Genomic DNA, 57,671 nt, shown 5'->3' on the forward strand with positions numbered 1-57,671 from the left:
TATGCGCTGTTGTTGAACTACATGATAGCGATTCCGTTCTACTTGTTTTTTCCGGTCAATGAGGTGTGGTCGTTCCATCCGCAGGTGCGGTTTCTCATGCTGGACGTGTTTCCGACGTTCGAGACGCAGTACCGCTCGATGTCGGGACTCGACAATTGCTTTCCTAGCCTGCATACGTCAATCTCCGTTGCGATGGCACTGATCGCATTAAGATCGAATAACCGTTTCTGGAAATGGTTCTGCTGCGCGGCTGCGGCGTTTATCATATTCACGATCTTCTATCTCGGCATTCACTGGCTGTTCGATATGTGCGGCGGCTTGCTGCTCGGCGGGTTTACCGCGGCGATGGCGCTGCTGTGGAGCGAAGGCCGTACGGCGTTCGGCGTCTCATGGATGCCCCAGAGAGTGAGGGAACGGTTTACCAAGTAAACGGCTGTTCGGATGCGCCCTTCTCCAGTTGGAGAGGGGCTTTTTGCTGCGTACATCGATGAAGCGGGATTCCGGTAGTTTCCTTTTTTAACCCGCAACAAAAAAACAAGCACCCCGAAGGATGCTCGTTTCGTATACGCTGTCGGAATCATCCGAATACGCCTTCGATGTATCCGTTTACTCGCTCTTCGAAGCGGGAGACGGAGCCGACGCCGTCACGGAGTTGATTGCGGAGCGGTCAAACGTCATGCGGGTCACATCGTTGACGCGGAGCACGACGGTATCGTCGGTAATTTCTTGAATCGTACCATGCAAACCGCCGATCGTTACGACTTTGTCGCCCTTCTTCAGCGAGTTCAGCATTTGATTGCGTGTTTTCTGACGCTTTTGCTGAGGACGAATGAGCAGGAAGTACAGTACTACGAACATGAGGACAAGCGGTCCCCACGTGTAGAGCAAGCTCGTCGTCGTGTCAGCCGGTGCAGCCGGGTCGGCAGCTAGTAAAATGGTATTCATCTGAACCCACCCTTTCTAGAATCCTTTGTCATTGTCGTTCAGCCCGTAACGGGCGAAGAACTCGTCGCGGAAATCGAGCAGCCGATCTTCCTGAATCGCTTGCCGCACGTTCTTCATCAGCTCTTGAAGAAAATGCAAATTATGATACGTCGTGAGCCTGATGCCGAACGTCTCGTCCGCTTTGATTAAATGACGAATGTACGCGCGGCTGTAGTTCCGGCACGTGTAGCACGAGCATTCCGGATCGAGCGGACCGAAGTCTTCCGCATACTTCTGGTTGCGGATAACGAGTCTGCCGCCCGACGTCATGCATGTCCCGTTGCGCGCAATACGCGTCGGCAGCACGCAGTCGAACATATCGATGCCCCGGATGGAGCCCTCGATCAATGCGTCCGGCGAACCTACCCCCATCAAATACCGGGGCTTGTGCTGCGGCAGCAGCGGCGTCGTATAGTCGAGCACCTCATACATGACGTGCTTGGGCTCGCCCACACTGAGTCCTCCAATAGCATAACCCGGGAAATCCATGGAAGTCAAATCGGCGGCACTCTGTTTGCGCAGGTCCTCGAAAGCGCCTCCTTGCACGATGGCGAACAAGCCTTGATCGTCTTTGCGGGCATGGCTGGCCAGGCAGCGCTCGGCCCAACGGCTCGTCCGCTCCGTCGACGCCTTAACATATTCATATGTCGCTGGGTACGGCGGACATTCATCAAATGCCATCATAATATCCGAACCGAGCGCGTTCTGAATTTCCATCGCCTTCTCCGGCGACAGAAACAGCTTGTCCCCGTTCAGATGGGAGCGGAATTCGACGCCTTCCTCGCTGATTTTGCGGTTTTCGCTAAGGCTGAACACCTGAAAACCGCCGCTGTCGGTCAGAATCGCCCGATCCCAGTTCATGAACTTATGCAATCCGCCGGCTTTGCGGATCGTCTCATGCCCCGGCCGCAGGAACAGATGGTAGGTGTTGCTGAGAATGATCCCCGCGCCCATCTCCTTCACTTCTTCCGGGCTCATCGTCTTGACGGTCGCCTGCGTCCCGACCGGCATGAACGCCGGCGTATCGAACGAGCCGTGAGGCGTATGCACGCGGCCCAATCTTGCGCCGGACTGCTTGCACGTCTTGATATGTTCGTAAGTAATAGCCATTCTGATCACGTCCGCTTCTGGTTAATAAATGAACATGGCATCGCCGAAGGAGAAAAACCGATATCTCCGCTCCACCGCCTCGCGGTAAGCAGCCAGCACCTGTTCCCGTCCGGCCAAAGCGCTGATCATCATAATCAGCGTCGACTTCGGCAAATGGAAGTTTGTCAGCAGCGAGTCGACGACGCGAAACGTATAACCCGGGTAGATGAAAATGCTCGTCCACCCCTGCATCGCGCGAATCGGCGTTCCTTCTTCCTCGCACCGCTGCCCCACCGTCTCCAGCGTCCGTGCCGACGTCGTACCTACGGCGATGACACGCCGGCCGGCGGCTCTCGTCTCGTTTATCAGCGCCGCCGTCTCCTCCGGCATCACATAAAACTCCGCATGCATCTCATGCTCCTCCAGCGTCTCCACCGACACCGGACGGAACGTGCCGAGACCGACATGCAGCGTCACGTAAGCGAGGCGAACACCGTTATCTACCAGCTTGCCCAAAAACTCCTCGGTAAAATGCAGCCCGGCCGTAGGCGCCGCCGCCGACCCTTCATGCTTCGCGTATACCGTCTGGTACCGTTCACGATCCGGAAGCGTTTCTTTAATGTACGGAGGAAGCGGCATATGGCCTAGCCGGTCCAGCAGCTCATTGAAGATGCCGCGGTATTCAAAACGGACGATGCGTCCGCCCATGTCCAGCTCCTCTTCGACGATCGCCGTCAGCAGCGGATTCGGAATGACGCTCCGTACGTCGCCATCTCCCTCCCCCTGTACCGTTTCGACGGATTCGCCGAAATCGATCACGGCGCCAACGCGCAGCCGCTTCCCCGGCTTCGCCAGCGTTTCCCAGCGGTCGCTGCCGAGAGATTTGAGCAGCAGCAGCTCCGCCTTCGCTCCGGTGTCCCGCTTGACGCCAAAAAGCCGGGCGGGAATGACTCGCGTATCGTTCAACACGAGCAGGTCGCCGGCTTGTATGTACTGCAGCAAATCTTCAAATTGACGATGCTCCGTCTCGCCCGTCGCCTTATTCAAGGCGAGCAGCCGGGACGATGTCCGATTCGCAAGAGGCGTCTGAGCGATCAGTTCCTCCGGCAAATCGAAATCAAACAGGTCCACGTTCATTTTACGATCCGTCCTTTAATATCGAAACGCCGCTATAGTACGTTTGCAAGATTTTGCGGTAATCGTAGCCGAGCTCCGCATACCCGCGGGCTCCCCACTGCGACATCCCGACCCCATGACCAAAGCCTTTGCCGGTAAAGACGAATTGCGGCTTCGCCGACAGCACGCGGACCGAGCCGTCGCCCTGCAGCGCCACCATCGTATCGCCGAGAGGCTTCGCCGCCGAAGAGCCTGCGCTGACCGCGTAAAGCGGCGCTCCGCCTGCATCCGGCAGCTGGCGGTTCGTTCCGTTCGCTCCGACAATAGTATAACGTCCCGTCTCTTCGATTTCAAACCGGGTGCTCGGCAGCCCGCCAAGCGCCGTCCGAATGGCGTCCGGGTATGGCAGCTTCAGCGGCTGGCCGTTCGCCTTGAGCTCCAAGGCGCGGCCGGAAGGGCCGCGTTTCGACACTTCCAACGACTCGAGCTTGCCGGACAATCCGTACTCGCCCAAGCTTCTTTGCAGCGCCTCCGCATTGAGCGGCCCCCGCTGCCAAGCGAATGCATTCGACTCCTGCGCTTGTCCGAACACGGTGACGCGGTCGCCGGCATTCAGCTTGCCGAGCGGAACGGAAGACGCGTCCGTCGTCGGCGCCGGCCTGACGTTAACCCCGCTCTCCGTCGCTGAGTACACCGCCAGTCCGATCCCGTTCTTCGTTCCCGTATCTTTGAGATAGTCGGAACGGACGTAGCCGATCGTTCCATCCTCCAGCGACACGCGGTACCAGAACGCTTTGTTCTTCGCTGCGCCGTCGTCGGGGCTCGGCGTGCTCTTTAAATAGGTTGACGTATTCCCCCAAGCTTCCGTCGGGTCTGCGGTCAGTCCTCCTGCATTAGATGAATACAAAGGGGCAATTAACGTACCGGCGCTGTCTGCCAGAACTTCTCCCTTCGTCGCTGCCGCAGCCGCCGCGACGTCCGCCGCCTCTGTGGCGGTTCCCTTGTAAGCTTGATCCACTGTCGTGTCCGACACATGGGCGATGCCGTATTTCAGCCCTTGCTTAAGAACATATGTACGGGCGGCGACAGCCTGCGCCTTGAGCGCCTCCGCCGGCCAGCCGGTGCCCATCTCGGAGCCGACGACGGAGCCGACGTACGATTCGATCGGCACCTCGTTTACGACGGCAAGCGCCGAGCCCTGCAGGCTCAGCTCGAGCGCCCCCCGGTAAGAGCGTTCGAATCGCTCTTTGAACGTAACGGCTCCGCCGGCTTGCTTCGGCTGCACCCAAACTTTGGCTTCCGCTCCCCCGATCACATAGTGCGTATCCGTGACGTTCGCGGCTGTAGTCGCCTCAATGCGGCGCAGCATATACGGCGCTGCCGGAGCGGCAGGCTGCAGCGGAACGCCCGGCAGCAGCTTGGCCGCCTGCTGCTGCAGCGCCGTCAGCGCCTGCGGCGTCGCCGCGCTGCCGATCCAAACGGAGTAGCTCACCTTGCCTGCCGCATCCGCCTGCAGCACAATATCGGCGTCCAAGCCGGCTTGGGCTGCCGCCGCTTGCCGGTTCAGCGCCTCGGCTTCCGCCGCAAACGTTCCCGCCGCCACGTGCAGCGGACCGATCAGCGGCAGCGGTGAGCCCGGCTTCACGACCCCGGCCAGCTGCGCGCTGCCGGTCAGCTTGTCGCGCGCTGCCGTGGCGGAACCGATATCGTTGTAGTTTCCGTACGCAACTTGATAGACGGCCTTTCCTTGCTTGCTGCGGCTCCAGATGACCGCCCCTTGTCCCGGGTCGGCCGGCAGCTTGTCCGCCGTCTGCCGCGCAAGCGTCCAATCCGGTGTCTCCAGTACGAGAACAGCGTATTGATCGAGCGAAAACCGCGCTCCAGCCGGAGCGCTTACCCACGTTTGCACCGCCTGCGGCGTCCTTACGCCGATATCTAGTCCTTGCGCGCCCGTAAGCGTCGCATAAGGAATCCCGGCGCCGGCTTTGCCGTCCAGTATGAGCGCAACCCGGATCGATTCCAGCTTGGGCACTGCAGCGTACGTGTAGCCGCCGCTGCCGCCCATGGAGAACAAAGCAGCCGCGGTCACTGCCGCGGCCGTAATTTTACGATGCTTTAAGGTGAAGAAGCGCTTCAACATGCTATCTGCATTCCTTTCCGTCCGGCGCGGACTAGCTTCGATCCGGCATCGGTATATTCAAATGCGCATAAGCCTGCGGCGTCACTACGCGTCCGCGCGGCGTCCGCTGCAGGAAGCCGATCTGGAGCAAATACGGCTCGTACACGTCTTCGATCGTCTGGCTCTCTTCCCCGATCGTGGCGGCAATCGTATCGAGTCCTACCGGACCGCCCTGGAAGGAGCCGATAATCGCGCGCAGCATCTTATGGTCGACTTCGTCGAGGCCGAGCTCGTCGACCTGTATCAGCTTGAGCGCCATGCGGGCGATGTCCAGCGTAATGACGCCGTCGCCCCGCACTTGGGCGAAATCCCGCACCCGCTTTAGCAGCCGGTTGGCGATACGGGGCGTACCGCGCGAACGCTTGCCGATTTCGCGGGCCGCTTCGCCGACGATCTGCACCTGCAAAATATCCGCCGCGCGCGAAACGATGAACGTCAGCTCATCGACGGTGTAATATTCCAGGCGGCTGACGACGCCGAACCGGTCACGCAGCGGCGCCGACAGCAGCCCCGCCCGCGTCGTCGCGCCGACGAGCGTGAACGGCGGCAGATCAAGGCGCACGGACCGCGCCGATGGGCCTTTGCCGATAATAATATCCAGCGCGTAATCCTCCATCGCCGGATACAGCACTTCCTCGACCGTCCGGTGCAGCCGGTGGATCTCGTCGATGAAGAGCACGTCGTTCTCCTGCAAATTCGTCAGGATCGCAGCCAGATCGCCCGGACGCTCGATCGCCGGGCCGCTCGTCGTGCGAATGTTGACGCCGAGCTCGTTGGCGATAATGTTCGACAGCGTCGTCTTGCCGAGTCCCGGCGGCCCGTACAGCAGCACATGGTCAAGCGCTTCCTTGCGCAGCTTTGCCGCCTCGATATAAATTTTCAAATTTTCCTTGGCCTGCGCCTGTCCGATATATTCCGCCAAATAGCGGGGCCGGAGGGAAAACTCGACCGCTTGATCCTCCATCATAAACTGTGCCGAAATAAGCCGGTCTTCCACCTGCGTCACCTACCTGCCGCTATTTATGTTCCTTGATATAAAGCCTGGAGCGCCAGCTTCACGAGCGTGTCGCTGGCAGCGCCTTCCGCCTTCGCTTTGATCTTCGCCCAAGCGCGGTCCGCTTCCGCCTCCGTATAGCCGAGCGCCTGCAGCGCTTCCTTCGCCTCGTTCCAAGCCGTGCCGCCCGCTCCCGCAGACGCCGCCGCCTCGCCCTCCAGCCCGATCGCCGCAACCGTATCCACGATGCTGCCCGTACCCAGCTTATCCTTCAAATCGAGGATAATACGCTGCGCCGTCTTGCGTCCGATGCCGGGCAGCTTCATCAGAAACGCCACATTTTCCTGCTGAATCGCCGCTACGATCGTCTCCGGACGTCCGCCGGCCAGCACGCCGAGCGCCACCTTCGGACCGATCCCCGTCACTTCAAGCAGCCGCCGGAACAGCGATTGCTCCTCCCGGGTCGGAAATCCGAACAGCAGGTGGGCGTCCTCGCGAACGTGATAATGAATGTAAAAGGTCGTTTCTTCCCCGTCCTTCAGTCTCGATTCGAACGGATTCGGGCAAAACACCCGGTATCCGATCCCGTGGACGTCCAACACAATATAATCCAGCTCCCGGGCGGCCAGCCGCCCGCGCAAATAATCGATCATCGCTTCATAGTTCCCTTCACTTTATCGTGCAGCGCCGACGAATGGGCGTGGCAGATCGCCACCGCGAGCGCATCCGCTACGTCATCCGGCTTCGGGACGGCGGACAGCTTGAGAAACATCCGCACCATCTCCTGCACCTGCTTCTTCTCGGCTTTGCCGTAGCCGACAATCGCCTGCTTCACTTGCATCGGCGTATATTCAGCCACCGGCAGCCCCTGCTGGACGGCGGCGAGAATGAGCACGCCCCGCGCCTGGCCGACGGTGAACGCCGTCGTGACGTTGCGGTTAAAAAACAGCTGCTCGATCGCCACCGCATCGGGCTTGTACATCTCGATCAGCTGGACGGCCGAGTCGTATACCTGCTTCAGCCGCAGTCCCGGGTCGGTATGCGCCTCCGTCGTTATGCAGCCGTACTGCACGGGCGTCAGCTTGCTGCCGAGCTTGTCGACGAAGCCGAAGCCGACGATCGCAATCCCCGGGTCGATTCCCATAATACGCAATCCGCTACCACTCCCATTTTCCGCGGGCCTTGCCAAGGCTGTCAATAAAAAGTCAAAAACGCGAACATATGTACACCTGCCATTATAGCATGGAGAAACAAAAAGAGATAGACTCGGGAAGTCCCGGCTATCTCTCGTTTGGCTCTGGATTCATCGCCCTCTGCGTTTCTTCGACCGCAAAATCGCTGAACGTGGACAATACGCTGTTGTACTCGGCGAGATCGCCCACGCGGATGCCGCTGTACAGGTGATTGACCGTGTCTTGCGGCAGCGAGCTTTCCAGATGATGAATATTCAATTGGAAAAACGTTCGGATCACATGATCCCGGTCGGGCTCTCCGTCGAACAAGGTCAAGTTGCCGTTATCGTCGATGCCGAAATACGCGGTTTCCTTGCAGGCCGGAGACAGGTCGTCGATCGACTGGTGGAACGCCGCCGTGCCGTCCTCCTCCAGCGTCAGCGGCCAGTCGGGATGCTCCTGGTGAAGCTTCCGAATTCCGCCCGGAGGCAAAATGCCAAGCTTCTGCCGCTCGTCGCCGCATACGTACGTTTTCAAAATCACGACCTCGCGCGCTTTGCCCTCGCGTTCGATTGCGGCCAGCGTATCCGCTAGCTTCTTCGCATCGTCGTTTTGCACGATCGGCGCAAACGCGCTCCATGCCGAAGCATCGTCGGCTCCGTCTTCCCGGCTTTGCCGAATTTGACCCGCTACTATCGTCACCCCAGCCGCGATCAATACGAATATTCCGAGCGCCAGCCAGCGCCGCCTTGTGCGCAGCCGACGCTTCAGCTGTTTCCAAAGGTTCATCGCGAACATGAGAATCCCCTTCCGTCCATGGTATTTTTCTATAGTTTTACCATTTCGGAAGGGGATATACGCGGATAGGCTTCGGTTACACGTTAATCCAAGGCAGGTTCGGCTGGCGGCGCGATTTCGCCGGTGCGTTCTGGCGGAGCGAGCGCAGGTATACGCTCAGCTTTTCCCTGTCTGAGAGCGGCTTCGTGCGGCGGACGGACGCGGGCGCGACAGGGAGCGATTTGGTTTTGCCCCGAGGTTTCGGAGCATCGATCGTCACGTCGAGCTCCGCCTCCTTCTCATCGATCTTCAGGCCTTCCAACTCGTACTGCCCGCCCGGAGCATCCGTCGGATATACCGGAAGCTCCGCTCCGTGTGCCGGATATGGAGCGTACAAATGCTCCGGCGGCATGAGCTCGGACGGCATCGGCGCTGCCGTTACATAAGGCGCCATCAGCGGCGCCGTATACGGCATCGCTCCTTCGGCAGCGTAAGGCAAGGCCATCTTCGGTCCGGAGCAGCAGCTGAACGGATTCGCAGGTGCATATGCGTGAGAGTGAACATGAGCATGAGCATGGGCGTTAGCGTGATCGTGGGCAAGAGCATGGGCGTACGCATGAGCCGGTGCATGAGGGTCTGCAAACCCGCTGCCGTAGGTATACGGTGTGGCCAGCGCTTCGTGATACGTATGCGGAAACGCCGAGCCGTGCGGCGGATACATGCCGTACGGCGCCGCAAACTGCTCGAACGGCTGCTGCGGCATGCTCGGGAATTCAGGCTGCGCCTGATCGAACGCCTCCACAGCCGGGACGTTGGCCTGCGCGAACGGGTGAACCACCTGCGGCTGCTCCCATCCCTGCAATCCGGCGAAAGGTTCCGCCATCAGCGGTGCCTGCGGCAGCATCGGCGCTTGCGGATGCCCCGGCAGCGGGAACTGCGCCTGCGGATGCCCCGGCAGCGGGAACTGCGCCTGCGGATGCTGCGGGAAATGCATCCCATACTGAGCTTGCGCGTATGCTCCCGCTTGCGCCGCCTGCCCATGCGGCATCAGCGGCTCATAGCTCCACCAGTCGGACGGAGCGCCTGCCTCAGCTCCCGGCCCTGTAAACGGCTGCTGCATGTGCGGCATATCCGCCGGCATACCCTGCCATTCCTGCGGCGGCGCCCCTTCCGGAACGCCCTGCCATTCCTGCGGCTGCGGCGGTATCCCCGCATGCAGACCGGGCGCACTGTCCCCGGTATGCAAGCCCGGCACGATGTCTCCGGTATACAAACCCGGCGATATGTCTCCGGTATGCAAACCCGGCGTTACGTCACCGGTATGCAAGCCCGGCGCAGCGTCTCCCGCTGCAGGCGCCTGCATTTGCGGCTCCGTCACGACACCGTCAGGCTGCGTCGCTTCGCCGGATGCCCCGGGCGGTTCGCCAATCGGCGTGAACGGATGCTCATCCGGATTCAAATTGTCCGTCTCAGGCGCCCCGCCCTCGATCGGAGCTGCCGGCGAATGATTCTTTTTCGGAATATAGACGACTTCGCCGGTCAACAGCACGTTCGGATTTTTCAGATGCGGGTTGGCCGCGATCAGCTCCTGCAGCGTTACTTCCCAAGCTTTGCTCAGCTTCCACAGCGTATCGCCCTGCTTTACTACATGCTTGAACGCATACGTGCCTTCCGCAGGCTCAAGCGGCTTCGGAGCCGTTGGCACCTTGATCTTCATTCCTGTCTCGATCTTATCCGGGTTTAAAATATGCGGGTTGGCCGCGATCAGCTTTGCAAGCTCGACTCCGTACTTTGCCGCGAGCTGAACGAGCGTTTCTCCGAGTTTGACGATATGAATTTTCAAGGTCAAACCTCCCTTTAAGGATGTGTTTCATGCATCTTATCACCATCCTATGCGGCAAATGGGCGTTTGACGTCTCCTTCAATGAAAAATATGACTTCCCTCTTCAAATCCCGCCTGCCCGCCTTCGTCCGATGACGCCAAGCACAAGCGGAATCAGCGCTGCCGTAAAGAGAGCAAGCACATAAAGACAAATTTCGAAGGCGTAGGCGTAATTTGCCGCGTTCGCCAGCTTCAGATGGGCAGCCATAACCATGCCGAACGCATCATTGGTGAGAACTGTCTTACAGCTGTCCGGAAGCACGGACGGGTCGCTCGAATGAGCATATTCGCCATAGCAGCTGCGAAACTTTGCGGCGAGCTCCGCTTTCTGCGCCTCGCTTGTCTGCAAAGCCCCCAGACGCTCCACAAGCTGAGGCGCCAGACGCTGGCTGACGGCATCGGCATTCCCGCTCATCAAGCTCAGCAGCAGCAGGCCGGTGAGCGCAATGCCAATTGCGAACGCCGCCTGCATGCCTGTGGTTAGAATGCCGGATGCCGAGCCGATATCGGCCGCCCGAACTTTCGCCAGAATGACATTCGTCAGCGGCGCCGCAATCGCTCCCTGCCCCAGTCCCAGCACGGCCAAAACCGGAATCCATTCATAGCCTGCAAAATCGGTCCCCGTCCGATGGACGGCGGCGGCCAGCAGCGCATAGCCGAGCGACGTCAGCACCGCACCGGCCGTAAGCACGTGCGGACCGAACTTCGCCGCCGCTCTCGCCGAATAGAGCGATGCGGCAAAGTACCCCGCCCCCATCGGTAAAATAACGAGACCGGCCTTCAGCGCCGTAAAACCGAGTCCGATTTGCAGAAAATACGCGGAGACGAGAAAGTACGCGGATTGCGAGCAAAGCAGCACGAACACGACCAGCATCCCGAACGAGAAGCTGCGCTGGCGGAACAAACCGACGTTCATAAACGGAACTCGGCCTATGCGAGCGAGCCTTCGCTCATACCAGACGAAGCCGGCAAGCACAGGGACGGACAACGCCAGGCAGGCGATCAGGCCGGCCGGCCAGCCTTCCTTCTGCCCTTGCACGAGCGGATAAATAAGCATGACGATACCTGCCGCCGCCAATATGGCCCCCGCGATGTCCAGCTTCGAGCGATCGGCGCTCTTGGATTCCCCGATGCTCGGAAGCAGGCAAAGGATCAGCAAGCCGACCGGCACACTGAAGAAAAATACGGTCCGCCAATCGAGATCAAGCGGATTCCAGTGCAGCAGCAGACCGCCGATGAGCTGGCCGCTCGTCGCTGCGACGCCTTGAGCGGCGCCGTACAGCCCGAAGACGGCCGCGCGCCGCTCCGGCGCGTAGTTCGCCTGGATGAGCGACAGCACCTGCGGCGCCATCATAGCGGCGAAAACTCCTTGTATGACGCGGAGCGGGAGCAGCATGCCGACGCCGGTGGACAGGCCGCACAGCAGAGCGGCAAGCGTGAAGCCCGCCACGCCGACGAGCAGCATCCGCTTGCGGCCATAGCGGTCGCCCAGCCGTCCGCCGATAATTAACGCAGCGGCATAGGCGACCGTGTAGCCGGCGATGAGGAACTGCACCTCGGCGAAGCTGGCGTGTAAAGCAAGCTGAATCGATGGAGCGGCGACATTGACGATAAAGATGTTGGCGACCGGCAAGAAGACGGACAGCAGTACGACAGCCAGTAAGGTCGAGGCTCGGCGTCCAGACTGCGCCTCGGGCAATACCGGCGTTTGGACGGCGCTTGCAGCTGGCACCGTATTTCGCGTAGACATCGTGCATTCTCCTTTGACGTGTGATATGATGAGGGAGACAGATCTGTCTCATTTCTAGTAACGAATGATACAGACAGATCTGTCTCGTGTCAATCCATTTTTTTCTTGCTTACGGGAGTGGACGCTGGATGGAGAAGAAATTATCGGCGAGAGATCGCATACTGCAGGTGGCGGCGGATTTATTTTACCGGGAAGGGATTCGGGCGGTCGGCATCGATCGGATTATAGCGGAATCGGGGGTGGCGAAGGCGAGCTTCTACCGCAGCTTCGCCACGAAGGACGACCTTGTCGTCGCCTTCCTCGAGGTCTATCATCAGCGCAGCATCGATCGGATTGAAGCGGCGCGGCGCAACCATCCCGGCCAGCCGGGCGAGCAGCTGCGCGAGCTGTTCCGCGGCTTCGCCGAGCGGATCGCGTCGCCGGACTACCGCGGCTGTCCGTTCATGAATACGATTGTCGAGTTTCCGGATGCAGAGTTCCCCGGACACAAACGCGCGACCGAATCGCGCCGGGAGGCCTGGGCGTTGATAACGGAAATGGCTCGCGAGTCCGGTGCGACGGATGCTGCGGCCTTGGCGTCCCAATTGGAAATTTTGTACAGCGGTGCCGTCATGACATCCTACATGTACCGCACCAGGGCCATTGGCGATCAATTTTATAAGGCGGCTTTGCTGCTTCTGAAGGAGCATATTCCCGGATTTATCGAGCGGGGCTGATCCGGGCGGCTGCGGGGCCGCAAAGCGAAAAACCGCGCCGAGAGGACAAATGCCTCTTCAGCGCGGTTTATGTGCGATTATGCCTTACTGCGAACCGTCGATGCCTCGAACGTATAGCTCGAATAGCTGCCGAGCAGCCGCACCTGACAGCCGATGGCGCGGATTTCTTCCAGCGCAGCCGGAATCAGCACCGAGTCGAGCGAGCCTTCCACTTCGATGTAGAAGTAATAGCTGCCGAGCTTCTTGCGGGTCGGACGCGATTCGATGCGGGTCAGGTTGATGCGCCGCCATGCGAAAGCCGCCAGCACTTGATGCAGCGCTCCCGGGAAATCTTCCGCAAGCTGAACGAGAATCGTCGTCTTGGGCAGCCCCTCGCGGTTGGTCAGGGCGATCGGCTCTCGGCCGATCATGATGAAGCGGGTTACGTTTGCATCGTGGTCCTGAATGTCCGGCGCAAGCACGTTCAAGCCGTACAGCTTTGCCGGCGCCAGCGGAGATATCGCGGCGATGGACGGGTCACCGTACTCGCGGACGAGTCTCGCTCCTTCGGCGGTCGAGCTGACGATATCGACCTGCGCGTGCGGCAGGTGCGTCTTCAAGAATACGCTGCATTGCGCCGGCGCGGCATGATGGGTCAGCACTTTGCGAATGCCCGCGTACGGCCGGTCCGGGTCGCCGCCTGCACCGCTCTCCTCTGCAGAGCTTGCCGTGAGGCCGAGCAAATTCATCCGGATCGGATAGAGCCACTCCGCCTGAATAGGCAAGTCGACCTCGTGTACGATGGTATCCAGGTGGTTGCGGACGGAGCCTTCCAGCGTATTCTCGATCGGAATAACGCCGTAGTCGGCGGTTCCGTTAACGGTTGCGCCGAACACCTCATCAATCCCTTTAAAGGGCAAATACTCATATTGCTCCGTTCCGAAGTAATACTGAACCGATTCTTCGGAGAACGTCGCCGGACCTAATGTAGCGATTCGCTTCATGCCCGCACTTCCCCTTTGCCTTGCGAAATGAGCTCCAGCGAGAGATCGGTCTCACGCAGCACGGAAACGGCTGCGCCCTGCGGCGAAGGCTTCAGCCACATCGTGTCGGCCTGTACGCCTTCCGCCCGGAACGTCTCCACCAGAAACCGCTCCAGCTTCTCCTTAGACGCTTGCCCGGAGCTGCCGTCGACCAGCGCCAGCATCGTCGGACCCGCTCCGCTGAGCGCAATGCCCAGCGCCCCATGCTCCGTCGCCTCGCGCAAAATCGTCTCCATGCCCGGCACGAGAGCGGCACGGTAAGGCTGATGCAGCGCATCCTTCATCGCCTGGGAGATCATCGGCAAATTGCCGGTTGCGAATGCGGCGACCAATAGCGAAGCGTGGCTGAGGTTGAACACGGCGTCGCTCATCGATACTTGCTGCGGCAGCGCGTGGCGGGCCTTCTCCGTCGATAGCTGGAACGACGGGATGGCGACGAGCGCCTCCAGCCGGTCGTCCGGCTCCAGCCGGATATGCTCGGCACGCTCGCCGTCCCAGAAAGCTGCGACAATGCCGCCGAAGAGCGACGCCCCGACGTTGTCGGGATGCTTCTCCAGCCGCGAGGCGATCTGAAACAGCTCATAGCCGCTCAGCTTCCCGCCGATCAGCGCGTTCGCACCGACCAAGGCGCCGACAATAGCCGAAGCGGAGGAGCCAAGCCCCCTCGTCAGCGGAATGTCGCTGTACATGGCGATATCGAGCTCGTGAGCCGGTTCGCCCGCCGCCTCGAAGACGAGCTGGGCGACCTGATACACGAGATTGCTCTTATCGGTCGGCAGCCCCTTCATCTGTTCTCCGTACAGCGTAACGACCGTCTTCTCCGCAATGCTCATATCGATCCATCCATACAGCTCAAGAGCCATTCCGAGCGCATCGAAGCCCGGTCCTAAATTAGCCGTGGAAGCGGGCACTTGAACCCGCACCCTTTGGGGGATCATCGGGATTCGCCTTCCAGCTTCGCAATCGCCGCCATGACCGCTTCTTCGGAGTCCTTCACGACGAGCGGATCGCCGCCGGCAACGCTCTTGATCGCAATGTTCGGATCCTTCAGGCCGTGTCCGGTCAATACGCATACGACCTTCTGGCCTTTGCTGAAGTACCCTTCCTTATGCAGCTTCATCACACCGGCGATCGAAGCCGCGGATGCCGGCTCGGCGAACACGCCTTCCTTCGCTGCAATCGTGCGGTATGCGTGCAGAATCTCGTCGTCCGTAACGAAATTGATTTGGCCGCCGGAGTCGCGGGCGGCGTTCACGGCACCGTCCCAAGTCGCCGGATTGCCGATACGGATCGCCGTTGCGACCGTCTCCGGATCCGGAATCGGCTCTCCGCGCACGATCGCTGCGGAGCCTTCCGCCTCAAAGCCGATCATCTTCGGCAGCTTTGAGGAGCGGCCTGCCGCTTGGTACTCCTTGAACCCTTTCCAATACGCCGTAATGTTACCGGCATTGCCGACCGGTATCGCCAAATAATCAGGAGCTTCGCCGAGCTGGTCGCATACTTCGAACGCCGCCGTCTTCTGGCCTTCGATCCGGTACGGATTCACCGAGTTCACCAGCGTGATCGGATGCTTTGCCGTAATTTCGCGGACGATTTCGAGCGCGCGGTCGAAGTTGCCCTCGATGGCAATGACCTTAGCGCCGTAGATGATCGCTTGCGCCAGCTTGCCGAGCGCGATATTGTTGTTCGGGATGAGCACGATGCAGTTCAGGTTGCCGCGCGCCGCATATGCTGCAGCCGCAGCCGACGTATTGCCGGTGGAAGCGCACATGATCGTGCGGGAGCCTTCCTCCATCGCCTTTGCTACAGCCATCACCATGCCGCGGTCTTTAAACGAGCCTGTCGGATTCAGTCCCTCGTACTTGAAATAAATGTCCAGCTGCAGCTCGTCGGACAGCTTCTCAGCGCGGATAAGCGGCGTGTTGCCCTCCTGCAGCGTCAGCAGCGGCGTGCGCTCGTTCACCGGCAAATAGTCTTTATACGTTTGAATAAGCCCCATATATCTCATCGTCTTCCACTCTCTCCTTTAGTGTGATTATCTATCGTACGGCCGCACGCACTCGCGTCAGCCTTCCACCCGGTATACGCTCTTGATTTGATGAATGACGTCCATCGATTCGAATTCGCTCAGCACTTTGTTCATGCTCGCTTGGTTCGCATCGTGGGTAATGATAATGATTTCGGCCGCAGGGTTGCTCACGTTCGGATGCTGCAGCACCGACTCCAGGCTGACGTCGTGCTTCGCGAAAATTTGCGTAATTTGCGCAAGTACGCCCGCTTTATCTTCCACATGCAGCAGAATGAAGTTTTTCGACGAAATTTGCTCGTCGCTCTTCAGCTTTTTCTCTTTGTAAGGCGTGAACAGCTCGCGGCCGTTGACGCCCAGCTTCAAGTTGCGCACGACGGCGACGAGGTCGGCGACGATCGACGTAGCGGTCGGCAGCTCGCCTGCGCCCGGTCCGTAAAACATCGTTTCCCCGACGGCTTCTCCGTAAACATAGACGGCATTGAACACGCCGTTGACGGATGCAAGCGGGTGGGAGTTTTTCACCATCGTCGGCTGGACGCTCACCGAGATATGGTCGTCCTGACGCTCGGCGATGCCGAGCAGCTTGACCGTGTAGCCGAGGCGCTTGCCGTACTGGATGTCCTCCTTGGAAATTGCGCTGATTCCTTTCACCTTGACGTCCTGCAGCGATACTTCCGCATGGAAGCCAAGCGTCGCGAGAATCGTCATCTTGCGGGCTGCGTCCAGCCCTTCGACGTCGGAGGTCGGATCGGACTCGGCGTAGCCAAGCGCCTGCGCTTCCTTCAGCACATCGCCGTAAGCGGCTCCTTCCTGCGACATCTTCGTCAGGATGTAGTTCGTCGTGCCGTTAACGATCCCCATAATTTTCGTAATCCGATCGGACGAGAAGCCTTCGTTCAGCGTGCGGATGATCGGAATGCCGCCGGCAACGCTCGCTTCGTAAAATACGTCGCAGCCGTTCGCAGCCGCCTTGGCGAGGATTTCCGCACCGTGCAGCGCCATCAAATCTTTATTGGCTGTAACGATGTGCTTTCCCTTCTCCAGAGCGGATAAAATATACGTCTTGGCAGGCTCGATGCCCCCCATTACTTCAATGACGACTTGAATGTCCGGGTTATCGATGACATCCCAGGCGTTCTCGGTCAGCTTATCCTTGTCGATGCTGACGGCGCGCGATTTGCTGCGGTCCTGGACCAAAATTTTCTCGATGGAAATCGGCGAGCCCGTCTTGCGCTGCAAATCCTCCTGATGCCCTTCGACGATGCGGACGACGCCGGTTCCAACCGTGCCGAGTCCTAACAATCCAGCTTTGATCATGGTTTCTCTCCTTTGGGGTAATGAAATATTTATCTCTAGACTCTGGATGAACTTATCCGCCTTGCCCGATCACGGCGGCGCGTTTGACCCCGTCCTGCTTCAAGAGCAGCGACAGCAAATCGTCAAGCCCGCCCTCCATGCCGGAAGTATCTACCGAAATGACGACATTGGCCATACCTTGCAGCGGGATCGTCTGGTGAATGGTGAGCACGTTGCCTTCCAGACCGGCTATGAGCGCAAGCACCTTCGATAAAATGCCGGAACGATGCTCGAGATCCATCGATATGGTGGCGAGCCGTTCCCTTTCGACCTTGCTGTAGGGAAAAATGCCGTCCTTGTACTTATAGTACGCGCTTCGGCTTAAGCCCACAAGTTCTACGGCATCGTGAATCGTATTGGCCTCCCCGCGGGCGAGCAGCTCTTTGGCTTGCGCCGCTTTGAGCACACCTTCAGGCAAAATGTCCTCCCGGATGAGATAAAACTTGTCGCGTGCGGTCATATCAGCCTCAACGTCCTCCTAAGGGAGACTATTGTACTTCCATAGAGGACATTCTACCAAAAATCTTTCTCCGCGTAAATAGGCTACCTGTAAAACGAATCAATGGCCCTACATTTTTGCGGGAAAATTACCTGGTCCTCCGGGCCCTCCCGGTCTCCGCGGACCGCAAGGGCCTCAAGTTACGGCAGGGCCTCACAGGCCCCCGGGAACCCGCAACAATCTGTCGGAAAGGCCCGATGGGTGAAAAGACACTTATTAGCATAAAATATCCCCTCTCAGAGAAGCTATCACTAACGAGATGTGGGAGGAAGTCGCCGCATGAGCTTCAAGCCAGTAGCTTTATTTTACTCCTGCTTATTCCTCATCCTTGCCTGTATCGCATTGGTCCGGTACGGCAGCTGGGAATTTTCCTATATCCCCGACGAACGCCGCATCGCCAATCCGGGCGACCCGGAGCAGTCGCGGGCAGGGATGTCGGCATGGGAGACAGAGCGTCCGGAGCTGGAGCCGACCGACGCCATGATTCGTTTCGGACGGGAGGCGTTTTACAGCGAGACGTTTGGCAACGAGACGTTGTTTTCGGACATTATCGGCGTGTTCGACAGTGCGGTTACGATTCCCGGCATGGTGCAGGCCATTGCGGAACTGCGCGGCGAAGGCACGACCAATCTGCGGGTGAAGGCCGCAAAGACCGTTAACGTCGGCGGCCGCACGATTCGCCAAGGCGATTTCATCGACACCGGTCTCGATGTGGCGCGCGGCACCCATTGGCCGCTCGGGATCAAGCTCGTCCGCAAGGAAGGCCGTCTCAAGGCCGGGGTCAGCTGCATTATGTGCCACGCCATCGCCGACCCCGGCAGCGGCAAAGTCATCGAGGGCCCGCCGAACCCGGACATTCAAGCAGGTTTGCTGCTGGCGCTAGGGACGAACTCCTCGGCATTTTTCACCCATACGAATATAGATACGAAGCTTCTCCGATCGTTCGTAAGCGACCCGGCCCGGACGGTCGAGACGAGCGACGGCCGGCGCGAACCGCTACCGGATCCGGCCCTGCTGGAAGAAGCGGTCGACCGCGCGCTGCTGCAGTGGCCGCCCGGCTCCGTCGATACGATGATCGATCTTCAGAACAACCCTTCGCAGATCCCCGACAGCTTTACGCTGGGGGATCACCCGTACGGCTGGAACGGCACCGCCCAGTCGGGCCCGTACCATGGACTTGTTTTCCTGAACGGCTTGCCGAACGGGCAAAATATGGACCCCCTGGTGCAAGCCGACCTCAGCGGCAAGCTGTTCGGCATCGATAAAGAAACATACTTGGCCACCCTGATGCAAAATGCCGCCAACCCGAAATACCGGTATCGGGTCGGTTCCGGCGAGCGGCCGTCGGACTTTTTCCGGCGCGTCGATCCGACCCCGGGCGCCCCCGGCCTGAACACGCTCGTGCCGACGCCGGATTCGCCCCGGTCGTCGTTCGTCTCGCTTGTCGGTACGATCGCATCCAAGCCGGGCTACCGCATTCATGAGCACAATATCGCGATGGCCGCCTACCAAAATACGCTGAAGCCGCCGGCAACCGGGCTCCCCCGGAACGATGCGGCGTTCGCCAGAGGGCGCGGCGTATTTCGCCGGGCCGCTTGCATCTCCTGCCACGCCGGAGACACGTTTACGAATCATCGCGTAGTCCCTCTGTCCGTCATCGGCACGGAACCGACGCGGGCGCAAGCGCTTCGCAAAGCCGGAGAAAACTGGGGGCATAATGTGACGTACGACTGGGCGACCCGCGTCCCGCTCCCCGAAAGCCCCAAGCTGCTGCAAATTCCGGTTCCGGACTCTGAGAATGCCCGGATCGCGCTTATGCAGGGCGGCTCGGAAGGCGGCTATAAAGTGCCTGGTCTATTCGGCTTGTACTGGTCGGCCCCCTATTTGCACGACGGCGGTGTCGCCGCCGGCAGACGACTGCAGGACGAGCAGGGATTGCCGGGTACGCTGTACCGGGGCATTCCCGCCGAACCGGCGAACAGCTTGCGGGCCCTGCTCGACCGGGGCTTGCGGGAACGCGTAGTGCGCGCCAATCTCGGCAGCGCCGAAGCCCGCGGCGCGCATCTGACGGGACAAGGCCATCCGTTCTGGGTCGATGAGCAAGCCGGTTTTACGAGCGAGGATCAGGACGCGCTTATCCATTATTTGCTTCGGCTGACGGATTAGACGATACTGGTGGTACACGTCTTAGAGGGGAGGATCGCTTCATGATCCGTCTGCGCATGATCTCTGCAGCCTTATTGTTCAACTCCCGCGGGGAGCTGCTCATGATGAAACGATCTGAACGCCGCACGTTATCGCCGGGACTGTGGGCCGCCGTGGGCGGCCACCTCGAGCCGCATGAGCTGAACGACCCGTACGCCGCCGTCCTGCGCGAAATCGAGGAGGAAACCGGTTTACGGCCTACGCAAATGACCGGGCTGCGGCTGCAGTACATTTTGCTGCGGCTGAACGGCTCGGAGATTCGGCAGCAATTTTTTTATGTCGGCCATACCGACGCCGAGCCGTGCGTGCAAACCGATGAAGGGGAGCTGCACTGGATCGGTAAAGAAGCGATCTTGGACAGGCCGCTTCCTTACATTTTCCGCATGCTGCTTGAGCATTACTTGAGGAACGGCCCTGCCCCGGATCCCTGGCTCGCGACAGCCGGACGCGAGGATGGCGGACCGGCTATGTATTGGACCCCGCTGCGTGATCCGCCGCCTCCCGGGGTGTATGAAACCGGTTTTCCTATAACGAACGAACCGTAACAGAAAAAACGGCAGCCTGAGGCGCACATAACGCCCGGGCTGCCGTTTTTACCGCTTCGGCTCCATCCTTATGTTCCCAGGATCGAAAGCGATTATAGCTCACGTTCCTTCGCGAGCCTTCTTCGAAAGAGAAGAATTGTCGTGTAAAGAACAAATATACAGATGCTTTCCATCATCAAATGGCTCCAAACCATCTCGTAATGAACGACAACAAACGCGTTCTCTCCCTGCAGATTCTCAAACTCGCCAGGCTGCATCAATCCGCTCATGTATAACGATCCCGAAATCAAAAATATAGCGTAATCCAACGGCACTGCCATAGCGAGCGAAAATAATACTGCATACCCTATTTGCTTCTTCATCCGACAATCCCCTGTTTTGCACTTCGGCAATATATTTGTGTATATCATATTTGCCTTAAGCCCGCAAAGATTGTCCCCCGCGGACTCTTATCTTTACGTACCGGTATGCTGCCCGTCCGGTTTTGCATCCCCCTTCTCCGCCGACTGCTCCCTCCAGCGCTGCAGCAGCCGCCAAGGCTCCTTGCGCTGCAGAAGAGAGGTAACCAGGACAAATCCTTCTTCATAGGTCGCCACTTTATCGAACCACAGCAGGCGCAGCGCCGCGTTAAATATGACATGATCGCGATCCGGCAGCAAGTCGAACCCCGTTTCATTTTGCAGCACCCGGTGGAACCGGTCCAGCAAACGCTCAGTGGAGTCCGGAAGCAGCGGCTCGCTGTAAAATCCGAACGTCTGCGGGTCGACGATGCGCGTTTCGTCGCCATACGCCGATACGATTCGAACGTACGACGGTTTGTACAGCGGAAGCACCTCCGACCCGTGCATCCCCTCTACCAAATACGCGAGCTGATAGCCGAGAAGCGGCAGCAAGGGGGCCCACCGCTGCGCGTCCGGCGGTCCGCCGATCCCGAGCAGAAGCTGCCTTGAATCCAGAGGGTTCAGCACCAGCTCCAGATCGTCCAGCAGCGAAGCCATCCCGAGCTCCTCGCGCAGGGCGCGCAGTCTGGAGAGCGGCGGACAAACGACCGTCGGAGGCAAATAGCCGATCCGCGTTCGGACCGGCTGACCGGAGCCGGCCGTCCCCTGCGGCCCCGTATCGATACGAAGGCAGCGGAGCAGTTCAAGCTGCTGCTCCTCATCCTTGACGCTGCTCGTAATGGACTGCGGAAACCCGGCGGAGGCCAGCACAAGACTGACGGCAAGGGAGAGCAGGAACGATTGGGGGCGGACGAGAGTGCCTCCGATGCATAGCGAATCGGGGGACGGGGGCAGGGCGCACCGGAACTGCCGAAACACTTCGACCATCGTATGCAGCTCTTCCGCCGTTTCTCCCTTCATCCGCATCGCCGTCAAGAAGGCTCCGCTTTGTCCATCGCTGGCCGTGCCGTTGGCGATAGCTGCGGCAGCGGCAGCGGTTATATCGGACGTCAGCGTCTCCCCGTTGCGGTAGGCATCCCAGACAGCTTGAATCCACTGTTTCAAGCAATCACCCCCGAAACATCATGTTATATTTTATCACACAAATAAACCTACGATGATCCACACCGCTTTTTATGTAATATAACATAACATATGCACGAAGTAAAAAACCAGCCTTTCTCCGCAGAGAAGGCCGGTTACCGTCTTCTTATTCTTTTTCGGAGAATTCAAATTCAAGCTCGCCGATTCGAATCGTCTGCCCATCCACAGCTCCGCGCCTGCGCAGCTCGTTGTCCACACCCATCTTGCGCAAAATGTTCGCAAACCGTACGGCACTGTCATACCGGTTAAAGTCCGTACGCTTCGCGAGCCGCTCCACCGCAGCGCCTTCGACGATAAAGACGTCGTTCTCGCGGCGAATCGTGAAGCTGTCGTCATCGTCCTGCTCGAGCCGGTAGATTTTGCGTTCCGCCACTTCGGCCAGCTCCTCGACCGGCGGCGCCGCCGGAATCGACTCCAGCAAATCGGCCACCGCATAGAGCAGCTCCTGGATGCCTTGCTTGGTCGCCGCCGAGATCGGATATATTCGCCGATCCACACCGTCCGCCGCGAGCTTGGCGCGGAATTCCCGCAAATGCTCCTCCGCCTCCGGCACGTCCATTTTGTTCGCTACGATCAGCTGCGGCCGTTCTTCCAGCCTCACGTTATAGAGGCGCAGCTCGTCGTTGATTTTGACATAATCCTCATACGGGTCCCGTCCCTCGGCGGCGGACATGTCGACGACGTGAACGATGACCCGCGTGCGCTCGATATGGCGCAGAAACTCGTGGCCCAAGCCGACGCCTTCGTGCGCCCCTTCGATCAGCCCCGGCAAATCCGCCATGACGAAGCTGCGTCCTTCCTCCACCTCGACCACGCCAAGGTTCGGCGTCAGCGTCGTGAAATGATAGGAGGCGATCTTCGGCCTGGCCGCGGAAACGACCGACAACAACGTCGACTTCCCGACGCTCGGAAACCCGACGAGACCGACGTCGGCCATCACCTTCAGCTCCAGCACAACCCAGCGCTCCACGCCTTCTTCGCCCTTCTCGGCGATTTCCGGTGCCGGGTTCGCCGCCGATGCGAAGCGCGAGTTGCCGCGTCCGCCGCGTCCCCCTCTGGCAATAACGACCTCTTGACCGTGCACCGTCATGTCGGCCAAAATTTCGTTCGTATCGTCATCGATAACGACAGTTCCCGGCGGTACGCGCACGATCATGTCCTCGGCGTTTGCGCCGTGCATATTTTTCGTTTTGCCCTTCTCGCCGCGCGGCGCTTTGAAATGCTTCTGGTAGCGGAAGTCCATCAAGGTGCGCAGCCCTTCATCGACACGAAAAATCACATCGCCGCCCTTGCCTCCGTCCCCGCCGGCCGGTCCGCCGAGCGGAACGTGGGCTTCCCTGCGGTACGAGACGAGACCGTCTCCGCCGTCTCCGCCCTTTACAAATATTTTCGCTTTATCTACAAACATGTCGGCACCCCATTATCTCGTCTTATCGGACTCCCGGTAAGGAAGCCGGACTGCCAGCGAGACAAGTCCTTCCTCGAGCTCGCAGGCCTCTATATATATATCTTCTACGACGGCCAGCAGCGTTTGCTCGTCGAGCTCCCGCTTCAGCTTGTCCGCGTCGTATTGACCGTTATATTCAAAATCAATGAGAAGCCCTTCGTCCTCCTTCGCCATTTCGATCGTCATCGCGTTGGGCTCGTGGACGTATTCACGGGCATAGCGCCGGAACGATTCCAGCACATGCTTTACTGTTCTTTCGACAGCCCCATCCTCCAGCGGAAGCTCGCCGATATGGATTTCCTGCGGAAATTCAAGCTCCAGCTCAAAATCTTTACATTCCGTACGGAACGTGAGCAGGTAGGCGACAAGAGACGGGTCCCCCAGTTTGCCGAGCACACTCTCGTTGTGCAGCTTGAGTCTTATTTTTTCCATGTAAGGCGCTAAGTAATCGTATTTCTTAAGCTGTATGTACCCGGAAAGTATTTGCATATCGTTCATCCAGTCATGGCGAATATGACTGATCGTATGAACCATCTCTTGATGCAGCGTTTCCCGCTGTTCGCGCAGAAGCGCTTCAACCTCGGGGTCGACAAGAGCGTCGGCGGTGTCGGACTCAACCGGCTTCACGGCGGCAGCGGCCGGTTCCGCATTCGATTGCTGATCACGTACATCTTTGCTTGTTCGTTTGCCGAGGGCATAACCCGCCAGCGCGGTTGCCGCCAGTCCCGCTATGAACCACGGAATGTCGATCATAAGCTTCGCTCCGTTTCTTCAAATAGCCGCTAATGAAATAATCCCCGGCGAAGTAACTTATCGCCGGGGACTGATGTTGACATTATACTTCCGCAGTAGCGGCTACCGGTGCAGCTTCGATAGGATACACGCTTACCTTTTTGCGGTCGCGGCCCCAACGCTCGAATTTCACTACGCCTTCGACTTTAGCGAACAGCGTATCGTCGGATCCGATGCCGACGTTCGTGCCCGGGTGAATCTTCGTTCCGCGCTGGCGGACGAGGATGCTGCCTGCCGTTACGGCTTGGCCGTCGGCGCGTTTCACGCCCAGACGCTTCGAGATACTGTCGCGTCCGTTCTTCGTCGAGCCTACACCCTTCTTCGATGCGAACAATTGAAGGTTCAATTGCAACATGTTCGGTTAACCTCCTTCGGTATGAATGTGAATATATGCGCTGTACGATGTTTCGATCGTTTCCAGCATGACGACCATCGATTCCAGAATGACCTGAACCCGTGCCGCTTGTTCCGAATCCAAATCCAGCGGGACAAGCGCGTCGAGCAGGCCTACCTCCATTTCGCATGGAAGTACGACGCCCGCCACTGCCTCGACCGCATTCACGGTACCGACGGAGATGGCCGACACCGCGGCGCAGACCAAGTCTTTGCCCGGTACGTCGTATTCGGCGTGTCCTTCGATGCGAAAGGAATCGATTGCGCCGTCAGAGGGTCTACGCACAATTGTTACTTGTATCATAGAGAGCCTCTTAGCCTTGGATCTTACCGATCAAAACCTTCGTGTATGGTTGACGATGGCCTTGCTTGCGACGGTAGTTTTTCTTCGGCTTGTACTTGAACACGATGATCTTTTGCTCTTTGCCGTGCTTCTCCACCTTACCGGAAACCGTAGCACCGGCAACGAGCGGAGCGCCTACGACAAGACCGTCTTCCTTGGAAACAGCCAGAACCTTGTCGAACGTAACTTCTTCTCCTTCGGAAGCGTTAAGCTTCTCAACGTAGATTACGTCACCCTCGGATACTTTGTACTGCTTGCCGCCAGTCTCGATGATTGCGAACATATAACGTGCACCTCCTCATGTCTCAGACTCGCCTCCAGCCCAGGTGACGACGCGCATGCGCGGCCGTACTTATGGAACCCGCTTCGAGCGGTTACAGCATGACGTCAAACAAAAAAAACAGCCTTCTTTCATGCCTCAAGAATTGTATCACAAACAATTCGCAAGCGCAATGCCGATTTCTGGCTGGCGCCTAATTTTCATGCTGCAGCTCGGGAATCGTCCGGCCTTTGCCTTGGCAATGCGGACACGTCTGCACGAACAGCTCGCTCCAATTATCGCGGGACTTGCGCCGCGTCAGCTCGAGCAGGCCCAGCTTCGTCCAGCCGACGACGTTCGTTTTGATCCGGTCTCTTCGTACCGAATCGGACATTCGCGTCAATACGGCCAGACGGCTCGAATCGCGCTCCATATCGATGAAGTCGACGATGACGATCCCGCCGATATTCCGGATGCGGAGCAGACGGGCGATGGTCTCCGCCGCTTCAAGGTTAATGTGCAGAACGGTTTCTTCCAAATCGATCTTTCCGGTATATTTGCCTGTGTTAACGTCAACGACAGTCAGCGCCTCCGTCTGATCGACCACCAGGTAGCCGCCGCTCGGCAGCCACACTTTGCGGCGGAACGCCCGCTCGAGCTGCTCCGTTACGCCGAACGCGTCGAAGAGCGGCACTTCGCCGTCATGGACGCGAATGTTTGGAGCGGCGGCCGACGCACCGGGCTGAAGCAAGGCGCGCAGCTGCTCTGCCGCGGGCGCGCAATCGACGACGATGTCCGCGACATCCTCGCGCACGAGGTCGCGCAGCGTCCGCTGCAGCAGATCAGCGTCGCGATATAGAAGACAAGGCGCCTTGGAGCTCTTTGCCGCCGCGAGCACGGTGCGCCACCGTTCCCGCAGCAGCGACAGATCGTGAAGCAAAGCCTCCGCCGGCTGCCCGGCCGACACGGTACGAAGAATGACGCCTTCCTCCGGCCGCCGCATCTCCTCGGCCAGCGCCTTGAGCCTCTTCTTCTCGCCTTCCGCTTCAATCTTCCGCGAGACGGCTACGTAAGCCGCATCCGGCATATACACAAGCCAGCGGCCCGGTAAAGAATAATGCGTCGTCACCCGTGCCCCCTTCGTGCCGGAAGGCTCCTTGTCTACCTGGACAATCAGCGTTTGGCCCGGCCGAACCAGCTCCGTAATGCTGGGCTTGACCGCCGGCTGCTTCTCCAGATGTGCCGGAAGCAGATCATCGATATATAAAAAAGCGTTCTTCTCGAGGCCGATGTCGACGAAAGCAGCTTGCATGCCGGGAAGCACGTTGACGACGCGCCCGAGATACAAGCTGCCTGCCTGCTGCCGCTCCAGCGGCCGCTCCATATCAAATTCGACGACGAGCTCGTCCTCCAGCAGCGCCACCCGGGTCATATCGGTGCCGCTCTGCAGTACAATTCGCTTCATGAGAACCACCTCGAAGCTATTTTACCACGATTAGCTCCGAAACCGAACCTCCGGGCGGCGGTTCGCGCAAATACTTCTCCACGACCCTCTGCTCGGGAACGACGGCCTGTATCGCTCCTTGCTCGCCGAGCACATAAATCAAGTGATACTTGTCCCGCAGCAAGAGCTTGACGACATCCGCCACGAGCCGCTGCCCGCTTACAACGATCGGCTGCGCCAGCGTGCCGCTGCCGATGTGGCGCGCGGCCGCCGCCTCCCGGCTCATCAGGAACCGCAAAAATTGGTAAGGAGCATGCCGCAGCAGCATCCAATTCGAACTGAACAAAAATACGGCGATCATCAGTACATTCAATTGCAAATCTCCCGCAGCGATTCGCACCATGGCGGATACGGCCATCATTCCGCTTAGCAGGAGCCCGGCATACCCGCACCAAACAATCGTCCGCCGGTAAGGCGTCCCCGTTCCGACAAGCACCAGCAGCACTTTTCCGCCGTCAAGCGGCAAAATCGGCAGCAGATTGAACAGAGCTATCATCAAATTCGCTTCGATGAAATAGGTCCACCACGCTTCTTCAAGCACTCCTGCCGACCGCATCAGCCACGCGAACCCGATCATCCATACGTGCTGCAGCGGTCCGGCTAATGCGACGATGAGCTCCTCTTTGGCCGGCACGTTCCCGTGCTCTTCCACCTCGGCGACGCCGCCGAACGGAAGCAGGCTGATTTGCCGGATACGCCACCCGAAGCCGCGTGCGGCCGACGCATGTCCGAGCTCATGGATGAAGACGATGACGAATAAGGTAATGGTTTCCAGAAAGTATCCGGTCAGTACCGACAGCACCAGCATCACGACGAACAACGGGTGCAGCCGAATCGGCGCCCCGAGCAGCCTGACCGGCAACTGCGGCCAGAATGGCTTGATCCCCTTACGGAACAATGGAAACCACATCCGCCGGATTGACGAGACGGCCTTCCTTCTGAACGGCAAAATAAATCGTTCCCCCGCTGCCGTCCATGCTTGCCTTGCCGATCGCCTCTCCTCCTTTGATCCAGTCGTTCACCTCCAGCTTGCAGTCCGCAACCCATCCGTACGTTGTCTCCACACCGTCCGGATGGCGAAGCACTACGGTAAAGCCCGTCCCTTCCTTCTCCCCGGCGAACGTGACAAGTCCGGTGTCCATCGCGTACACGGGCGCATCCTGTTTGGTCGATAATAAAATGCCGGGTTTGCCGTCGCTGAAAGGATCGGCAATCGTACCTTTAACCGGCGCGAAGTACGTTCGATGTCCGGACGAATTCACTTTAATGCTTTCTTCGCCGCTGCCCTGAAAGCTCGGCAAAATCGACGTCGAGCCCCGGAAGTTCGCTTCGTACCAAGCGGTCAGCGCTTCCGTATTCATCGGCTCGATCAGCGCTGCAGTCACCCACCTTCGGCCCGTCTGCGCCCATGGGTCATCCAGCTGAAACATCCCCCACACACCGCCGAACAGAGCGGCGCATATCAACAATCGAATGCCGAAGCGGCGGGGAGAAGTCGAGTACACAGGGCGCTCCGGCCCGTCCGGTTGCCGTCCCGCATCCCGGTAGGAGCCTTGTCCGTCCTGCAGCATTTTTTGCTTCCATACGTATTCCGGGTCGTTCCACAAATCGTTGCGCTCACGAGCCCGAAGGTCGGCCGGCACCAGCTCGGGCGCACTCGCCTCCGGCAGCGACGGGCGGCCAAGAGCGGGCAATGGAGCCGGCACCCCGGCCTCCGGCCTCCGGTCTTGCGCATGCAGCCGTTTCAATCGCTCTTGCCTGCGCTGCTTCACGTTGTGCTTCATATCCATATTCCCGCACTCCCCTAAGCTAAGCTCGTCATGGTTCATCCTATGACCGCTCCCGTTAGCTTAGTACAAGCATGCGGACAAGACGATTAAGCCCCCGGCATTATTTTTTTGACGCGCATACAACGGCAAACCCGCACTCCCCTTCTCTCGGGCGTGCGGGTTGATTCTGCCTATTATTGGGGAATCGGGCCGAATTTGCCTTGCTCGTAATCTGCGTATGCCTGGACAATTTCTTCCCGGGAGTTCATAACGAACGGCCCGTAAGCCACGACCGGCTCCCCGATCGGCTTTCCGGCGATAAGCAGCGCCCGCAGCGGCTGCTTCGCCTGGATGGTTAGTTCGGATTCGGCCGCCTCCTCCGATCTGTCCAGCCAAAGCACTTGGCCGTGCTCCCCGTACGACTGCTCTTTGCCGAAGTGGCCATTGCCCTCCAGGATATAGAGGAATCCATTATAGTCGGCCGGCATCGGCTCCGTTAGGATCGCCTCCGCGTCCAGCACGATTTCCACGATTTTGACGGGCTGATGCTGCAGCGTAGCTGCGGACGTATCGCCCGAAGCGCCTCCGAATACGCGGACAAAGCCGCCTTCGACGCGGCGTACCGGAGCGTCCTGCGCCTGCAGATCCTGGTAGCGCGGCTCCGTCATTTTCGCTGATTTCGGAAGGTTAATCCACAGCTGCAGGCTGTGCACCGTTTCACCCGGCAGCGGATCCTCGGAATGGATAATTCCTCTGCCTGCGGTCATCCACTGCACGTCCCCCGGCCGCAGCACGCCGCGGCCGCCGTGATTATCCTCATGCTTCAGACTGCCCTCCAAGACGAACGTAACCGTCTCGATGCCGCGATGCGGATGAAAGCCGAACGTGCCTTGACGGAACCAGTCTTCCATCATGACGAGGAACGGATCGAATTCCGCCCAATGCCCCGGCTCCAGCACGCGCGCCACTTGAAGATGAGAGCCGCTGCCGGGCTTCGGCGATACGCTCCAGCTTCGCTTAATCGTTCGCTTGAACGTTGATTGCTCGCCCATCCTTATCCCCCCGCTATCACGCTTGACGAGATGCCTCGATTTCGATCGAAACTTTAATTTCGTCGCCGATCAACACGCCGCCCGTTTCCAATACTGCATTATAGGTTAACCCGTAGTCGCTGCGTTTAACACTTCCGGCCGCACTGAAGCCGACCTTCTCGTTGCCCCATGGATCTTTGCCGGCGCCTTCGTATGTTACGGAAAACGTTTCGGACAGCGTCGTGCCGTGCAAGCTCACATTGCCGGTTACCTCATACTCGCCTTCCCCGACTTTCTTGATGCTTGTCGATTGGAACGTAAGCTTCGGATACTTCTCTACATCGAAGAAGTCACCGGAACGAAGATGTGCATCGCGGTCCCCATTGCGCGTATTGATGCTGGCGACGTCGATTTCGAACCGGATATCGGCCGTCGTCAAATCGGCGGGATCCGCTTCAATATGCGCTGTAAAGCTTTCGAAAGAGCCCTTCACCTTGGCGATCATCATGTGCCGTACCGAAAATTCGATCGAGCTGTGCGAAGCGTCAACTGCCCATACTGCTTTTGTCATAATAAAGTTCCTCCTCAAATTAACTTACTTTTAGTATGCCGCTAATAATTAATTACTTCATGAACTTATCATATCCGGATAACTCAATATTGTCAATCTTAAATTTGAGATTTTTTTCTGCAAGCGGCCGCTCTTCTTCCTCTAAGCAAGAAAACGGCTTGCGCCGTCCTTGGACGAATAGATTTACGGCGTTAATCTGGTTGTGCAAAATAGTGCTTGTTGCTTGGCGTCTTTATCCCGGCATAACGCTACCGTAGCGGAATCAGCCAAGGTATGGAGTGATACTTTTCTTTGGCGTAACCTACTCCAATTACCGCTTAACGAGGAGAAAAACCTCCTATGCGGCCCAAGCTTCAGCACGGGGTCATTTGTAGAAGAAAGCCTGCAATAGTGCAGGAATCTGAGTCTGGCTGGTTTTCCACGGTTCGATTACTGAGATTCGCAGGCATTTGCTCTACACATCCCGGGTACGGTAAAGATTCCTGTACATGTACATGGATTTTTGCCCATAAACGATCAACTAGACGTAAGACTGCTCGGATAACAAAGAAATTTGACTCACATCATTTCCTAACCAACAAAAAAAGACGCACAGCAGCTTTATCACTGCCATGCGTCATTATCCGTTAAAACATTTGTTCTTTCTCCTGATGTATCCTGACGCTCATTACGAGTCCGATCGACAGCATATTGATCACCAGCGACGTTCCTCCATAGCTGATGAACGGAAGCGTAATGCCGGTAAGAGGCATTAATCCGATCAACATCCCTACATTCTCGAAGATTTGAAACACGAACATGGAGATGACTCCGACGATAATAAACGATCCGCTCAAGGTCGTCGCTTGAATGGAGATTAAGATCATCCGGTATATCAGCCAAAAATAAAGCAGCAGCAGAACCGCTGCGCCGACGAAACCGAATTCCTCGCCGACTACGACGAAGATCGAGTCGGAATACGCGTATGGAACCCTTGCGCTGTGCACGGAATTCCCGTTCATATACCCTTCGCCCAGCAGTCCGCCGGAGCCGATCGCCGTAATCGCCCTCTCCAGCTGATACTTCTTGTCTTTGTCCACAGAGCTCGGATCAAGGAACGTATCGATCCGGTCGGCCCAGTGGCTTACGCCTTTGCCTTCCATAAACGCGTAGATCGGATCATGGAAATGCGAGTACAAGTAAAGAAACAACGCAGCCCCGCCAACGACGAGAAGCGCACCGATCAAGACATGCGAATATTTGATGTTTCCGATCCAGAACATGCCGAGCAAAATAATCAAATAAATAATCGCATTACCAAGGTCTGGCTGAGCGATAACGAGCATGAACGGCACGAATACGACGAGCCCGGTCGGAATGACGTCCCGCTTCATCTCCAGCGCTTCGCCGCCGCGCCGCGCCAACATGGACGCAACGACAAGGATCAGCACGAATTTCATCAGCTCGGCCGGCTGGAAATCCAGATAACCCCCGGGCAGCTGATACCAGCCCCTCGCTCCGTTCTTTTCCGAAGCGAACAGAAATACCCCAACTAGCAGCAAAAGACCGGCCCCATACAAATAGAACGCGATCTTCATCAGCCATTTGTAGTCGAACAAGCTCGTTACGATGAAGGCCACGATCCCTACACCGTACAGTCCCAGGCTCTTGGCAACACTGACTTTGATTTTCGGATCATCGACAGTAGCGCTTTGAATGAGCAGGGTGGAAATAACCATGAAAATGAACATAATTACAAGGATGGCCGGATCCATCCTTTTCAATTTGGACAAGATCGCCATTACGACCCGATCCCCAGAAATTTCTTCATCTTCCGCAGAACGCCAGCCTTCTCCTCAAGCGGCATCAGCGGTACGGTATCGCCAAGTATACGGCGGGCGATATTGCGGAACGCAAGCGATGCCCGGGAGTCTGCACTCATGACCGTCGGCTCGCCAGTGTTCGCCGCTTTAATGACATATTCATCGTCAGGTACAATCCCGAGCAGATCGATGGCCAGCACCGAGCATATTTCATCGATGTCCAGCATCTCGCCATTCTTCATCATATTGGGCCGAATCCGGTTAATGATCAGCTTCGGCGACGAAATGCCGGCTTTCTCCAGAAGCCCGATGATTCGGTCGGCATCCCTTACGGCTGCATTCTCAGGCGTAGTTACGACGATCGCCTTATCCGCACCCGCCACAGCATTACGGAAGCCTTGCTCGATACCGGCAGGACAATCGATGATAACGAAGTCGAATTCATTCTTCAGCTCAAGTACGATCGCCTTTACTTTATCCGGAGTTATGGCGTCTTTATCTTTCGTTTGCGCAGCCGGCAGCAAGTGCAAGTGCTCGAAGCGCTTATCTTTAATCAACGCCTGCTGCAGGCGGCAGCGGCCTTCCGCGACATCGATAATGTCATAGATAATACGGTTTTCCAGCCCCATCACGACGTCAAGATTGCGCAGGCCGATATCGGTATCGACCATGCACACTTTCTTCCCGTTCAAAGCGAGTGCCGTACCGATGTTGGCGGATGTCGTCGTCTTGCCGACGCCGCCTTTGCCTGAAGTGACGACGATAGCCTCTCCCATGTCGAACTCCTCCCTTTAGCTCAGATCGGATTCGGTATGCCGCTGCCCGGCCTGATACGGGCTAAATGCTGCAGCTTATCGATCTCCATTCGTCCGTCTTGAATATATGCAAATTCCATATAGGCTTCTTCAATGCCCCACTCATCCGGCGGTCTGCTGATGATGCCGGCAATCCGTAGCTGGGTCGGCCTTAAGTACGAAGCGGCGATGATGGCCTCGTCGTCTCCGCCGGTTCCCGCATGCGCCATCCCTCGCAACGCCCCCATCACATAGATGCTGCCCGTGCTCTCGATCGTACCGCCCGGGTTTACGTCCCCCAGGAACAACAAATCCCCGTCATGGCGAAGCGTTTGCCCGGACCGGATAATTCCTTTCAGTATCTTGAGCGGAGGCTCCGCGTCTTGTTCGGGCTGGTCCGCCTCGGACTCGATCGATTGAATGAGCAAGTTGCCGCGGGTGCCGATGATGCTCCGGATCCGATCTTTATCCTCATCCGTAGCGGTGCGCTGTCCGAGCTTTACATGAACATGAATAATCGGTCCAGTCAGAATCCGATGATGTGTCTTCTCCAGCTTGTGCTGCAGCTCCTTCAGCAGATCGTCCCACTCGCACGTATCGTCGAGACGAAACACAAGACCGTCCTTGATGCCTTTTATCGTTACGTAATGCTTATCTGCCGTCATGAGTCGTTCTGACCTCCCACCCTATACCATTCGGCTTAGAGTGGCGAAACTCCTCCTTGACCTCCGTGAAATCTACTCGTCCTGTTCGGATTTTCCGCCTTCCCCCACTTTCTCCAGCAATCGCCGGAGCGGCACATAAATAAGCAGCGCAAAGGCGACGTTGAACAGCAGGCTAGGCAGCATTTGGGACGTCAGCATGTGCTCGAACGGAGCTTTCGTCACGTTAAACAACCGATTTAAGCCGTAATTGATGACATTGAACAAAAACTGACCGAGACCGACACTGATCAGTCTATACATTAAGCTTCCCGGTACTCTTCGCTGCAGCAGTCCGGCCAGGTAGCCGGTAAGCCCCATCCCGAACGAATAGACGCCGAGCATCGTCCCGTAAAATAAAAAGTCCTGCAATAATCCGAAAATAATGCCATAAATGAGAGCCGGATGACGCCCTATATACAAACCGACAAAAATAACGACCGTCAACGTAAAATGCGGCACGACAAACGTGACGCTTTGCCACGACGCCGGCATGAGCCACACCATAACCGTCCCCTGCAGCAGCAAAAGGACGAACAGCAGCATCCAGATATAATGGCGTCTCATGCGTCACCTCAGCTCCGGCACTTCGACGACGAATACCTCTTGGATTTGCGTGAACGAGGCGAACGGCTCGACAAGAATGCGCGGCGTGATGCCGAATTCGCCGACACCGATAGAGACGACCTTCCCGACCATGATGCCTTTCGGAAACACTTGCCCGAGGCCCGAGGTAACGACCGTGTCGCCGACTTCGATCCCTTGTGTCGGATCGTGCTCAACCTTCGTCATGACGAGATAATCGCTGCCGCTGGCTCGGTCGCGTTCGTACGTCTCGATGACGCCGAATGACGAGCTTTCTTTGCCGCGAACCGTAACGGAAATCGCCTTCGTTTTGTTGTCGGTATCGTTCAAGTTGTTAAGCAGCTGAACGTCGGAATGAAACGGAAACACATTCTGAATCCGGCCGAGCAATCCCGCATCGGTAACGACTGCCATATCTTTCTTGATGCCGTCCATCTCGCCGAGATCAATCGAAATCGTGCGATTGTAAGCGTCCGTGCTGGCCGCTACGACATTAGCGATATGGTACTTGTAATTGTCCGCCTGCTTCTGCCGCTCGGTGAACTCGAGCATCTTCTGCAGCCGTTTATTTTCCGCTTCGAGGTCATTAAGCCGCTGTGTATCTTCAGCATAATGCATCAGCGTCTTCTTCAGCTCTTTGTTCTCGCGGTAAATGATTTGCAAGTCTCGCAAATCCTGAAAGAAGCCCGCTATAGCGGCAGCGGGCCTGTACATCCAACCTTGCGTCGTAGCCACGGTATCCTTGACAAACTTCTCCGGCCATGTAAAGCCTCTGCGGCTTCCCATCGTCAAGGCCATCAGCACTATAAACACGATCATTCCAAGCAGCAAAAAGAAAAGCCTCTTATTCCCCATGAATTTGACCAACGACTACACCCTCTAACCCGCTTTAGCGTTTCGCTCTGCTGGTCGGACCCGATCGGACCTTGAACAGATGAATATTTTCCAGCGCCCGACCCGTGCCGATCGCAACGCAATCCAGCGGATTCTCGGCAACGAGCACCGGCATCCCGGTCTCTCGCGCGAGCAGCTTATCGAGGTTGCGCAGCAAGCCTCCTCCGCCCGTCAGCACGATCCCGCGATCCATAATATCGGCCGCCAGCTCCGGCGGACAGCGCTCAAGCGTTACCTTCACCGCATCGACAATTGCATAGACCGTATCGGCCAAAGCTTCCGTAATCTCATTGGAGGAAACCGTGATCGTCTTCGGCAAGCCCGACAGCAAATCCCGGCCGCGAATTTCCAGCGTTTCTTCTTTATCCAGCGGCAGCGCCGAGCCGATCTCCAGCTTCAGCATCTCCGACGTGCGCTCGCCGATCGCTAAATTATATGTTCGCTTAATATACTGCATGATCGCTTCGTCCATCTCATCGCCAGCAATGCGTATCGATCGGCTTGTGACGATGCCCCCCAGCGAGATGACGGCAACCTCCGTCGTACCGCCCCCGATATCGACGACCATCGAGCCGGTCGGTTCCCACACGGGCAGATCGGCGCCGATCGCTGCGGCGAAAGGCTCTTCGATCGTATAGGCTTCGCGCGCCCCCGCCTGCTTCGTAGCGTCCTCGACGGCGCGCTTCTCCACAGCCGTAATACCGGACGGCACACAAACCATCACGTTCGGATGGCGTCCGAAGACGGAGCGCTTCTGCGCCTGCCTCATAAAATAACGGATCATCGTCGACGTCGTCTCGAAATCCGCGATAACCCCGTCCTTCATCGGCCGAATGGCGCGTATATTGCCAGGAGTACGGCCGATCATTTTCTTCGCTGCGTCGCCTACCGCCTCAATCGTCTTCGAATCGGTGCGAATGGCAACGACGGAAGGCTCGCGCAGGATGATCCCGCGCCCTTTCGCATAGACAAGCGTGTTCGCGGTACCTAGATCGATGCCCAAATCTTTCGTTCCAAACATGATGATACTCCTTCCGAATAGGACTGCGACATGTATCGTGCACCGGAATAACCGGCGAAGCCCAAGACAAGACAGGCAATATCGATTATTGTACACCAAAATAACCAATCGATACAATGATACGGCAGTCCCTCCACGTACCCCCTGGTATAACGGCGCCATCCGCGGGATTGCGGCCGGCTATAACAACAAACGACAATATTCTACAAGCATTAAAACAAGCCTTGCTCCTTGAAGCTGATCCAGCGCGAATCGCCGATGACGATATGATCGAGCAGCTCGATGCCGAGCAGCTTGCCCGCTTCGTCCAAACGGACGGTCAGCTCGATGTCTTCCCGGCTGGGGGTCGGGTCTCCGCTTGGATGATTGTGAAGGCAAATGATGGAGGCCGCGCCTCGTTCGATCGCCGCCCTGAACAGCTCGCGCGGGTGCACGATCGATGCGTTAAGCGAGCCGATCGACAGCGTCTCTTTGGCGATCAGGTGATTCTTCGTATTTAAAAACAAGGCGACAAAGTGCTCCTTGTTCAGAAAACGCATCTCATCCATCATCAGCTCTGCAGCGTCCCGGGGTGAGCGGATCGTCACTTTGTCGGCGGAGGTCATTCGGGCGAGCCTTCGTCCGAGCTCGATGCCCGCCTGCACCTGCATCGCTTTGGCCGCGCCAATGCCGCGAATTCGCATCAGCTTCGCCGTGCTCATCCCGACAAGGCCTCGCAAACCGCCTGCTTCGCATAAGAGCTGCTCGCCAAGCCGGATAACCGACTGCTCGGCGGTGCCTGTGCGCAGCAAAATCGCCAGCAGCTCCGCGTTGCTCAGCGCCTCCGGCCCGCTCTGCAGCATTCTCTCGCGCGGCCGCTCCTCCGCGGGCAGCTCGCGCATCGTCAAGTGAAGCTTCGGGGCAGCTTCCATGTGATCTCCTCTTTCTCCGCCGCACGAACCGGCGGCTGGGGCTAGTTTCCACAGTATAACATGGAAATGTGCCTTTGCATACCATTATTTGGATTACGTTCGCATTGGAGGGGAACATACAAGGAAATAAAAAAGCGGCATACCGCCCCGCCGGGAAGGTTACCGCTGTATATTGAACTTCTTCCGTTCGCCGCCGCCGCATTGAAGCTGCTCAAGCACGCCTGCGATCGTAAGCTTCTCCAAGTACTGCTCCATATGAAGCTCCGCCTCGCCGAAGATGCCGTCCATAACCTGCTTCATATTCGAGGAAATCGGACATTCCTTGCTCTCGTCACCCGAACACCATGAAGGACGCAGCGTTCCCGACGACGTCAGCCGGTAAATTTCGGCCAGCGTCACACGCTCCGGATTGCAATTGATGCTAAAGCCACCGCCGATGCCTTCCTTCGTTCGAACATAGCCCTCCTTGCGCAGCAGGCTCATCACTTTCCGGATCCGGGCCGGATGAGTCGCCACATTGACGGCGATGTAATCGCTTGTAGCCATGCAATCCGGCTTCGAGGCTAGCAGCACGAGACTGTGTACGGCAATGGTGAACTCGCTGTTCATCGGTGCAACATCCCCCTCTGGCTAACACTGTTCGCTACTGTTATTGTAATTTTTACAGATCCTATTCGTCAAGGTGGCCCGCATCGGAAACAGGAAAAAAGCACGGACAGAAACAACTTTTACGGTAAAGTCACCACCCGTGACATCAGCTAGCCAACACATTTTGCGAGAGATAGCCCCTTGCCCTCAACTTCAAAAGCCGCTGTATTCTCCATATTTCCGCCGGTCCTCACCGGTCCTTCCTCTCTCTTCGCCCCCGATCTTGGTATCCGGCATACTGGCCGGGGTTTTCCTTAGACTGGCAGGCACTGATGATCCATACGCCGGTTAACCCACTGTAGCGGTTCGTCGTTCCTGTACGTTTAGAAAACTTTGAGCGCCGCTTTCTTTCGGAAGCCCGGTCCTATATCGGCGTCTCGTTCCCGTACATCGCGGCACCCGTCACGCAGGCACCGGTATGAGCGTATGGTTCGGCGCCGCTATCGTGCGGTAGCAGCTGAAGCTGCCGAGAGAGCGCTTGAATGGTGTCCCCCGTACCCGATTTCGTCTTCTTCATGTCGCTTCGGGGTCTGCCGCGATCAACAGCGTGCATGTGCCATGTCATGCCGGTCCAGCTCCCCTGTCTGAAGGCGGAGCTGCCGGAAGCCGATCGGTAGCGTCCCATTATCGATCGCTTAACAGCGGGTGGAGACCGAATACAGCCAGCATCATGTAAAGCAAATTGAGGGGAAGCCCCATAACGCTGTAGAAGTCCCCTTCCATCCGCTCGATCATGACGCTGCCGATTCCCTGCACCCCATAAGCCCCGGCTTTGTCCATCGGCTCCCCCGTACGGATATAACCGCGGATTTCCGCTTCCGTAAGCGGCCTGAACGTAACTTTCGTAACCGTATGGCCGACCGTTCCGCTGCCTCGAACCCGATAGCCGCCCGTCGTTCCCATTGGAATCCGGCTTTCCTCTATGCTTGCAAGTTCCGGGAACGGCTTACCGATACATGCCAGACCGGTATACACGTAATGCGAGCGCCCCTGCAAACCGGACAGCATGCGGAACGCGTCCGCCTCGTCCCGGGGCTTGCCGAGCACTTCGCCCTCCAGAACTACGATCGTGTCGGAACCGACGACGACGGAGTCATTTTGCCGGGATGGCTCAAGCGTTTGAAAGACGGCTTCCGCCTTGCGCAGCGCCAATGACTCTACAATGTCTGCAGGCGGCAGCCCGGGCTCGGTCGTTTCGTCGACGTTGCTGACCTTCACTTCGAACGGAAGGCCGAATGCCCGGATCAGCTCCTGCCGGCGCGGCGATGATGAGGCGAGCACGATCATTTTGAAATCGGACATGGTTCGGATCTCTCCTTATTGTTACAACTTGCGGTACAGCCAGAAGCCGCCGAGCAAGCCGAGAATACTTACGATATTTAGCTTGACCTGAAGGTTCAGATCATATTTGACGACGAGCAGATCGGCGCTGGGTGACCATAGGATCCTCGCGGCCTTCGTCAGTGCGGACAAACCATTGACTTGCGACAGCAGCTCGCCGACGATCGTTCCCGCAATAATGCCAATGATGAGAAATAAGGCTAGCGTCCAGTTGTTCTTTTTCATCGGTGGGGTGTCCTCTCGTACATGGTTGCAATCAACGTTATTATACTTGTCGCTTCCTTGAACTGGCAATGTCGAATCCGCGTAATGGCGGACATTACCGGATTACAGGCTGCGAACGCTTTAGGTAGAATACTAGAGTAGATTGCAAGCATAGGAGAGAGCGGAACATCATGACCAGACTTTTGAAAATGGTTACCCTCGGCGCCGCCATACTGATGGCCTTGCCTGCGGCGTCCGCGGATGCCGCCAAGGTCGTCGTCGATCCCGGTCACGGCGGGAAAGATCCGGGGGCGCGCGGCGTGAACGGACTTTACGAAAGCTATGTCAATTTGGACATTTCCCTGAAGCTGCGCGACGAGCTTGTGCGCCGCGGCTACGAGGTGGTCATGACGCGTACGGACGATGTGTACTTGTCTCTGCCGCAGCGGGTGGAATTCACGAACGAGCAGAGCGGCGATTTGTTCGTTTCGGTGCATGCGAATTGGTATAAGCAGCCGTCGACGAACGGCTCCATGGTTCTCTATTACGACGATTCCGCACCTCAAGCCGATTACCCGGCCAGCGCCGAGATGAAGGCGTTGACGCCGGAGAGCCGAACACTTGCCCAGAACGTGCAAAACCGGCTTGTCGATGCGGCGGGGACGGCGGATTTAGGGCTGACCAAGAGCGCCGTATACGTCGTGCGCATGGGGACGGTTCCCAGCATTCTCGTGGAGACAGGCTTTCTCTCGAATGCGGGCGACGCGAAGCTGCTGGCGGACGACAACGCCCGCAGACGGATGGCCGCCGGAATCGCAAGCGGGATAGAAGCCTACTACCCGCCGACGGACCCAAGTCTGGGCGAGTTCCAGGATCTGCGCCGTCATTGGTCCAAGGAGGCTGTGCTGCGTCTGCACGAGCGGGGCATCGTCGAAGGCGCAGGGTCCGGCTTCATGCCGGAACGGGCCATGACGCGCGCCGAGTTCGTCACGATGCTGGAACGGGCTATGCCGCTGCCGGCATGTGTCGATGCGGGAGCCGGCGGTACTGCGGCGGCGGATGATGCGGAAGCGGATGGTGCGGCGGATACGGTGGCGGCGTTGAAATCGGGGGCCGGCGGTAAGGCCCCGGTCATGAAGCCGCAAGCTTCGGGCGGCTCCAATGCCGCTGCGGCACCGGCGACATCGGTCGCCGGCGCCGTGTACGGGTGCTCGCCGGAGGCGAGCACCGCCTTCACCGACGCTGCGCCCAGCCACTGGGCGTACGCGTCGCTGCAGAAGGCCGTGCGCAGCGGCCTTCTGCAGGGCTATCCGGACGGGACGCTCCGTCCGGACAGCCCGCTGAAGCGCGCCGAAGCGGCGGCGCTTCTGCAGCGGTACGGCAGCGCGGCTCGGCTCGCGCTGCCCGTGCCCGGCACGGCGGTGCCGGCGGCTTCGGCTGCGCCGTTCGCCGACGTGCCGGGCACGTATTGGGCGGCGGCGGACATCGCCGCCCTCGCCGGCGCCGGTGTGATCGACGGCGCCAAGAACGGGCAGTTCCAGCCCGAGCGAGCAATGACACGGGCGGAGATGGCGGCCATGCTCGACCGTTACTTGGCCGCCCTGCCGGCCTCTTCTCGCTAGCGAAGGCCTGACGCATCAATGCGCCAAAGTTCTTGCATGCTTCGACCATCCAATCTTCAAAGGTCCTAACGGGACTCAGATATCCAGGCGCCAGTAATCTCCGCGGGGGGTCGCACATCCCCGCGTCTATCTTCCCGCATGGGACCTTGGCGCCCAGCTTCCCTGTATGTTGAACAAAGCCCGGCCCCGCAACACTCATCTATCGATTCGTTAGCAATTGGAAATAACGGATCAGCACACAATCCGTTATCTCCCAATAAACTGGTAAAATTAGCAAAATAAAACCTTGAAAATCCCTTATCCTTACAACAACGGATTCCAGCCTCACCCCGCAGCACAGCCAATCCCGGCAATCGCGACAAAAAAACGCCCGGCCGTCAAGCCCTTCTCGGGCGACGGCCGGGCGCTTTGCATCTTCCGACAGCTTCCTTATTGAACGGCAATCGCCGTCAGCAGCTCTTTCTCCGCTAGCACATACTGCATAAGCGCCGATTGCGCGTTCCACAGCATCCCTGTCGAAGGCGCCTTCTTGTACGCCTCCAGCGATTGTACGGCGCTGTTCATCGAGCTCGACATCCGCTGCAGCGCCGGTTCTGCATTTGGCGCCGCTCCGTTCTTCACCGCGGTGGCTGCGGCCACCCACGATTGATAGCTCGACTTCAGCCCGTTCATCGTGGAGTCTTCCAGTGCTGTCGGCGTCGTTTCCCGCAAGTGCAGCACGGTGAGCCCCGCCATCATTTGCGTAAGCTTATTGCCCTGCTGGAAAAACGTGGACAGCTCTCCGGCCGTCGCCTTGCCGTCCCATTTCAGCTTCGGCGCGGCGGGAATGTTCACCGCCTTGACGAAGGCGTCCACCTTGTTCGCCTGCAGCTTGCTGCGCAGCTCGGCCGCCTCCTCCTTCTGAAGCGCGAAGCCGGCGAATACCGTCGTCTTCTCCGCAGACTCCGCCATGCTCGCCGCAGCATAGCCTTTCTTTTTCAGCTCCGCCTCAGCCGCCTGAACGGCGGAACCGGAGCTGAAGATGCCGTTCTGCAGGAACGAATATGACCTTGCCGGCAAGTTGACGGCCACGACCGATTCCGCCGTGATGCTCCCCGAGGCAGCGGCCTTATCGGCTCCTTGCTGTCCGGCCGTCCCCCCCGCAGCAGCTCCGGTAACGGCCGCAGGCGTCTGCCCCCCGAGTCCCGGCAAGCGAAACGGCAGCGTATCTTCAGTAAACATCGACAGGACTACGAATCCGAACAAAACGCCGGTTACAACCGCCCCGGTTACGGACAAAACGATCCGTGTCCAGGGAGGCGGCGTTGACGACCGTGTATAGCGGGTACCGGGCCGCGGCTCATAACCGGCCTCATGATCCATTCTGCCGGGCCTGTCCTCGCGGCTATAGCCTTCGTACCCGCCGGCGAACGGCTCGCGATAAAAGTCATGATGGCCGCTCTCGTGCGCCGCCCAATCCGCTTCCGCCTCGCTCTTCCGCTTGCGGCCGTTACGGGCGCCGAAGCCGCCTTCTGCGCCGATCCAATTGCTCATATCCGTTTCTCTTCCATCCCTCATTTGAGACGCGTAATCCGGAACCGTCGGAGCAGACGTTGCGGACGAAGCGGACGGACCTGCCGCTGCCTGAGATGGGGCCGCCGAATCCGGACGGGCCGTCTCCACATACCCGGTCTCCCCGTTCATCCGTTCGTTGTACTCGCGGATGATCCGCTCCACCCGCTCCGTCTCGTCTTCGAACGGGCTCCGGTATTCCCCGAAATCGGTGCGGAACTCGTTCAATATCAGCGGCTCCCGCCGGCCGTTTGCCGGCTCTTCGACCGCCTCCATGCGCATCGTATCGTCGGCCACGACTTGAAATTCTTCTTGATAGAGAGGAATTACCTGCGGCTCCGGCTTGCGGGCAGTCTCCTTGCGCTCTTCCTTACGCGTCTCCCTGCGGCCTTGTCCCTCAAACCGATACGTAATTCTGGCTTTGCCGGAATTCGATTTCATCATGATCATTACGCTCCCTTGTCTCTTTAATCTAGTACTAGACTATGAGCGCCATCGAGAGATTATGACCGTTCCACGCAAACCGGCCGGAAAAAAAATAACGCCCCGAGCCCGGACTGTCCGGGTACGAGGCGTCCATCCGCCGCAATCGACTCTATCTACTTACCAATCTAGCGCCGGCTTCGTCCAAGCCGATCAGGAAGATTTCGCACGAAGCTCCTTCGCCAGCCCGTCGGCCGCTTTCCAAATATCGCCCGCCCCCATCGTCAGCACGAGATCTCCGCTCTTCACGTAGCCGGACAAGAAGCTTTGCACTTCGTCGCGGGTCGGAATATAGCGGACGCGATCGTTGCTGTTCGACCGGATCAGCTCGACCAGCTTCGCCGAATTGATCCCTTCGATCTGACGCTCGCCGGCCGGAGAGTAAATGTCCGTAATAATAACTTCGTCAGCCTCCGGGAACGCTCTGCTGAACTGCTCCAGCAAATAATACGTGCGCGTGTAGCGCTGCGGCTGGAACACCGCGATGATCCGCTTGCCGGTCGCCTTCGCCGCCGCGATCGTCGCTTGAATTTCCGTAGGGTGATGCGCGTAATCGTCGATGACGAGAATACCGTTCACTTCGCCGAGCACCTGGAACCGCCGCTTCGCGCCGCGGAAATCGGTAATCGCTTCCGCAACTTGCTCGAACGTAAGCCCGGCCTCGAGGCACGTAATCAGTGTTGCCAGCGCATTATAGACGTTATGCTTGCCCGGCACCGACAGCTGAATGTCGCCGAGCACCTCGCCTTCACCGGCGGCATTCCCTGCTGTCCCGCCGCCGCTGCGCCGCGTTACCGTGAACGCTACTTTCCGGTCGCCCAGCCGAATGTTGGAGGCGACGTAATCCGCATCCGCCGACTCGATGCCGTACGTAATGACCTCGCTTCGAATCGCCGGAATCATTTCCCGGATATACAGGTCGTCCTTGCAGACGATCGCCTTGCCGCCCTCGCGAACCTGGCTCAAAAACTGTGCGTAAGCCTTCTTCAAGTTCTCGAAGTCGCCGTTATAATTTTCCAAATGGTCGGCTTCGATATTGTTCACCAGCGCAAGCTCCGGGTGATACTGCAGGAACGTGCCGTCGCTTTCGTCCGCTTCCGCGACGACATACTCGCCCTTGCCGGCCTTCGCATTGCTGCCGACGTTCATAATTTCGCCGCCGATAATAAAGGTCGGGTCCATCCCGCAATTTTCCATTACCAGCGCAATCATCGACGACGTCGTCGTCTTGCCGTGCGCGCCCGCAACCGCAACGCCCTTGCGCTCGTTCATCAGCCTGGCGAGCATTTGCGAGCGATGAATAATCGGAATGCCCTGCTCTTCCGCAGCGCGCATCTCGACGTTATCCTTGGCTAGCGCCGTCGAGTAGACGACGAGATCCGCCCCCTGCACGTTGCCGGCTTCATGGCCGAAAAATACGCGCGCTCCCTTCGCCTGAAGCTTATCCGTCAGCTCATGCTGAGCGAGGTCGGAGCCGGACACTTGATAGCCCATCTCCAACATCACTTTGGCGATGGCGCTCATGCCGTAACCGCCGATCCCGATAAAATGAACGTGCTCCGATGGGTTCACGCGTAGGTCACCATCCTTTTTCCGATGCGGTTTGATGTAAAAGCCATGAACGTACGTCGGAGATGAGATACAGCGTGCCGGACACTACCGCCAAATCGTCCTGGCCCGTCGCCTCCTTGAGTAAGGTGAGCGCGCGCATCCAATCGGGCTCGACGATGACGCTCACGTGACGGTCCATGTCGTGCAGCAGCTCCCGGGCCAGCTCCGCCAACTTGGCAGCGTCCCCTTTTTTGTGAAAATCCGGTTCGGTCAAAATAAGTGTATCCACCAATGGTAGTATATGCCTGAGATAGCCCGAATGATTCTTCGTCGCCAGCATCCCCATCATAAAATACAGCTTATTATACTTGTAAGTCGAAGCGAGCGCGGCGGCCAGCATCTCGGCCCCTTCCGGGTTATGGGCTCCGTCGAGCAAAATGCGCGGCTGCTCCGACACAAGCTCCAGCCTTCCCGGCCAGCGGGTCTCCTTCAGCGCCGCATACAGATCCTCGTCCTCGACGATAAGCGCATAATACTGACGCAGCACCTCGACCGTCATCAGGGCGACGGCTGCGTTCTTCAGCTGATGAGCCCCATTAAGAGAAATATGCACGTCCTTCACTGCCCGGAACGGCCCTTCCCAGTCCATTGCCTGATCGTCAAGCTCGATCCGCTTCGGTTCGATTCGGTATTGCTTACCCAGCTTATACACCGTCGCTTTTTTGGCCGCAGCCACGTCCGTGATGACCTCCAGGCACTCCGGCTGCTCAACCGCAGTGACGACCGGCACCCCCGCCTTGATGATACCCGCCTTAGCCGCCGCAATCTTCTGCAGCGAGTCGCCAAGCACGTCCATATGGTCGTGACCGATGTTCGTAATGACCGACACGACCGGCGTAACGATGTTCGTCGAGTCCAGCTCTCCACCAAGTCCCGTCTCCCACACGACGTAATCGGGGAACGTAACCCGCGCGAAATACATCAAAGCAAGCGTCGTGCTGACTTCAAACATCGTCGGCGAGCCGAACTCCCCTGCGGCAATCTCGTCGACGTACGGCTTCAGCTCATTGACAAGCGTCAGCAGCGTTTCCTCCGGAATCGGCTCGTGGTTGTATTGAATCCGGTCGGCATAGCTGGTCAAATACGGCGACGTAAACGTTCCGACATCGTATCCGCAGCGGCGCAGCACCGAAGCGAGAAAGGCGCACGTCGAGCCTTTGCCGTTCGTCCCCGCAACATGAATGAACTTCAGCCGGCGCTCCGGATGGTCCAGCTTCTCCATGAGCAGCTCCATTCGCTTCAGACCCGGCTTGATCCCGAAGGAAACGAGTCCCGTAATCCAATCGATCGCCTCGCGAGGCGTTGCAAACGTTGATTCGTTATATGAAGTAGCCGTAGGGCTCACACCCTTATCTTAGTAAAATGGTACCGGGCACCTTCCATACGGAAGGAACCCGGTTCGATATCGCTTTTTTTGAAACTAGCCTTTCAACTCGGCAATACGGGCAATTACTTTGTCACGCTTATCGGCGTAATCGGCCAGCTTGGCTTTCTCCTCAGCAATGACCTTCTGCGGCGCCTTGGAGACGAAGCCTTCGTTGCTCAGCTTCTTCTCGATGCGCTCGACTTCGCCGTGCAGCGTCTGCAGCTCCTTCTCAAGACGGGCCACTTCCTGCGAAATGTCGATCAGCCCGGCCAGCGGCAGGAACAGCTCGGCGCCGCTAACGACGGCCGTCATCGCCTTCTCCGGCGACGTCAGCGCCGTGTCGATCTCCAGACGCGACGTTCCGGCGAACCGCTGCACGTACTCGGCGTTGCGCTTCAGGATGCTCTGCGTATCGTCGCCGGACGGCTTGATCAGCAGCTCGACCTTGCGGCTCATCGGCACGTTCACCTCGGCACGGATGTTGCGCACCGCACGGATGACGTCCATCAGCTGCTCCATCTCGCGCACCGCTCCCGGCGCCTCCAGCTTCGCGTCGACGGACGGCCACGCCGCCAGCACGATCGTATCGCCTTCGTGCGGCAGATGCTGCCAAATTTCCTCGGACAGAAACGGCATGAACGGATGAATCAGCTTCATCGTCTTGTCAAGCACATGCGCAAGCACGGCCTGTGTCCGCTTCTTCTGCGCCGGCTCGCCGCCGTACAGGCTCAGCTTCGCAAACTCGATGTACCAGTCGCACAGATCGTCCCAAATGAAATTATAGAGGATCCGCCCGGTTTCACCGAATTCATAGCTGTCGATCAGCCGCGTAACGTCGGCGATCGTTTCGTTCAGGCGGTGCAGAATCCAGCGGTCCGCCGTACCGAGCTCGTCATGAGAGGCCATCCGCTCCAATCCGTCCGCAGCCAGCTCGAAGCCTTCCAGATTCATCAGCACAAAGCGCGACGCGTTCCAAATTTTGTTCGCGAAATTGCGCGCCTGCTCGACCTTCTCCCAATGGAAGCGCAGGTCTTGCCCCGGCGTCGAGCCTGTCGACAGCATGAAGCGCATCGCGTCCGCGCCGTACTTCTCGATAACGTCGAACGGATCGACGCCGTTACCGAGCGATTTGGACATTTTGCGGCCTTCCGAGTCGCGCACGAGACCGTGAATGAGCACGTCCTTGAACGGCATCCGGTCGGTAAATTCGAGCCCCGCAAAAATCATCCGCGCCACCCAGAAGCCGATAATGTCGTAGCCGGTTACGAGTACGCTCGTCGGATAATAACGCTTCATGTCCGCAGACCCGGCATCCGGCCAGCCCAGCGTCGAGAACGGCCACAGCTGCGACGAGAACCACGTATCGAGCACGTCGTTGTCTTGATTCAGCTTGCTGCCCGAGCAGTGCGGGCATACCGTAACGTCGTCGCGCGAAACGATCGTTTCGCCGCAATCCCCGCAATACCATGCCGGGATGCGGTGACCCCACCAGAGCTGGCGGGAAATGCACCAGTCGCGGGAGCTTTCGACCCACTGCAAATAAATTTTCTCAAACCGCTCCGGAACGAAGCGGGTACCTTTGTCGGACCGCTGCACAGCTGCCGCGCGTTCGGAAGGGCCCGCCATGCTCACGAACCACTGCGTGGACAAGTACGGCTCCACGACGGCGCCGCTGCGCTCGCTGTGGCCGACTTGATGCGTATGCTCTTCAATCTTGAGCAGGACGCCCTGCTCCTTCAGATCGGCAACGAGCTTCTTGCGGCACTCGAACCGGTCCAGCCCCCGGTACGGGCCTGCGTTCGCGTTCATCGTGCCCGTCTCGTCCATAACGAGAATTTGCGGCAGATCGTGGCGCTTGCCGACCTCGAAGTCGTTCGGGTCGTGAGCCGGCGTTATTTTCACGGCGCCGGAGCCGAACTCCTTCTCGACGTACTCGTCGCCGATAACCGGAATTTCGCGGCCGATGACAGGCAGCACGAGCATTTTGCCGATCAGATGCTTGTAGCGCTCGTCTTCCGGATGCACCGCAACCGCCGTATCGCCGAGCATCGTCTCGGGACGCGTCGTCGCCACGACGATCGAGCCGCTGCCGTCCTTCAGCTTATACTCCAGGTGGTACAGAGCGCCCTGCACTTCTTTATATTCCACTTCAATGTCGGACAGGGCGGTGCGGGCCGCCGGGTCCCAGTTAATAATCCGTTTGCCGCGGTAGATCAGGCCCTTCTCATATAAGGAAACGAACACTTCGCGCACGGCTTTGGACAAGCCCTCGTCCATCGTGAACCGTTCGCGGGAATAGTCGAGCGACAGCCCCATCTTCGCCCACTGCTCATGGATCGTGCCGGCGTAATGCTCTTTCCATTCCCATACCTTCTCCAGAAACTTCTCGCGTCCGAGATCGTGGCGGGATACGCCTTCCTCGCGCAGCTTCGCTTCCACCCGGGCCTGCGTGGCGATGCCGGCGTGGTCCGTACCCGGCAGCCAGAGCGCATCGTAGCCCTGCATCCGCTTCGCGCGGATAATGATATCCTGCAGCGTATTATCGAGCGCATGCCCGATATGCAGCATCCCGGTTACGTTCGGCGGCGGAATGACAATCGTGTACGGCTCCGCGTCCGGACGCTTGCCGGCTTCGAATACGCCGTGCTCCAGCCACCAATCGTACCATTTTTTCTCTGCGGTCTTCGGATCGTACTGCGTCGGCATGCCTGCCTCCGGTGTCTTCGTCTGTTCCGTCATTGTGATTTGCACCCTCTCTTCATCCGTAAAAATATGAGAAAAACTTCAAGCGAAGTTATTTCGACGATGAGCAACCGCTATACCCGCCCCTCAAAGTAACGAAATGCTTCGCAGCGTAATCCGATTACTTTGCGGGGACATCAGCAAGCTCATATCACCCTGTGAAACTTATACTTTCTGGAATAAAAAAAACTCTATCGCCTGTAAAGGACGAAAGAGTTCGCTTCCGTGGTACCACCTTTATTCCGCCGCATCATCCGCGAGCTCCAGACCTCGCGTGCTGCCGACGGCACTTCGCACCGGGTAACGGCGGTGATCCGGCCCCGTCTACAAGCCTGAAGGCTTTCGGCGGCGGCGACTCCGGGGCGACTTCGGCGGCTTCTACCTGTGAAACCTTGCAGCGTTGACGTCGGCTCGGCTTGCGCCTCGCTGACGAACGGTTTCACTCTCTGCAGGAGAAACGGCAGCCTACTCCTCCCGTTCCAAGTCGTTGAACGTATACAATATATCTTATGATATCCAGATTTATTCGGAGAGTCAACATTTGCCGTTTGCGGGACTGTCGGAAATGCGCTATATGTTCCAGCATAACCAGCCTGACAAGCTTCATACATATAAAACAGACAATTCGAAGGCGGTGATGACGGGTGCAACAATGGTGGTGGCGCATTCGGCCGGCGGTCCGGTCGGTACTGTTCCCGCTGATCTGTATTCAGTTTGCACGTACGCTGTTTTTTCCGAATCCGTTTGACGTGTTTGTGTTGTTTGCCCTATTCCTGCTCTATCTCGGCATGCTGTTCGGCGTCGTATAGGCCCCCATCGATTGGGACAGCTAGCTGGCTGCCCCCGATACGGCAACATATGGCGCAGCCCGTACGCTGGCGAAACAGCCGAAGCGCCATGCGGCTGATTTCGAAGCGTACATTGACAACCAACGCAAAGCATAAGCGCGCAAATAACCGGGCCTTGACTGCTGCTCAGCAGACAAGGCCCGGTTCGCTTTCATTATAAGGCTAGCGCGGTATGTAAATCACTTGGCCTTCGGAAACGTTACTGTCCTGCAGCCGGTTGAGCAGGAGCAGCTCGCGCGGATTGATCTGATACCGCTGGGCGATCGTTTCCAGCGTTTCTTCCTTCTGGACTATCGCCATCTTGAGCTTCCGGAACTCCTGTCCGTCGGCCGCGGGGCTCAGGAACAGCTTCTTCCACTCGACGCCTTCCGAGCGGGGAGGCTCCGCGGCGGCCTGCGCCGTTTCGGCTTCCGCTGCAGCGCGGCGCCGTTCCTGAAAGATGGAGGTACTCTTCTGCAGCAGCGACTTGATGCCGACTGCCGCCTCTTGCGCCATCTCGGCCACTTTCTTGCTGCCGAATGCGACCTTTACATCTTTCTTCTCCGCATGGATTTCCACTTCCGGCTGCAGCTCGGCCTCTTCGACCGCCGGCACTTCGGGAGCGAACACCTCTACCGCTTCCGCGAATTCGTTCGCATTCGCTTCGTTCGCATTGGCTTCCACGCTTTGCTGCTCCGGCGTTTCGTCCGACGGCTGCGCGGCTGCCGGCGCGTCCTGCTCGACGTCTTGAGCCTGAGGCTCCACTTCGGCGATAAATACCTGCGAAGCAGGAAGGTGGCGATCGTCCGGCTCCTCTTCGATAATCGTCGGCTGCGGCTCTTCAGCAGCGCGCTCCTCAGGCCGGTGTACGAATACGAACTCTTCTTCCGCCCGCCATTCCGGCTCCTGCGCCGCTGACGCGATTTCCACGCCATGCAGCGAAAGCACTCCCGTTACGTTCAAGCTGCGCGGCGACAACAGGTCGATATCAAAATTTTCGATTTCGACGAACAAATCCTGCGCATTGCCGACCCGGCTCAGCGGCAGCGTAATTTCTACGGGAATTTGATGCTCCAGCGCTCTCCTGCCCTCATCCCCTTCGGACAAATACGAGCCGCTAAGCTGCAAATATCCTTTCAGCACCGCCAAATCGCTTTGCGAGACGACCTGGATATGCGGAACGAGCTCAACCTCGTCCAGCTCCTGAATTCCGCGCGCCTGATCGTCCAGATGTACCCTCTCATAAATATCGAATCTCAAGCCCGATTGTTGTTCAGACACTTTGCCTAGTCCTCCTTCCATCCCTGCTCCCGCCTCATGCAGCGGCGGAAGCCGACCTCTTGTCTTTATCAAATATATGGATGGGGGTTGGAGGCCATGACTATTATTTTGCTTAAGAGCGGCGCAGCTTGTCAGCCAAATCGAGCATATCGTCCGGCCAAGGCGCCTCCGTCCGGATCGGTTCGGAGGTGAACGGGTGCTCGAATTCCAGCGCTTCGCCGTGCAGCGCTTGTCTCGCAATTAGCGCCGCCGGCCCGCCATACAAGGTATCGCCGAGCAGCGGATGTCCGATTGAGCTGAGGTGGACGCGGATTTGGTGCGTTCGTCCGGTCTCCAGCCGAAGTCTTACAAGGCTCGCAGCCGCATATCGTTCAATGAGCTCGCAATGCGTGACCGCCGGGTCGCCGCCCGGCGACACCCGGCGGCGGCTCGGATGATGCCGGTCGCGGCCGATCGGGGCATCGATCCGTAAATAAGGCTCTTCAACTAGTCCTTTGACGAATGCCACATAGGTGCGTCCGATCCGCTTGGCGCGCATCGCCTCGTCCAATACAAGCTGCGCGAGCTCGTTCTTCGCGTATAGCACCGGTCCCGTCGTATCCGCGTCCAAACGGTGAATATGGCGTACGGATACGTCTTGTCCCGTCGCTTCGTAGTGCCACGCGACGGCATTCGCGAGCGTATTTGCCTGAGCCGCTTCCGTTGGGTGAACCGCCATTCCGGCCGGTTTGGCCGCGACAAGACAGAAATCATCTTCGAACAGCACGTCGAAGGGCTGCCACTCCGGCTCAAACCCCGGCGGCTGCTTGGGAAATAGACGCAGTCTCAGCTTTCCGCCGCTCGCCTCGACGCCGCCCTGCTTTTCGATTTTCGCCCACAATTTCGGAGGAATTCCCAGCACTTGTGAAACCTTGGCTGCATGAAATTCGTCGGTAGAAGATGGAAGCGCCAGTTCCAGCCATTCACCCTTGCGGCGGTAAGCGTTCGGCTTCATCGACGGCTCCGGCGCCGCGCCGCCGCGGCGATTACGACCAGTACAGCTATGAAAATGAAAACTACAGCGTATAAATCGAGCGGCAAATCCCACACAAAGTATCGTTTCATTCCGGCGCTCCTTTAATGAACTAGCTTTTCGTGCCATTTTGTTACTAGTTTAGCATGATTGCAACGATTTTTAACAATTTCCATAGGTTTATGCTGTCGATTTATGATAGAATGAAAGCTAGTGTTTGGAAAAAGAAACATAGGAGTGGAACGACCGTGAATACCGCATTCCAATGGATTTCAGCCACTACGAACCACGTTCGCGGCTGGAGCTGGATCAAAAGGTTGTTGACGTTTATCGCCTTATTGGCGTTTCTAGCATCTACTTTTTTATTCTACACCCCGCTCGGTACGCAGATCCGCATCTTTTTGGCCGAAACGGTCATTACGACGCAGCACCGCGAATGGGCATGGATTTTCGTCGGCGCCGAGAAACGCGACGAAATGGTGCGCAAGCTGCAGGGCCAGAGCGACGAGCACGCCAAGGAAAAGCAGGACCTCTCCGCGGTTAAATTCGACAAAGACCGGCCGATCGATGAGCTGGTGAAGGTCAAGGACGTTTCCGGCGAGTTCTGGAAAGGGAAAATGATGTACGTATACGACCCTCGCTCCATTCGCGTCGTCGTTCCGGACAAAGTCGGAGAGGGCGAACGCATCACTTCGATGGTAAACCGCACGGGCGCAGTGGCCGGGGTCAACGGCGGCGGCTTCGTCGACCCGGAAGGGCTGGGCAACGGCTTCGCTCCGATCGGTCCTATTATTTCCGGAGGCGAATTGCTTTATATCGATCAGGACGGAAACGTTCCTCAGCACATTGTAGGTTTTACGAAAGAAGGCACGCTGGTTATCGGCAAGTATACGTATCCCGAGCTTCAGAAGATGGGGATTAGCGAGGCGGTCATGTTCTATCCGCGCGTTATCGCCAACGGCAAGCCGCTCATCACCTCGGGCGACGGGGGCTGGGGACGCGGCCCGCGTACCGCCGTCGGACAGAGGGCGGACGGAACGGTCATCTTCGTTGTTGTCGACGGCCGCCAGGCGCACAGCGTCGGGGCGACGCTGCGCGAGATCCAAGATCTGCTGCTCGCCGAAGGCGCCATCAATGCGGGCTTCCTTGACGGCGGGGCCTCGTCCGAGCTGGTATATAACGGCGAATTGGTTTCGAAGCCTTCGTCCCGCTACGGCGAGCGCCGCCTCCCGTCGGCATTCCTCGTCTTCGATCATCCGGAGACCGTGAAGAACAAGCGCATCTGGGACGGCTTGGATAAGATCGATGCCGGCGGCTCTTATGATCACCCGGATTACCAGGCCGAGCTGAAGGCGAATCAGCAGAAGAAGACGACGACAACGCCGTCCTCCACGAAGAAAGAAACGGAAGAACCGACCGGGACCGGCAGCGGTAAAGGTACTGGAACTGGCAGCGGAACGGGCTCCGGATCCACAAGTGGAGCTGGTACCGGAACCGGCACTAACGGCACAAACAATAGTACGAACGCCGGCGGAAAGAGCAGTACTACGACGAAGAGCGGCGATTCAACGACGCAGAGCACCGATAAAGACAGCACGAAGAGCACTACAGGCACTCAAAAAGAAGGAACGACGGGTACCGGCACGTCCGGTACCGGGACTTCCGCCGGTACGGATTCAGGCGGCGATTCGGCAACGCCGGATAAGACCGCGCCTGGCTCGAAGACGGGAACCGGTGCTGGAACAAGCACCGGAGCTTCCTCCGGCAGCGGCACGACGAGCGATAAGACGGGTACGGGCACACCGGCCGCAGGCAGCGGAGCCGCCGTACCGAATACCGATAAAGCAGGAACAAGTACAGGAACCGGCGCCGGAGCCTCAGGCGGAGCGGGTACGAGTACCGGCACAGGTACCGGTGTAAATACCGGCTCCGTTTCGGGGAACGGGACAAGCACCGGGGGAAAGACGACGACAACATCGCCGCAGGCCGAAAGCGGTTCGAATCCTACACCTTCAGCAACCGGCGAACCGGCGGGAACAACAACCAAGCCCTAGCATACATACAACTCCAGGCCGCGGCATCTGCCGCGGTCTTTGTCGTTCTGCTTTACCTCGACAAGCTGCCTCTCTCGGGACATGTTGGCAAGAGTTACGATATGATTTTCGTTCCGTTCTAAGAGGATTTACTGCAAGAGAAGCGCTGCATCGCACGAACTTCGGCAAACAACTCACCCGGCATATGCAACAACAGGCAGGGTTGGTCAGCATGCTCCTACTCGATGTGCAAACGTTTGTTTTCAAAGCGAAGCAGGACACTTTTTCAAAGGTCAACAGCCTTTACCCACTGTTCCCGAAACGATGTCCTCCGCCCCCCTCCCCACCGCATAAGTCTTATCACTTCGCGACTTGCCAATCCTTCCCCTTCTTGTATGCACCATTTACAATATTGGCATTGTTCGTATAAAATTACATCTGAAAATGACGCATTTTTGTGCAAACATTTGCACAAAACGGGTCGATCGACACAAGTCAAAGATAATCGAATCAATACCGGGGAGGCATCAAATTGAGATTTTCACTTCGCACCAGATTGTTGGTAAGCTTCTTCTCCATTATCTCGTTGTTCCTGATTACCGTAGTGATTACGACCATCATGAATCAGCGCATTACCGATTTAACGAACGATATTTTCGAATCCCAGCGACGAATGGAAGTCGTACAGCGGCTGAACTTGTTCGCCCGTACGGCCAATGATAACGGGGCGCACTATTTGCTCGCACCTAACCATCTGATGGCCAACTATAAAGGACGCTTCGAAGAAACCAACAAGTTCTTGAACAACGAGCTGGCGGTTCTTAAAGAAATGACCAAAGATCCCGAGAGCCTCACGCAGTTGGAGCAATTCAGTACGTTATGGTCACAGAATATAGCCTATAAGACAAAGATTATGGATCGGAAAGCCGCCGGCGAAATCATTTCCGCGCAAGAGCAATACGCGCAGGACTCTTTCGATCCTATCGCCTTCGCGCTGCTTTCCTTTATGAAAGCTGAACAGGCAACTATCGAATTGTACAAAACCGACATCCGCGCCATGAATCTGCAGGTAGCGATCGTCAACTACACCTTGGTCGGCGTCGCCATGTTGCTATCACTCGGTATCGCTTTCCTGCTCTCGAAATACCTGATCACCCGCACCCGCAAATTAATCCAATCCGCCGGGGCTATTGCCCAGGGCAATCTTCAGGGGGAAGAGTTGAAGTTCAAAGGCAAAGATGAGTTTGCGGATTTGGCTTCCGCATTTCATGCCATGACGCAATCGCTGCGTTCGATTATCGGCAGTGCCGATTCCGTATCGCTGCAAATGGCCGCTTCCTCCGCCCAGCTGCAGGCCAGCGCCGAACAAACGAGCAAGGCAGCGGAGCATATCGCTTCCATCATGCAGGAAATTACCGCTGGAACGCAGCAGCAGGCTGAGCAAGTCGGCCAGAACCTGCAAACCATTACATACCTGTCGGAGAGAGCACGTCAGATTGCGAGCAATGGGCAAGCCGCCCTGCTCACCGTTACCCATACTTCCAATACCGCTATGCAGGGCAGGAACGATCTGACGAATGCCATTAGCCAAATTCGCATTATTGAAATTAGCACAGATAAACTTTCCGGTGTCATCGAAGGTTTGAAGCATCAGGCGACGCAAATCGGCACTGCAACCCAGCTTATTATGAACATAGCCAGACAGACCGACCTGCTCGCACTCAACGCGGCTATCGAAGCGGCAAGGGCCGGCGAGCAAGGCCGCGGTTTCTCGGTCGTCGCTCAAGAGGTCCGTAAATTAGCCGAGCAGTCGCGCGTATCTGCCGACCAGATCCAAAGTCTTATCGCCGGTATCCAGCAGGAAGCCGGTATCGCTGCCGCCGAGATGGCACAAGGAACGCTCGAGGTGCAAAAAGGCATTCAGCTCATCGAGGTTGCCGGCGAGTCTTTTGAAGGCATATTGGAGCTGATTCGTCAGGTGGAGTCGGATGTTCAAGGCGTTACCTCTTTGACATCTAACATATTGGCCGATACCGAATCCGTTGTGAGCGGCATCACCGTCATTGCGGCGATTGCGGCCGAGAATGCTTCCGGCACGCAAAGCGCAGCGGCTTCCACGGAAGAACAATTCGCCTCCATGGAGGAAATCTCATCTTCATCCGGTGCGCTAGCCGGTCTGGCTGATGAACTGAAAACACTCATAGGCAAATTCCGCTTATAATTTCCTCGGTTAAGGGTGATACTACGTGTTCAAACATTCATTATTCATCTTCTCGATCATAGCTTTATTCACGACAAGCGCCTGTTCCCGAACGGAAACCGCACAGCCGGTGACGCTCACCTTCGTAAGCACCTACGACGGGAAGGAGTCAGACCTGTTCAAAAGCCGCGTCAAGGATTTCGAGCAGGAGCATCCAAACATCAAGGTGAATGTCGTCGATGTCGCCTTCGGCTCCGCTTCCAACTATGTGAAGACGGCAATGCTCGGCGATCAGACGCTCGACGGGTTCCGTTCCGATAACTCTTGGGTTCCCGAGTTCGTCGAGCTAGGGCTGTTACAGCCTATAGATTCTATGATCTCCTCCGATGATGCCGCCGATTTCAACCCTGCCGCATTAGAATCTGTCAAAATCAAAGGCAGGCTGTATGGCCTTCCTACGGTGGTGGAAGCGCCGGCCCTGCTGTACAATAAACGAATATTGAAAGAGAGCGGATTCGAAGCTCCGCCAAAAACTATGGATGAACTTATGGCCGTCGCCAAAAAAGTAACGGGCAAAGGCCGATACGGCATCTACGTGTCGGACGACTCCTACTTCGCCCTTCCTTACATTTGGGCCTTCGGAGGCGACACGATCACCGACGACCGCAAGGTGCATCTCGTATCGGCCGAATCGGTCAACGGACTAGCGTACATGCTGCAGCTTCGCCTGAACGGCGTCACGCAGCCGTATCCTGATTTCACGGACAGCTATGCGAAGATGATGAACGACTTCAAGTCAGGCAAGTCGGCCATGATCGTAAACGGGCCGTGGGCCGTCAGCGACTTGCTGTCCGGCAGCGAGTTTCAGGATCCCGGGAATCTCGGCATCGCTGCGGTGCCGGCTGGACCTGGCGGACAAGGTTCTCCAGCGGGCGGCCATAGTCTTGTTGTATCTAAATACAGCAAGCACCCTAAAGAGACCTATCGGCTCATTCAATTCTTGACGAATGCCCAATCTCAAGCCAGACAAGTGAAAGAAGCCAGAACACTGCCGAGCCGGCTGAGCGTATATCAGAATTCCAGCCTTGCTTCCGATCCTATCGTTCAGGGCTTTAAGGAAGTGCTTAACTCGGCGAGGCCCCGTCCCCGCATTCCGGAAGGCTCCCTGATGTTCGGCGATTTCACGGCCAATGTCGGACAAATGCTGCAGAAGAAGATCACGCCTTCGGAAGCGGCGGACAACATAGAAGCCGCATGGAGGATTTTGCTTAAGCTCGACCGCTGATCTGAAGAAGAGACTGCCTAATCGGGCAGCCTCTTCTTTTTTCACCAAAACCGATTTGTATTCAAAAGTGAAGGAGTTTCAGGAAGCGTTTGGCGAAGATGATAGAGAGGTATAACCGATTACCCAAATAAATGTTTTCAATGCAACGATTCGGAGGGAGATTGCATTCGTGTTCACGCTCCGCGGAAAACTAGTTTCCAGCTTTCTCATCATCATTGTTTTATTTGTAATCACAACGGTTATTTCCACCATTCTGTCTCAGCGCATGATTCGGCTGGGCAACGATATATTGCTTTCCGAAAAACGTCTGGAGGTTGTCCAAAGGCTGAATCTGTTTGCCCGAACCGCCAATGACAACATCGCTCATTATTTGCTTGCGCCAATTTATACGGAATCCGACTTCAAAGCGCAATTCGATGCGACCGTGCAGTTTGTCGATTTGGAGATGTTCCGTTTGTCCGAGATTACGCCGGATCCCGTGAACGCCAAGCAAATCGAGCGGTTCAAATCCAAATGGTCCAATTATGTCAATGATATACGCGATATCGTGAAGGTCAAAGAGAGCGGCCTTGTCGATAAAGCGCAGGAGCGGTTTACGATGGACAGCTTTGATCCGATCGCTTTCTCGCTGCACGATTTCTATAAAGGCGAGCAAGCCCGAATCGACCAATACAAGAATGAAATTACAAGCTACGGGAACACGATCTGGTCGATTAACTTGATCATGACTTCATCGGCCATTTTGTTTTCCATTATCATTGCCATCATCCTGTCGAATTACTTGATTCG

The 57,671-nt window shown here is 57.7% G+C and carries 54 protein-coding genes (2 of these 54 running past the window's edge); 10 read left to right on the forward strand and 44 right to left on the reverse strand.

The features are described from left to right. On the forward strand, window positions 1-429 hold the 3' portion of the coding sequence (locus ACFFK0_RS08815; RefSeq protein ID WP_377469750.1) for a phosphatase PAP2 family protein. The gene continues 411 nt to the left of window position 1, outside the view; 429 of the gene's 840 nt are visible here — the last part of the coding sequence; its start codon lies beyond the left edge, outside the window; its stop codon occupies window positions 427-429. 177 nt (window positions 430-606) lie between these two features. On the opposite strand, the gene yajC is transcribed toward ACFFK0_RS08815, so the two are convergent. The 10 genes from yajC to ACFFK0_RS08865 form a co-directional block, all read right to left on the reverse strand. Next, entirely contained in the window at window positions 607-945 is a 339-nt protein-coding gene (yajC, locus tag ACFFK0_RS08820) for a preprotein translocase subunit YajC (RefSeq protein WP_377469752.1), read from the reverse strand. Between the two features lie 15 nt (window positions 946-960). Continuing rightward, entirely contained in the window at window positions 961-2,100 is a 1,140-nt protein-coding gene (gene tgt, locus ACFFK0_RS08825; RefSeq protein ID WP_377469950.1) for a tRNA guanosine(34) transglycosylase Tgt, read from the reverse strand. 15 nt (window positions 2,101-2,115) lie between these two features. Next, complete coding sequence (gene queA / locus ACFFK0_RS08830) at window positions 2,116-3,210, reverse strand: tRNA preQ1(34) S-adenosylmethionine ribosyltransferase-isomerase QueA (RefSeq protein WP_377469753.1); 1,095 nt, start codon at window positions 3,208-3,210, stop codon at window positions 2,116-2,118. 1 nt (window position 3,211) lies between these two features. After that, window positions 3,212-5,329, reverse strand: a complete 2,118-nt coding sequence (locus ACFFK0_RS08835; RefSeq protein WP_377469754.1) for a SpoIID/LytB domain-containing protein — start codon at window positions 5,327-5,329, stop codon at window positions 3,212-3,214. 31 nt (window positions 5,330-5,360) lie between these two features. Beyond that, window positions 5,361-6,365 (reverse strand): Holliday junction branch migration DNA helicase RuvB, encoded by a 1,005-nt coding sequence (gene ruvB, locus ACFFK0_RS08840; protein WP_377469951.1) that lies wholly within the window; start codon window positions 6,363-6,365, stop codon window positions 5,361-5,363. 23 nt (window positions 6,366-6,388) lie between these two features. Further along, window positions 6,389-7,015 (reverse strand): Holliday junction branch migration protein RuvA, encoded by a 627-nt coding sequence (gene ruvA / locus ACFFK0_RS08845; RefSeq protein ID WP_377469755.1) that lies wholly within the window; start codon window positions 7,013-7,015, stop codon window positions 6,389-6,391. Beyond that, the gene (gene ruvC / locus ACFFK0_RS08850; RefSeq protein ID WP_377469757.1) at window positions 7,012-7,515 is read right to left on the reverse strand and encodes a crossover junction endodeoxyribonuclease RuvC; all 504 of its coding nucleotides are present in this window, start codon (window positions 7,513-7,515) and stop codon (window positions 7,012-7,014) included. Before ruvC ends, ruvA begins: the two co-directional genes overlap by 4 nt. A gap of 127 nt (window positions 7,516-7,642) precedes the next feature. Further along, window positions 7,643-8,323, reverse strand: a complete 681-nt coding sequence (locus ACFFK0_RS08855; protein ID WP_377469758.1) for a BofC C-terminal domain-containing protein — start codon at window positions 8,321-8,323, stop codon at window positions 7,643-7,645. Window positions 8,324-8,408: 85 nt separating this feature from the next. Beyond that, window positions 8,409-10,154, reverse strand: coding sequence for a LysM peptidoglycan-binding domain-containing protein (locus tag ACFFK0_RS08860; RefSeq protein WP_377469759.1), 1,746 nt, complete (start codon window positions 10,152-10,154; stop codon window positions 8,409-8,411). A 103-nt stretch (window positions 10,155-10,257) separates the two neighbouring features. After that, entirely contained in the window at window positions 10,258-11,943 is a 1,686-nt protein-coding gene (locus ACFFK0_RS08865) for an MFS transporter (protein WP_377469760.1), read from the reverse strand. 128 nt (window positions 11,944-12,071) lie between these two features. On the opposite strand from ACFFK0_RS08865, the gene ACFFK0_RS08870 reads away from it, so the two are divergent. Further along, window positions 12,072-12,659, forward strand: a complete 588-nt coding sequence (locus ACFFK0_RS08870) for a TetR/AcrR family transcriptional regulator (protein WP_377469761.1) — start codon at window positions 12,072-12,074, stop codon at window positions 12,657-12,659. Between the two features lie 77 nt (window positions 12,660-12,736). Here ACFFK0_RS08870 and pheA read toward each other — a convergent pair whose 3' ends face one another. The 5 genes from pheA to ACFFK0_RS08895 are packed head-to-tail and all read right to left on the reverse strand — an operon-like array spanning window position 12,737 to window position 17,526. Continuing rightward, on the reverse strand, window positions 12,737-13,642 hold the full coding sequence (gene pheA, locus ACFFK0_RS08875) for a prephenate dehydratase (RefSeq protein WP_377469762.1): 906 nt from the start codon (window positions 13,640-13,642) through the stop codon (window positions 12,737-12,739). Continuing rightward, window positions 13,639-14,619 carry a homoserine kinase gene (thrB, locus tag ACFFK0_RS08880; protein WP_377469764.1) on the reverse strand — a complete coding sequence of 327 codons (981 nt, stop codon included), beginning with the start codon at window positions 14,617-14,619 and terminating at the stop codon, window positions 13,639-13,641. Before thrB ends, pheA begins: the two co-directional genes overlap by 4 nt. Continuing rightward, window positions 14,616-15,689 carry a threonine synthase gene (thrC, locus tag ACFFK0_RS08885; RefSeq protein WP_377469765.1) on the reverse strand — a complete coding sequence of 358 codons (1,074 nt, stop codon included), beginning with the start codon at window positions 15,687-15,689 and terminating at the stop codon, window positions 14,616-14,618. Before thrC ends, thrB begins: the two co-directional genes overlap by 4 nt. 57 nt (window positions 15,690-15,746) lie before the next feature. After that, window positions 15,747-17,027, reverse strand: a complete 1,281-nt coding sequence (locus ACFFK0_RS08890; protein ID WP_377469766.1) for a homoserine dehydrogenase — start codon at window positions 17,025-17,027, stop codon at window positions 15,747-15,749. 52 nt (window positions 17,028-17,079) lie between these two features. After that, window positions 17,080-17,526, reverse strand: a complete 447-nt coding sequence (locus ACFFK0_RS08895) for an ACT domain-containing protein (RefSeq protein ID WP_377469767.1) — start codon at window positions 17,524-17,526, stop codon at window positions 17,080-17,082. 318 nt (window positions 17,527-17,844) lie between these two features. On the opposite strand from ACFFK0_RS08895, the gene ACFFK0_RS08900 reads away from it, so the two are divergent. Both ACFFK0_RS08900 and ACFFK0_RS08905 read left to right on the forward strand, forming a co-directional pair. After that, window positions 17,845-19,731 carry an electron transport protein gene (locus ACFFK0_RS08900; protein WP_377469768.1) on the forward strand — a complete coding sequence of 629 codons (1,887 nt, stop codon included), beginning with the start codon at window positions 17,845-17,847 and terminating at the stop codon, window positions 19,729-19,731. Window positions 19,732-19,772: 41 nt separating this feature from the next. Continuing rightward, window positions 19,773-20,315 carry an NUDIX domain-containing protein gene (locus ACFFK0_RS08905; protein WP_377469769.1) on the forward strand — a complete coding sequence of 181 codons (543 nt, stop codon included), beginning with the start codon at window positions 19,773-19,775 and terminating at the stop codon, window positions 20,313-20,315. Between the two features lie 92 nt (window positions 20,316-20,407). Here ACFFK0_RS08905 and ACFFK0_RS08910 read toward each other — a convergent pair whose 3' ends face one another. The 23 genes from ACFFK0_RS08910 to ACFFK0_RS09020 all read right to left on the reverse strand — a co-directional run bounded on the left by ACFFK0_RS08910 (window position 20,408) and on the right by ACFFK0_RS09020 (window position 38,890). Further along, the gene (locus ACFFK0_RS08910; RefSeq protein ID WP_377469770.1) at window positions 20,408-20,677 is read right to left on the reverse strand and encodes a hypothetical protein; all 270 of its coding nucleotides are present in this window, start codon (window positions 20,675-20,677) and stop codon (window positions 20,408-20,410) included. 93 nt (window positions 20,678-20,770) lie between these two features. Beyond that, on the reverse strand, window positions 20,771-21,820 hold the full coding sequence (locus tag ACFFK0_RS08915) for an anthranilate phosphoribosyltransferase (protein ID WP_377469771.1): 1,050 nt from the start codon (window positions 21,818-21,820) through the stop codon (window positions 20,771-20,773). 145 nt (window positions 21,821-21,965) lie between these two features. Next, window positions 21,966-23,267 carry a GTPase ObgE gene (obgE, locus tag ACFFK0_RS08920; RefSeq protein WP_377469772.1) on the reverse strand — a complete coding sequence of 434 codons (1,302 nt, stop codon included), beginning with the start codon at window positions 23,265-23,267 and terminating at the stop codon, window positions 21,966-21,968. 12 nt (window positions 23,268-23,279) lie between these two features. Further along, a complete protein-coding gene (locus ACFFK0_RS08925) occupies window positions 23,280-24,059 on the reverse strand; it encodes a Spo0B domain-containing protein (protein ID WP_377469773.1) in 780 nt (259 codons plus the stop codon). A gap of 82 nt (window positions 24,060-24,141) precedes the next feature. Continuing rightward, window positions 24,142-24,453, reverse strand: a complete 312-nt coding sequence (gene rpmA, locus ACFFK0_RS08930) for a 50S ribosomal protein L27 (RefSeq protein WP_377469774.1) — start codon at window positions 24,451-24,453, stop codon at window positions 24,142-24,144. A 6-nt stretch (window positions 24,454-24,459) separates the two neighbouring features. Then, window positions 24,460-24,795 (reverse strand): ribosomal-processing cysteine protease Prp, encoded by a 336-nt coding sequence (locus ACFFK0_RS08935; RefSeq protein ID WP_377469775.1) that lies wholly within the window; start codon window positions 24,793-24,795, stop codon window positions 24,460-24,462. Between the two features lie 10 nt (window positions 24,796-24,805). Continuing rightward, the gene (gene rplU / locus ACFFK0_RS08940) at window positions 24,806-25,117 is read right to left on the reverse strand and encodes a 50S ribosomal protein L21 (protein ID WP_377469776.1); all 312 of its coding nucleotides are present in this window, start codon (window positions 25,115-25,117) and stop codon (window positions 24,806-24,808) included. A gap of 190 nt (window positions 25,118-25,307) precedes the next feature. Then, the gene (locus ACFFK0_RS08945; protein WP_377469778.1) at window positions 25,308-26,558 is read right to left on the reverse strand and encodes an Rne/Rng family ribonuclease; all 1,251 of its coding nucleotides are present in this window, start codon (window positions 26,556-26,558) and stop codon (window positions 25,308-25,310) included. Between the two features lie 16 nt (window positions 26,559-26,574). Then, window positions 26,575-27,495 carry a M50 family metallopeptidase gene (locus ACFFK0_RS08950; RefSeq protein ID WP_377469779.1) on the reverse strand — a complete coding sequence of 307 codons (921 nt, stop codon included), beginning with the start codon at window positions 27,493-27,495 and terminating at the stop codon, window positions 26,575-26,577. Continuing rightward, window positions 27,485-28,426 (reverse strand): peptidoglycan DD-metalloendopeptidase family protein, encoded by a 942-nt coding sequence (locus ACFFK0_RS08955; RefSeq protein ID WP_377469780.1) that lies wholly within the window; start codon window positions 28,424-28,426, stop codon window positions 27,485-27,487. The genes ACFFK0_RS08950 and ACFFK0_RS08955 overlap by 11 nt, the downstream gene beginning before the upstream one ends. A 134-nt stretch (window positions 28,427-28,560) precedes the next feature. After that, window positions 28,561-29,418: a pirin family protein gene (locus tag ACFFK0_RS08960; protein ID WP_377469781.1), complete on the reverse strand. Its 858-nt coding sequence runs from the start codon at window positions 29,416-29,418 to the stop codon at window positions 28,561-28,563. A 16-nt stretch (window positions 29,419-29,434) separates the two neighbouring features. Beyond that, the gene (locus tag ACFFK0_RS08965; protein ID WP_377469782.1) at window positions 29,435-29,968 is read right to left on the reverse strand and encodes a YceI family protein; all 534 of its coding nucleotides are present in this window, start codon (window positions 29,966-29,968) and stop codon (window positions 29,435-29,437) included. 626 nt (window positions 29,969-30,594) lie between these two features. Further along, complete coding sequence (locus ACFFK0_RS08970; RefSeq protein ID WP_377469784.1) at window positions 30,595-31,749, reverse strand: FtsW/RodA/SpoVE family cell cycle protein; 1,155 nt, start codon at window positions 31,747-31,749, stop codon at window positions 30,595-30,597. After that, entirely contained in the window at window positions 31,749-32,546 is a 798-nt protein-coding gene (gene minD, locus ACFFK0_RS08975; RefSeq protein WP_377469785.1) for a septum site-determining protein MinD, read from the reverse strand. The genes ACFFK0_RS08970 and minD overlap by 1 nt, the downstream gene beginning before the upstream one ends. 20 nt (window positions 32,547-32,566) lie before the next feature. Continuing rightward, complete coding sequence (gene minC / locus ACFFK0_RS08980; protein WP_377469787.1) at window positions 32,567-33,229, reverse strand: septum site-determining protein MinC; 663 nt, start codon at window positions 33,227-33,229, stop codon at window positions 32,567-32,569. A gap of 72 nt (window positions 33,230-33,301) precedes the next feature. After that, on the reverse strand, window positions 33,302-33,832 hold the full coding sequence (mreD, locus tag ACFFK0_RS08985) for a rod shape-determining protein MreD (RefSeq protein ID WP_377469789.1): 531 nt from the start codon (window positions 33,830-33,832) through the stop codon (window positions 33,302-33,304). Window positions 33,833-33,835: 3 nt separating this feature from the next. Next, window positions 33,836-34,705 carry a rod shape-determining protein MreC gene (mreC, locus tag ACFFK0_RS08990; protein ID WP_377469953.1) on the reverse strand — a complete coding sequence of 290 codons (870 nt, stop codon included), beginning with the start codon at window positions 34,703-34,705 and terminating at the stop codon, window positions 33,836-33,838. 34 nt (window positions 34,706-34,739) lie between these two features. Beyond that, a complete protein-coding gene (locus ACFFK0_RS08995) occupies window positions 34,740-35,765 on the reverse strand; it encodes a rod shape-determining protein (RefSeq protein ID WP_377469790.1) in 1,026 nt (341 codons plus the stop codon). 212 nt (window positions 35,766-35,977) lie between these two features. After that, window positions 35,978-36,676 (reverse strand): RadC family protein, encoded by a 699-nt coding sequence (gene radC / locus ACFFK0_RS09000; RefSeq protein ID WP_377469791.1) that lies wholly within the window; start codon window positions 36,674-36,676, stop codon window positions 35,978-35,980. Between the two features lie 159 nt (window positions 36,677-36,835). Then, window positions 36,836-37,285, reverse strand: coding sequence for an RrF2 family transcriptional regulator (locus ACFFK0_RS09005; RefSeq protein WP_377469792.1), 450 nt, complete (start codon window positions 37,283-37,285; stop codon window positions 36,836-36,838). 403 nt (window positions 37,286-37,688) lie between these two features. Further along, window positions 37,689-37,889, reverse strand: coding sequence for a hypothetical protein (locus ACFFK0_RS09010; RefSeq protein ID WP_377469793.1), 201 nt, complete (start codon window positions 37,887-37,889; stop codon window positions 37,689-37,691). 59 nt (window positions 37,890-37,948) lie between these two features. Further along, window positions 37,949-38,626, reverse strand: a complete 678-nt coding sequence (locus tag ACFFK0_RS09015) for a Maf family protein (protein WP_377469794.1) — start codon at window positions 38,624-38,626, stop codon at window positions 37,949-37,951. A 21-nt stretch (window positions 38,627-38,647) separates the two neighbouring features. Then, on the reverse strand, window positions 38,648-38,890 hold the full coding sequence (locus tag ACFFK0_RS09020; RefSeq protein ID WP_377469796.1) for a DUF4321 domain-containing protein: 243 nt from the start codon (window positions 38,888-38,890) through the stop codon (window positions 38,648-38,650). Between the two features lie 170 nt (window positions 38,891-39,060). On the opposite strand from ACFFK0_RS09020, the gene ACFFK0_RS09025 reads away from it, so the two are divergent. Continuing rightward, a complete protein-coding gene (locus ACFFK0_RS09025; RefSeq protein ID WP_377469797.1) occupies window positions 39,061-40,491 on the forward strand; it encodes an N-acetylmuramoyl-L-alanine amidase in 1,431 nt (476 codons plus the stop codon). Between the two features lie 429 nt (window positions 40,492-40,920). Here ACFFK0_RS09025 and ACFFK0_RS09030 read toward each other — a convergent pair whose 3' ends face one another. The 4 genes from ACFFK0_RS09030 to ACFFK0_RS09045 all read right to left on the reverse strand — a co-directional run bounded on the left by ACFFK0_RS09030 (window position 40,921) and on the right by ACFFK0_RS09045 (window position 48,241). Beyond that, a complete protein-coding gene (locus ACFFK0_RS09030; protein ID WP_377469798.1) occupies window positions 40,921-42,486 on the reverse strand; it encodes an SPOR domain-containing protein in 1,566 nt (521 codons plus the stop codon). 192 nt (window positions 42,487-42,678) lie between these two features. Continuing rightward, window positions 42,679-44,097, reverse strand: a complete 1,419-nt coding sequence (murC, locus tag ACFFK0_RS09035) for a UDP-N-acetylmuramate--L-alanine ligase (protein ID WP_377469799.1) — start codon at window positions 44,095-44,097, stop codon at window positions 42,679-42,681. A gap of 7 nt (window positions 44,098-44,104) precedes the next feature. Next, window positions 44,105-45,481 carry a bifunctional folylpolyglutamate synthase/dihydrofolate synthase gene (locus tag ACFFK0_RS09040; protein WP_377469800.1) on the reverse strand — a complete coding sequence of 459 codons (1,377 nt, stop codon included), beginning with the start codon at window positions 45,479-45,481 and terminating at the stop codon, window positions 44,105-44,107. A gap of 75 nt (window positions 45,482-45,556) precedes the next feature. Beyond that, a complete protein-coding gene (locus tag ACFFK0_RS09045) occupies window positions 45,557-48,241 on the reverse strand; it encodes a valine--tRNA ligase (protein WP_377469802.1) in 2,685 nt (894 codons plus the stop codon). A 647-nt stretch (window positions 48,242-48,888) separates the two neighbouring features. Between ACFFK0_RS09045 and ACFFK0_RS09050 the strand changes: the two genes are divergently transcribed. Continuing rightward, a complete protein-coding gene (locus tag ACFFK0_RS09050; protein ID WP_377469803.1) occupies window positions 48,889-49,053 on the forward strand; it encodes a YszA family small membrane protein in 165 nt (54 codons plus the stop codon). A 201-nt stretch (window positions 49,054-49,254) separates the two neighbouring features. Here ACFFK0_RS09050 and ACFFK0_RS09055 read toward each other — a convergent pair whose 3' ends face one another. Continuing rightward, window positions 49,255-50,352 (reverse strand): LysM peptidoglycan-binding domain-containing protein, encoded by a 1,098-nt coding sequence (locus ACFFK0_RS09055; protein WP_377469805.1) that lies wholly within the window; start codon window positions 50,350-50,352, stop codon window positions 49,255-49,257. Window positions 50,353-50,464: 112 nt separating this feature from the next. After that, on the reverse strand, window positions 50,465-51,346 hold the full coding sequence (locus ACFFK0_RS09060; protein WP_377469806.1) for an RluA family pseudouridine synthase: 882 nt from the start codon (window positions 51,344-51,346) through the stop codon (window positions 50,465-50,467). 266 nt (window positions 51,347-51,612) lie between these two features. Here ACFFK0_RS09060 and ACFFK0_RS09065 point away from each other — a divergent pair, with 266 nt between their 5' ends. The 4 genes from ACFFK0_RS09065 to ACFFK0_RS09080 form a co-directional block, all read left to right on the forward strand. Continuing rightward, entirely contained in the window at window positions 51,613-53,418 is a 1,806-nt protein-coding gene (locus ACFFK0_RS09065; protein ID WP_377469808.1) for a phosphodiester glycosidase family protein, read from the forward strand. Window positions 53,419-53,929: 511 nt separating this feature from the next. Further along, on the forward strand, window positions 53,930-55,618 hold the full coding sequence (locus tag ACFFK0_RS09070; protein ID WP_377469809.1) for a methyl-accepting chemotaxis protein: 1,689 nt from the start codon (window positions 53,930-53,932) through the stop codon (window positions 55,616-55,618). A 25-nt stretch (window positions 55,619-55,643) separates the two neighbouring features. Continuing rightward, window positions 55,644-56,882, forward strand: a complete 1,239-nt coding sequence (locus ACFFK0_RS09075) for an extracellular solute-binding protein (protein ID WP_377469811.1) — start codon at window positions 55,644-55,646, stop codon at window positions 56,880-56,882. A gap of 169 nt (window positions 56,883-57,051) precedes the next feature. Beyond that, window positions 57,052-57,671, forward strand: the 5' portion of a protein-coding gene (locus ACFFK0_RS09080) for a diguanylate cyclase (protein WP_377469812.1). It continues 703 nt past the right edge of the window; the window shows 620 of its 1,323 coding nt (coding positions 1-620); it begins with the start codon at window positions 57,052-57,054; the stop codon falls past the right edge of the window.

Source organism: Paenibacillus chartarius (genome assembly GCF_042432825.1).
Classification (GTDB): Bacteria; Bacillota; Bacilli; order Paenibacillales; family NBRC-103111; genus Gordoniibacillus; species Gordoniibacillus chartarius.

Coding starts and splice junctions, on each gene's coding strand:
- yajC (WP_377469752.1), bottom strand. CDS start 945: ATGAATACCATTTTACTAGCTGCCGACCCGGCTGCACCGGCTGACACG.
- queA (WP_377469753.1), bottom strand. CDS start 3,210: ATGAACGTGGACCTGTTTGATTTCGATTTGCCGGAGGAACTGATCGCT.
- ACFFK0_RS08835 (WP_377469754.1), bottom strand. CDS start 5,329: ATGTTGAAGCGCTTCTTCACCTTAAAGCATCGTAAAATTACGGCCGCG.
- ruvA (WP_377469755.1), bottom strand. CDS start 7,015: ATGATCGATTATTTGCGCGGGCGGCTGGCCGCCCGGGAGCTGGATTAT.
- ACFFK0_RS08855 (WP_377469758.1), bottom strand. CDS start 8,323: ATGAACCTTTGGAAACAGCTGAAGCGTCGGCTGCGCACAAGGCGGCGC.
- ACFFK0_RS08865 (WP_377469760.1), bottom strand. CDS start 11,943: ATGTCTACGCGAAATACGGTGCCAGCTGCAAGCGCCGTCCAAACGCCG.
- ACFFK0_RS08870 (WP_377469761.1), top strand. CDS start 12,072: ATGGAGAAGAAATTATCGGCGAGAGATCGCATACTGCAGGTGGCGGCG.
- pheA (WP_377469762.1), bottom strand. CDS start 13,642: ATGAAGCGAATCGCTACATTAGGTCCGGCGACGTTCTCCGAAGAATCG.
- thrB (WP_377469764.1), bottom strand. CDS start 14,619: ATGATCCCCCAAAGGGTGCGGGTTCAAGTGCCCGCTTCCACGGCTAAT.
- thrC (WP_377469765.1), bottom strand. CDS start 15,689: ATGAGATATATGGGGCTTATTCAAACGTATAAAGACTATTTGCCGGTG.
- ACFFK0_RS08890 (WP_377469766.1), bottom strand. CDS start 17,027: ATGATCAAAGCTGGATTGTTAGGACTCGGCACGGTTGGAACCGGCGTC.
- ACFFK0_RS08895 (WP_377469767.1), bottom strand. CDS start 17,526: ATGACCGCACGCGACAAGTTTTATCTCATCCGGGAGGACATTTTGCCT.
- ACFFK0_RS08900 (WP_377469768.1), top strand. CDS start 17,845: ATGAGCTTCAAGCCAGTAGCTTTATTTTACTCCTGCTTATTCCTCATC.
- ACFFK0_RS08905 (WP_377469769.1), top strand. CDS start 19,773: ATGATCCGTCTGCGCATGATCTCTGCAGCCTTATTGTTCAACTCCCGC.
- ACFFK0_RS08910 (WP_377469770.1), bottom strand. CDS start 20,677: ATGAAGAAGCAAATAGGGTATGCAGTATTATTTTCGCTCGCTATGGCA.
- obgE (WP_377469772.1), bottom strand. CDS start 23,267: ATGTTTGTAGATAAAGCGAAAATATTTGTAAAGGGCGGAGACGGCGGA.
- ACFFK0_RS08925 (WP_377469773.1), bottom strand. CDS start 24,059: ATGATCGACATTCCGTGGTTCATAGCGGGACTGGCGGCAACCGCGCTG.
- rpmA (WP_377469774.1), bottom strand. CDS start 24,453: ATGTTGCAATTGAACCTTCAATTGTTCGCATCGAAGAAGGGTGTAGGC.
- ACFFK0_RS08935 (WP_377469775.1), bottom strand. CDS start 24,795: ATGATACAAGTAACAATTGTGCGTAGACCCTCTGACGGCGCAATCGAT.
- rplU (WP_377469776.1), bottom strand. CDS start 25,117: ATGTTCGCAATCATCGAGACTGGCGGCAAGCAGTACAAAGTATCCGAG.
- ACFFK0_RS08945 (WP_377469778.1), bottom strand. CDS start 26,558: ATGAAGCGAATTGTACTGCAGAGCGGCACCGATATGACCCGGGTGGCG.
- ACFFK0_RS08955 (WP_377469780.1), bottom strand. CDS start 28,426: ATGAACCATGACGAGCTTAGCTTAGGGGAGTGCGGGAATATGGATATG.
- ACFFK0_RS08960 (WP_377469781.1), bottom strand. CDS start 29,418: ATGGGCGAGCAATCAACGTTCAAGCGAACGATTAAGCGAAGCTGGAGC.
- ACFFK0_RS08965 (WP_377469782.1), bottom strand. CDS start 29,968: ATGACAAAAGCAGTATGGGCAGTTGACGCTTCGCACAGCTCGATCGAA.
- ACFFK0_RS08970 (WP_377469784.1), bottom strand. CDS start 31,749: ATGGCGATCTTGTCCAAATTGAAAAGGATGGATCCGGCCATCCTTGTA.
- minD (WP_377469785.1), bottom strand. CDS start 32,546: ATGGGAGAGGCTATCGTCGTCACTTCAGGCAAAGGCGGCGTCGGCAAG.
- minC (WP_377469787.1), bottom strand. CDS start 33,229: ATGACGGCAGATAAGCATTACGTAACGATAAAAGGCATCAAGGACGGT.
- mreD (WP_377469789.1), bottom strand. CDS start 33,832: ATGAGACGCCATTATATCTGGATGCTGCTGTTCGTCCTTTTGCTGCTG.
- mreC (WP_377469953.1), bottom strand. CDS start 34,705: ATGGGGAATAAGAGGCTTTTCTTTTTGCTGCTTGGAATGATCGTGTTT.
- ACFFK0_RS08995 (WP_377469790.1), bottom strand. CDS start 35,765: ATGTTTGGAACGAAAGATTTGGGCATCGATCTAGGTACCGCGAACACG.
- radC (WP_377469791.1), bottom strand. CDS start 36,676: ATGGAAGCTGCCCCGAAGCTTCACTTGACGATGCGCGAGCTGCCCGCG.
- ACFFK0_RS09005 (WP_377469792.1), bottom strand. CDS start 37,285: ATGAACAGCGAGTTCACCATTGCCGTACACAGTCTCGTGCTGCTAGCC.
- ACFFK0_RS09010 (WP_377469793.1), bottom strand. CDS start 37,889: ATGACATGGCACATGCACGCTGTTGATCGCGGCAGACCCCGAAGCGAC.
- ACFFK0_RS09015 (WP_377469794.1), bottom strand. CDS start 38,626: ATGTCCGATTTCAAAATGATCGTGCTCGCCTCATCATCGCCGCGCCGG.
- ACFFK0_RS09020 (WP_377469796.1), bottom strand. CDS start 38,890: ATGAAAAAGAACAACTGGACGCTAGCCTTATTTCTCATCATTGGCATT.
- ACFFK0_RS09025 (WP_377469797.1), top strand. CDS start 39,061: ATGACCAGACTTTTGAAAATGGTTACCCTCGGCGCCGCCATACTGATG.
- ACFFK0_RS09030 (WP_377469798.1), bottom strand. CDS start 42,486: ATGATGAAATCGAATTCCGGCAAAGCCAGAATTACGTATCGGTTTGAG.
- ACFFK0_RS09045 (WP_377469802.1), bottom strand. CDS start 48,241: ATGACGGAACAGACGAAGACACCGGAGGCAGGCATGCCGACGCAGTAC.
- ACFFK0_RS09060 (WP_377469806.1), bottom strand. CDS start 51,346: ATGAAGCCGAACGCTTACCGCCGCAAGGGTGAATGGCTGGAACTGGCG.